Source organism: Microbacterium sp. ZW T5_56 (assembly GCF_044987425.1).
Lineage (GTDB): Bacteria > Actinomycetota > Actinomycetes > Actinomycetales > Microbacteriaceae > Microbacterium.
Genome location: NZ_JBJDRI010000035.1, coordinates 1 through 45,245, shown reverse-complemented (window position 1 = coordinate 45,245; position 45,245 = coordinate 1). Strand labels below are relative to the sequence as shown.

General features: G+C 66.8%; 43 protein-coding genes. 17 read left to right on the top strand and 26 right to left on the bottom strand.

The window, feature by feature from the left end; genetic code table 11:
• Positions 1 to 160 precede the first annotated feature (160 nt).
• The 3 genes from pyrE to ACI3KU_RS15460 form a co-directional block, all read right to left on the bottom strand.
• A complete protein-coding gene (gene pyrE / locus ACI3KU_RS15470; protein ID WP_404923208.1) occupies positions 161 to 739 on the bottom strand; it encodes an orotate phosphoribosyltransferase in 579 nt (192 codons plus the stop codon).
• A 17-nt stretch (positions 740 to 756) separates the two neighbouring features.
• Positions 757 to 1,671 (bottom strand): ROK family protein, encoded by a 915-nt coding sequence (locus ACI3KU_RS15465; RefSeq protein ID WP_404923207.1) that lies wholly within the window; start codon positions 1,669 to 1,671, stop codon positions 757 to 759.
• 62 nt (positions 1,672 to 1,733) lie between these two features.
• Positions 1,734 to 2,195 carry a MarR family winged helix-turn-helix transcriptional regulator gene (locus tag ACI3KU_RS15460; protein ID WP_404923206.1) on the bottom strand — a complete coding sequence of 154 codons (462 nt, stop codon included), beginning with the start codon at positions 2,193 to 2,195 and terminating at the stop codon, positions 1,734 to 1,736.
• 209 nt (positions 2,196 to 2,404) lie between these two features.
• Here ACI3KU_RS15460 and ACI3KU_RS15455 point away from each other — a divergent pair, with 209 nt between their 5' ends.
• Positions 2,405 to 2,947, top strand: coding sequence for a YbhB/YbcL family Raf kinase inhibitor-like protein (locus tag ACI3KU_RS15455; RefSeq protein WP_404923205.1), 543 nt, complete (start codon positions 2,405 to 2,407; stop codon positions 2,945 to 2,947).
• A gap of 33 nt (positions 2,948 to 2,980) precedes the next feature.
• On the top strand, positions 2,981 to 3,823 hold the full coding sequence (locus tag ACI3KU_RS15450; protein ID WP_404923204.1) for an exodeoxyribonuclease III: 843 nt from the start codon (positions 2,981 to 2,983) through the stop codon (positions 3,821 to 3,823).
• A gap of 38 nt (positions 3,824 to 3,861) precedes the next feature.
• Here ACI3KU_RS15450 and ACI3KU_RS15445 read toward each other — a convergent pair whose 3' ends face one another.
• Positions 3,862 to 4,281, bottom strand: coding sequence for a VOC family protein (locus ACI3KU_RS15445; protein WP_404923203.1), 420 nt, complete (start codon positions 4,279 to 4,281; stop codon positions 3,862 to 3,864).
• Positions 4,282 to 4,419: 138 nt separating this feature from the next.
• Here ACI3KU_RS15445 and ACI3KU_RS15440 point away from each other — a divergent pair, with 138 nt between their 5' ends.
• The 5 genes from ACI3KU_RS15440 to ACI3KU_RS15420 all read left to right on the top strand — a co-directional run bounded on the left by ACI3KU_RS15440 (position 4,420) and on the right by ACI3KU_RS15420 (position 9,118).
• Positions 4,420 to 5,685: a sensor histidine kinase gene (locus ACI3KU_RS15440; RefSeq protein WP_404923202.1), complete on the top strand. Its 1,266-nt coding sequence runs from the start codon at positions 4,420 to 4,422 to the stop codon at positions 5,683 to 5,685.
• The gene (locus tag ACI3KU_RS15435; protein WP_404923201.1) at positions 5,682 to 6,362 is read left to right on the top strand and encodes a response regulator; all 681 of its coding nucleotides are present in this window, start codon (positions 5,682 to 5,684) and stop codon (positions 6,360 to 6,362) included. Before ACI3KU_RS15440 ends, ACI3KU_RS15435 begins: the two co-directional genes overlap by 4 nt.
• Before the next feature lie 23 nt (positions 6,363 to 6,385).
• Entirely contained in the window at positions 6,386 to 6,964 is a 579-nt protein-coding gene (locus ACI3KU_RS15430) for a hypothetical protein (RefSeq protein ID WP_404923200.1), read from the top strand.
• 172 nt (positions 6,965 to 7,136) lie between these two features.
• Complete coding sequence (locus ACI3KU_RS15425; protein ID WP_404923199.1) at positions 7,137 to 8,021, top strand: ABC transporter ATP-binding protein; 885 nt, start codon at positions 7,137 to 7,139, stop codon at positions 8,019 to 8,021.
• Positions 8,018 to 9,118: an ABC transporter permease gene (locus ACI3KU_RS15420; protein WP_404923198.1), complete on the top strand. Its 1,101-nt coding sequence runs from the start codon at positions 8,018 to 8,020 to the stop codon at positions 9,116 to 9,118. Before ACI3KU_RS15425 ends, ACI3KU_RS15420 begins: the two co-directional genes overlap by 4 nt.
• Positions 9,119 to 9,178: 60 nt before the next feature.
• On the opposite strand, the gene ACI3KU_RS15415 is transcribed toward ACI3KU_RS15420, so the two are convergent.
• Complete coding sequence (locus ACI3KU_RS15415; protein ID WP_404923197.1) at positions 9,179 to 10,951, bottom strand: glycoside hydrolase family 15 protein; 1,773 nt, start codon at positions 10,949 to 10,951, stop codon at positions 9,179 to 9,181.
• A 57-nt stretch (positions 10,952 to 11,008) separates the two neighbouring features.
• Between ACI3KU_RS15415 and ACI3KU_RS15410 the strand changes: the two genes are divergently transcribed.
• On the top strand, positions 11,009 to 12,373 hold the full coding sequence (locus ACI3KU_RS15410; protein ID WP_404923196.1) for a glucose-6-phosphate dehydrogenase: 1,365 nt from the start codon (positions 11,009 to 11,011) through the stop codon (positions 12,371 to 12,373).
• Position 12,374: 1 nt separating this feature from the next.
• Here ACI3KU_RS15410 and ACI3KU_RS15405 read toward each other — a convergent pair whose 3' ends face one another.
• Together ACI3KU_RS15405 and ACI3KU_RS15400 are read right to left on the bottom strand one after the other, a co-directional pair.
• Positions 12,375 to 13,574 (bottom strand): hypothetical protein, encoded by a 1,200-nt coding sequence (locus ACI3KU_RS15405; protein WP_404923195.1) that lies wholly within the window; start codon positions 13,572 to 13,574, stop codon positions 12,375 to 12,377.
• A 132-nt stretch (positions 13,575 to 13,706) separates the two neighbouring features.
• Positions 13,707 to 15,911: an ATP-dependent Clp protease ATP-binding subunit gene (locus ACI3KU_RS15400; protein ID WP_404923194.1), complete on the bottom strand. Its 2,205-nt coding sequence runs from the start codon at positions 15,909 to 15,911 to the stop codon at positions 13,707 to 13,709.
• Positions 15,912 to 16,215: 304 nt separating this feature from the next.
• Between ACI3KU_RS15400 and ACI3KU_RS15395 the strand changes: the two genes are divergently transcribed.
• Positions 16,216 to 17,025, top strand: a complete 810-nt coding sequence (locus tag ACI3KU_RS15395; RefSeq protein WP_404923193.1) for a hypothetical protein — start codon at positions 16,216 to 16,218, stop codon at positions 17,023 to 17,025.
• Between the two features lie 122 nt (positions 17,026 to 17,147).
• On the opposite strand, the gene ACI3KU_RS15390 is transcribed toward ACI3KU_RS15395, so the two are convergent.
• The 5 genes from ACI3KU_RS15390 to ACI3KU_RS15370 all read right to left on the bottom strand — a co-directional run bounded on the left by ACI3KU_RS15390 (position 17,148) and on the right by ACI3KU_RS15370 (position 21,929).
• Entirely contained in the window at positions 17,148 to 17,498 is a 351-nt protein-coding gene (locus ACI3KU_RS15390; protein WP_404923192.1) for a protealysin inhibitor emfourin, read from the bottom strand.
• Positions 17,479 to 18,576: a M4 family metallopeptidase gene (locus ACI3KU_RS15385; protein ID WP_404923191.1), complete on the bottom strand. Its 1,098-nt coding sequence runs from the start codon at positions 18,574 to 18,576 to the stop codon at positions 17,479 to 17,481. The genes ACI3KU_RS15390 and ACI3KU_RS15385 overlap by 20 nt, the downstream gene beginning before the upstream one ends.
• 156 nt (positions 18,577 to 18,732) lie before the next feature.
• Complete coding sequence (locus tag ACI3KU_RS15380; RefSeq protein WP_404923190.1) at positions 18,733 to 19,893, bottom strand: acyl-CoA dehydrogenase family protein; 1,161 nt, start codon at positions 19,891 to 19,893, stop codon at positions 18,733 to 18,735.
• A gap of 176 nt (positions 19,894 to 20,069) precedes the next feature.
• Positions 20,070 to 21,053, bottom strand: a complete 984-nt coding sequence (locus tag ACI3KU_RS15375; protein WP_404923189.1) for a M15 family metallopeptidase — start codon at positions 21,051 to 21,053, stop codon at positions 20,070 to 20,072.
• Between the two features lie 69 nt (positions 21,054 to 21,122).
• Positions 21,123 to 21,929, bottom strand: a complete 807-nt coding sequence (locus tag ACI3KU_RS15370) for a D-alanyl-D-alanine carboxypeptidase family protein (protein WP_404923188.1) — start codon at positions 21,927 to 21,929, stop codon at positions 21,123 to 21,125.
• 136 nt (positions 21,930 to 22,065) lie between these two features.
• On the opposite strand from ACI3KU_RS15370, the gene ACI3KU_RS15365 reads away from it, so the two are divergent.
• Together ACI3KU_RS15365 and ACI3KU_RS15360 are read left to right on the top strand one after the other, a co-directional pair.
• Positions 22,066 to 22,983 carry an NADP-dependent oxidoreductase gene (locus ACI3KU_RS15365; RefSeq protein WP_404923187.1) on the top strand — a complete coding sequence of 306 codons (918 nt, stop codon included), beginning with the start codon at positions 22,066 to 22,068 and terminating at the stop codon, positions 22,981 to 22,983.
• 59 nt (positions 22,984 to 23,042) lie between these two features.
• Positions 23,043 to 24,089 carry an Rv2578c family radical SAM protein gene (locus ACI3KU_RS15360; protein WP_404923186.1) on the top strand — a complete coding sequence of 349 codons (1,047 nt, stop codon included), beginning with the start codon at positions 23,043 to 23,045 and terminating at the stop codon, positions 24,087 to 24,089.
• A gap of 102 nt (positions 24,090 to 24,191) precedes the next feature.
• Here the strand turns inward: ACI3KU_RS15360 and ACI3KU_RS15355 are convergent, their stop codons facing one another.
• Complete coding sequence (locus ACI3KU_RS15355) at positions 24,192 to 24,740, bottom strand: YceI family protein (protein ID WP_404923185.1); 549 nt, start codon at positions 24,738 to 24,740, stop codon at positions 24,192 to 24,194.
• Positions 24,741 to 24,932: 192 nt separating this feature from the next.
• Positions 24,933 to 27,377 carry a DEAD/DEAH box helicase gene (locus ACI3KU_RS15350; RefSeq protein ID WP_404923184.1) on the bottom strand — a complete coding sequence of 815 codons (2,445 nt, stop codon included), beginning with the start codon at positions 27,375 to 27,377 and terminating at the stop codon, positions 24,933 to 24,935.
• A gap of 438 nt (positions 27,378 to 27,815) precedes the next feature.
• Here ACI3KU_RS15350 and ACI3KU_RS15345 point away from each other — a divergent pair, with 438 nt between their 5' ends.
• Positions 27,816 to 28,736, top strand: coding sequence for an aldose 1-epimerase family protein (locus ACI3KU_RS15345; protein WP_404923183.1), 921 nt, complete (start codon positions 27,816 to 27,818; stop codon positions 28,734 to 28,736).
• Between the two features lie 85 nt (positions 28,737 to 28,821).
• Here the strand turns inward: ACI3KU_RS15345 and ACI3KU_RS15340 are convergent, their stop codons facing one another.
• The 4 genes from ACI3KU_RS15340 to ACI3KU_RS15325 form a co-directional block, all read right to left on the bottom strand.
• Entirely contained in the window at positions 28,822 to 32,124 is a 3,303-nt protein-coding gene (locus ACI3KU_RS15340; protein ID WP_404923182.1) for an efflux RND transporter permease subunit, read from the bottom strand.
• Positions 32,125 to 32,242: 118 nt separating this feature from the next.
• A complete protein-coding gene (locus ACI3KU_RS15335; RefSeq protein ID WP_404923181.1) occupies positions 32,243 to 32,605 on the bottom strand; it encodes a fluoride efflux transporter FluC in 363 nt (120 codons plus the stop codon).
• Positions 32,602 to 32,982, bottom strand: a complete 381-nt coding sequence (locus tag ACI3KU_RS15330) for a CrcB family protein (protein ID WP_404923180.1) — start codon at positions 32,980 to 32,982, stop codon at positions 32,602 to 32,604. The genes ACI3KU_RS15335 and ACI3KU_RS15330 overlap by 4 nt, the downstream gene beginning before the upstream one ends.
• A gap of 84 nt (positions 32,983 to 33,066) precedes the next feature.
• Positions 33,067 to 33,825 (bottom strand): MerR family transcriptional regulator, encoded by a 759-nt coding sequence (locus ACI3KU_RS15325; RefSeq protein WP_404923179.1) that lies wholly within the window; start codon positions 33,823 to 33,825, stop codon positions 33,067 to 33,069.
• A gap of 156 nt (positions 33,826 to 33,981) precedes the next feature.
• Between ACI3KU_RS15325 and ACI3KU_RS15320 the strand changes: the two genes are divergently transcribed.
• Both ACI3KU_RS15320 and ACI3KU_RS15315 read left to right on the top strand, forming a co-directional pair.
• Positions 33,982 to 35,085, top strand: coding sequence for a DUF4097 family beta strand repeat-containing protein (locus ACI3KU_RS15320; protein WP_404923178.1), 1,104 nt, complete (start codon positions 33,982 to 33,984; stop codon positions 35,083 to 35,085).
• Positions 35,085 to 35,693, top strand: coding sequence for a PadR family transcriptional regulator (locus ACI3KU_RS15315; protein ID WP_404923177.1), 609 nt, complete (start codon positions 35,085 to 35,087; stop codon positions 35,691 to 35,693). The genes ACI3KU_RS15320 and ACI3KU_RS15315 overlap by 1 nt, the downstream gene beginning before the upstream one ends.
• A 103-nt stretch (positions 35,694 to 35,796) precedes the next feature.
• On the opposite strand, the gene ACI3KU_RS15310 is transcribed toward ACI3KU_RS15315, so the two are convergent.
• Positions 35,797 to 36,330 carry a universal stress protein gene (locus tag ACI3KU_RS15310; RefSeq protein ID WP_404923175.1) on the bottom strand — a complete coding sequence of 178 codons (534 nt, stop codon included), beginning with the start codon at positions 36,328 to 36,330 and terminating at the stop codon, positions 35,797 to 35,799.
• A 177-nt stretch (positions 36,331 to 36,507) separates the two neighbouring features.
• On the opposite strand from ACI3KU_RS15310, the gene ACI3KU_RS15305 reads away from it, so the two are divergent.
• Positions 36,508 to 36,696, top strand: a complete 189-nt coding sequence (locus tag ACI3KU_RS15305; protein ID WP_404923174.1) for a DUF3073 domain-containing protein — start codon at positions 36,508 to 36,510, stop codon at positions 36,694 to 36,696.
• 237 nt (positions 36,697 to 36,933) lie between these two features.
• Here ACI3KU_RS15305 and ACI3KU_RS15300 read toward each other — a convergent pair whose 3' ends face one another.
• Together ACI3KU_RS15300 and ACI3KU_RS15295 are read right to left on the bottom strand one after the other, a co-directional pair.
• Positions 36,934 to 37,479 (bottom strand): phosphoribosyltransferase, encoded by a 546-nt coding sequence (locus ACI3KU_RS15300; protein ID WP_404923173.1) that lies wholly within the window; start codon positions 37,477 to 37,479, stop codon positions 36,934 to 36,936.
• A gap of 23 nt (positions 37,480 to 37,502) precedes the next feature.
• Positions 37,503 to 37,856: an iron chaperone gene (locus ACI3KU_RS15295; protein WP_404923172.1), complete on the bottom strand. Its 354-nt coding sequence runs from the start codon at positions 37,854 to 37,856 to the stop codon at positions 37,503 to 37,505.
• A 179-nt stretch (positions 37,857 to 38,035) separates the two neighbouring features.
• On the opposite strand from ACI3KU_RS15295, the gene ACI3KU_RS15290 reads away from it, so the two are divergent.
• The gene (locus ACI3KU_RS15290) at positions 38,036 to 38,968 is read left to right on the top strand and encodes a hypothetical protein (RefSeq protein WP_404923171.1); all 933 of its coding nucleotides are present in this window, start codon (positions 38,036 to 38,038) and stop codon (positions 38,966 to 38,968) included.
• A gap of 6 nt (positions 38,969 to 38,974) precedes the next feature.
• Here the strand turns inward: ACI3KU_RS15290 and ACI3KU_RS15285 are convergent, their stop codons facing one another.
• The 3 genes from ACI3KU_RS15285 to purM form a co-directional block, all read right to left on the bottom strand.
• The gene (locus ACI3KU_RS15285; RefSeq protein WP_404923170.1) at positions 38,975 to 39,583 is read right to left on the bottom strand and encodes a flavin reductase family protein; all 609 of its coding nucleotides are present in this window, start codon (positions 39,581 to 39,583) and stop codon (positions 38,975 to 38,977) included.
• Between the two features lie 115 nt (positions 39,584 to 39,698).
• Positions 39,699 to 41,156: an amidophosphoribosyltransferase gene (purF, locus tag ACI3KU_RS15280; protein WP_404923169.1), complete on the bottom strand. Its 1,458-nt coding sequence runs from the start codon at positions 41,154 to 41,156 to the stop codon at positions 39,699 to 39,701.
• Between the two features lie 28 nt (positions 41,157 to 41,184).
• On the bottom strand, positions 41,185 to 42,315 hold the full coding sequence (gene purM / locus ACI3KU_RS15275) for a phosphoribosylformylglycinamidine cyclo-ligase (RefSeq protein WP_404923168.1): 1,131 nt from the start codon (positions 42,313 to 42,315) through the stop codon (positions 41,185 to 41,187).
• 124 nt (positions 42,316 to 42,439) lie between these two features.
• Here purM and ACI3KU_RS15270 point away from each other — a divergent pair, with 124 nt between their 5' ends.
• Positions 42,440 to 43,462 carry an SMI1/KNR4 family protein gene (locus ACI3KU_RS15270; RefSeq protein WP_404923167.1) on the top strand — a complete coding sequence of 341 codons (1,023 nt, stop codon included), beginning with the start codon at positions 42,440 to 42,442 and terminating at the stop codon, positions 43,460 to 43,462.
• 3 nt (positions 43,463 to 43,465) lie between these two features.
• Here the strand turns inward: ACI3KU_RS15270 and ACI3KU_RS15265 are convergent, their stop codons facing one another.
• Together ACI3KU_RS15265 and ACI3KU_RS15260 are read right to left on the bottom strand one after the other, a co-directional pair.
• On the bottom strand, positions 43,466 to 43,780 hold the full coding sequence (locus ACI3KU_RS15265) for a potassium transporter Trk (RefSeq protein ID WP_404923166.1): 315 nt from the start codon (positions 43,778 to 43,780) through the stop codon (positions 43,466 to 43,468).
• A 114-nt stretch (positions 43,781 to 43,894) separates the two neighbouring features.
• Positions 43,895 to 45,245, bottom strand: a 1,351-nt coding sequence (locus ACI3KU_RS15260; RefSeq protein WP_404923165.1) for an HtaA domain-containing protein, incomplete at its 5' end; no start/stop codon positions are given.

The window sequence follows — 45,245 nt, the reverse complement described above, 5'->3', positions numbered from 1 at the left end:
AACCGGCCTCAAACAACGCTACCGCCGTGGCACGCTGGTCATCGGAAAGCGAACTGCGTGGATGCATGAAACTGCTCCCTGAATGTCAGAACTGAATTCATCAGTCCAACTTCCAGGGAGCAGTTCAGTCATTCGGACGCCCCTCATGCAAAAACTGAGCTCACTGCGGCGCGAGCCCCAGGTCGTCAAGGTCGATGGCCGAACGCCACTCCAGCCCCTCCGCCTCGATCGCAGCCTGCGCTCCGGTCTTACGATCAACCACGACCGCCACCGCGATGACGTTGGCACCCGCGGCACGCAGCACCTCCACCGCCTTCAGCGCGGACTGACCGGTGGTGGACGTATCCTCCACCACGACGACGTCCTTGCCCTCGATCTCTGCGCCTTCGATCTGACGCCCGCGGCCGTGATCCTTCGGCTCCTTGCGGACGACGAAAGCGTCCAGCGGAGCCTCTGACTCGGACGAGGCGTGCATGACCGCGTTCGCGATCGGGTCAGCACCCAGCGTCAGACCGCCAACGGCCGTGACCGTGGGGAAGTCGCGCAGCAGCTCGCGCACGATACGACCGATCGCGGGCGCCGCACGGTGATCCATCGTCAGCCGACGCATGTCGACGTAGTAGGACGCCTTCTTGCCGCTGGACAGGGTGAAGTCACCGTGGAAGACCGCCTCGGCCTTCACCAGATCGATCAGCTTCTGACGGTCGGCTTCGAGCTCAGCGGTCGGCATCGTGGTCATGGTCCGATTCTACGGTTTCACTCCGCGCTCGCTGCGCGCAGGGCCACGGCGGCAGCACCGATCAGCGGGCCTTCCCCGTGCAGCGCGCTGCGCACGACACGTGCAGCGCGGGCGTAGTCGAGGACGGCATGTTCGCTGAGTGCCGCCTGCACCAGGTCGATGTAATCGGGTGCCGACTGTGAGAAGCCGCCGCCGATGGCGATCACCTCGAGATCCAGCAGGGTGGCCGCATCCGCCAGTCCCCGAGCGACAGCATGTGCGGACCGCACGATCGCCGCGCGTGCCGTCTCGTCGCCCGATGCGGCGTCGCGGGACAGGTCTTCACCGGTCTCGCCCGACCACCCCTGCGACTGCGCCCAGCTGACGCTTGCCGGCCCGGAGGCGACCTCTTCCAACGTGGCTTCATACTCGGCGATGTGGGTCTGCCCCAGATGTCCGGCGTTGCCCGAGCCGCCCGCGATCAGCCGCCCGTCCATGACGATGCCGCCGCCCACACCGGTCGACACCACGATCGACATGGACGCCCGTGACCCGACCGTGGCCCCCAGCCACGCCTCCGCGAGCGCCAAGCAGCTGCCGTCGTGCCCGATCCGCACCGGAACCACGCGCCCGAGCGCCGCTGCCGCGACCCCGGCGGCATCGGCGGCGAGCCGGTAGCCGTGCAGCCCCGGCATGTTCACGGGCGCGATGGCATCGCCCCCGTCGAGGAACGGCCCGGCCGATCCGACGCCGACGGCGACCACGTCCGACGTGTCGGCGGTGGACAGGACGCCCGCGATCACCTCCGACAACGCCACGTGCAGGGATTCGGCGGTGGAGTCGCGGCCGGTGGGGCGGCGCACACGTGTGTCGGGACGCACGGTCCCGTCGGCTTCAATGAGCGCGCCCTCCAGCTTGGTGCCGCCAAGGTCAAGTGCCAGAACGGAAGTCATGCGTCCACTGAATCACTCCCCGGCGGCACTGTCGTGGGTTGTGACGACAATTCCGCGGCGTGTCAGGACGCGGGACGCTCCCAGCGCCGGTTCTCGAGGCCTTCGAATGATTCGTTGAACCGCCGCGCCAGCAGGGCAAACGCGCGACTCTCGCCGTCGTCCCACTCGGCAGTCACCCGCTCAAGCGCCTCTTCGTAGCTCGCCCGCTCCGCGATCAGACGATTGCGGCCGGACGCGCTGATGCGGAACTTGCGGGCCACACCGCCCTCGGGGTCTTCGATACGCTCCGCATGCCCGTCGCGAACGATCGCGGCAGTCTGACGATTGAGGGTGGAATCGTCCAGGCCCAGCGCTTCACGCAGCTCGCGGATGGTCATCGGCCCAGAAAGATCGAGTCGGTTCAGGAGGAGATAGGCGCTGCGATCGAGGGGAGGCTGCTGCCACTGCACCTGACGATGCAGGTGATTGAGATGCCGCAGCATCATCATCATCTCGAATTGGAATGCGCTCAATGCGTCGCTCATTGTGCCCCCGCACGTTCAGCCGGTCTCCGTCCCCTGGAGACCCGGCCGGTTTCCCCACCGGCCGATACCCAACTTCTCCTCGCGTTCACGAGTAGGACAAGTCTGGCACAACCTCACCCGGAGAGCACGGTGGTTTCCACTGTTCCGATCCCGATACGCGTTCTAGGGTGGCACTGACACTCTCCCCCGTGCTCAGGAAAGGAGTCGATATGTTCGATTTCGACCCGTACCAGCAGCTCGCCACGCTGCGCTCGTTCGACCGGCTGGAGCTCACCAGCACGGACTTCGAGCATGGCGCTCCTCTGCCGCCGACGGCGTGGGGTGCGGACACGATCGCGGAGGGCGCGGACGTATCCCCGCAGCTCTCCTGGAGCGACGTTCCGGAAGGAACGCGGTCCCTGGCTCTCAGTGTCTTCGATCCCGATGCACCAACCGGCTCCGGGTTCTGGCACTGGGCGGTGTTCGATCTGCCGGCAGACCTCCGCACGCTGCCCGCCGGGGCGGGCTCAGGCGATCCGACAGCGCTTCCCGGCGGTTCCGTCACGCTGCCGAACGAGCTGCGGCTCTCGCGATTCATCGGCGCCGCGCCTCCCGCGGGAACCGGAACACACCGCTACTTCTTCGTGATCGACGCGCTCGATGTCACGCACCTGGACATCGCGGAGTCGGCGACGCCGGCGGTCCTGGGGTTCAACCGCCACTTCCACTCGCTGGCCCGCGGCGTGCTGATGGGAACAGCCACCCCCGCGTGAAGCGATGTCCGACCCACGACCTAGGCTTGTCGTATGCGTCTGGCCACCTGGAATGTCAACTCCGTCCGTGCACGGGTGAACCGCATCGTCGACTTCGCCGTGCGCGAGAACATCGATGTGCTCGCCATGCAGGAGATCAAGTGCAAGCCCGAACAGTTCCCGTACGCGGAATTCGAGGACGCGGGCTACCAGGTTGAGGTTCACGGACTGAACCAATGGAATGGCGTGGCCATCGCGAGCCGCCTTCCCCTGGAGGACGTCCAGATCGCGTTTCCCGGAATGCCCGGGTTCGCCAAGGGGCATGAGGGCCCCGATGCCCCGCAGGAGGCACGCGCGATCGGCGCCACCGTCGACGGTGTGCGTGTGTGGAGCCTGTACGTGCCGAACGGCCGCGCTCTCGACGATCCACACATGACCTACAAGCTGCACTGGCTCGGCGCTCTCGCTCAGCACACGCAGGACACCCTCGCGGCTGACCCGCACGCGCGCTTCGCGCTGGTGGGCGACTACAACGTCATCCCCTACGACTCGGACAACGGCGACCCCGATATCGTCGTCGGCCGCTCCACGCATGTCTCCCCCGAGGAGCGCGCGGCGTTCTTCGCCCTGCAGGACGCGGGCGTCACCGACGTGGTGCGTCCGATCGTTCCGGAGGGCTACACCTACTGGGACTATCAGCGCCTCAAGTTCCCGCGCAACGAGGGCATCCGCATCGACTTCGTGCTCGGTTCGCCGACCTTCGCGGACGCGGTGGCCGGCGCGTTCATCGCACGAGATGAGCGCAAGGGGGAGCAGCCCAGTGATCACGTGCCCGTCGTGGTCGACCTGGAACTGAACCCGTCTGATGACGACGACGTCCCGATGATCTTCGGCTGATGCGAATGAGGGCCGCCCCCACGGGCGGCCCTCATTCGTCACACCATGTCCGGAGGACCGGACTGCGCCGTGGCCGGATCCATCCACAGGAACTCCAGAAGGTTGCCGTCCGGGTCCGCGACGGTGCGCGAGTACATGAATCCGAGGTCCTGCGGGTCGCGCGGCTCCGATCCACCGGCGGCGAGGCCGGCAGCCACAACGGCGTCCACGTCACCGCGCGAGTCCCGGCTCAGGGCGATGAGCACCTGCGTGCTCTGGGTGGCGTCCGCGACAGGCAGCGCGGTGAATGTCGAGAAGTACTCACGGGTGAGCACCATGAAGTAGATGTTCTCGCCCCACACGACGCATGCGGCGTTCTCATCGGTGAACAGCGGATTGATCTCGCACCCGAGCGCCGTGTAGAACGCCTTGCTGCGCTCCAGGTCGTTCGAGGCGAGGTTGACGAAGATCTGCGTCATGACCGGTCCTTCCATTGTCGATTCGTGGGGAGCAAGGGTTTCGTTGGTCATCGTGCCATGGGCCGCCGACATCGGAAAGAGCGCATCTCCCCCGCGCGACGGATCCGCCGTGTCTGAAGCTCCCGCTACGGTGGACGGATGAACACCCCGCAGCGCCCGGCGGCGACTCCGCAGGAGCTGCGGAACGACGTCTGGCTGGCGTGCGTCATCTTCGTGAGCGCGGTGATCAGCGCGGCCCTCACGTCGGTTTCCGGCATGTTCGGTGCCCAGGCGGACCGCCTCCCGTGGGCGCTGGTCATCGCTGTCGCCGTCTCGCTCCCGCTGGCTTTCCGCCGCCGCTTCCCGATCAGCGTGATGGTCGTCGTGTGCACGGCCTACTTCCTCGCGGTCACCTACAAGATCCCCGAGATCTATGCCGGCAACGTGGCGATGTTCATCGGCATCTACACGGTGGGCGCCTGGGTGAATGATCGCCGCCGAGCGTTCATCGCCCGCGTGCTGATGATCGTCGCCATGTTCACCTGGCTGCTCATCACGATGTTCATCTCAGCCACCGATCCCGATCCGCAGATCGACGAGACCTTCTCGCGCGCCGGTGTCTTCAGCCCGTTCGTGGCGTACATGCTGATCCAGCTCCTGATCAATGCCGGCTTCTACGGCGGCGCCTACTACCTCGGCGATCGCGCGTTCCGCAGTGCGCTGGAGCGCGAGGCGCTGGATCAGCGGCAGCGTGAGCTGGAGCACGAGCGCGAGATCACCGCCGCCCAGGCTGTCGCACTCGACCGGGTGAACATCGCGCGCGAGCTGCACGACGTCGTGGCGCATCATGTCTCGGCCATGGGCGTGCAGGCGGGCGCCGCCCGCGCCGTCATGGCGGTGAATCCGGACGCCGCGGCGGAGGCGCTTCGCGGGATCGAGTCGTCGGCACGAAGCGCCATCGACGAGCTCCACGGACTGCTGGAGACCCTGCGTGCTCCCGGCGACACCGGCGCACCCGCGGACGTGGCGCCGTCCACCCTGCGCGTCGAGCGGATTCCCGACCTGGTGGCGCGCGCTGTGGAGGTCGGCATGCCCGCGCGCTTCACCGAGGTGGGTTCTGCGCGCGAACTCCCGAACGTCACCCACGCAAACCTCTATCGCATCGCCCAGGAAGCGCTCACCAACGCCCGCCGCCACGGCGGCCCGCACGCTGAGGTCGACGTGCGGCTGCGCTGGGATGCGGATGCCGTCGAACTGGAGGTCGCCAACTCCGGCCGTGATGCGCGCGCCTCCCGCGCCGGACTCGGCCAGCTCGGCATGCGTGAACGCGCGACCGCCTCCGGCGGAACCATCGAAATCGGGCCACGACCGCGAGGCGGATTCCTCGTCCGCGTGCGCGTGCCCCTCACCCCGGGAGCCGCATGATCCGCGTACTGCTTGTCGACGACCACGCCGTCATGCGCTCGGGCTTCCGCATGATCCTGGAAGCCGGCGGCGACGTCACCGTCGTCGGTGAAGCCGCGACCGGCGTCGAGGCCGTGCACCTGGCGACCACGCTGCAGCCCGACGTGATCTGCATGGATGTGCAGATGCCCGACATGGACGGCCTGGAGGCCACGCGACACATCGTGGCGGACCCGGCCGTCGCATCCGCCGTGCTCATCGTGACCACGTTCGATCGCGATGACTACCTGTTCGCGGCACTGGAGGCGGGAGCCAGCGGATTCCTCCTCAAGAACGCGGGCGCCGACGAGCTGGTCTCCGCGGTGCGAGTCGTCGCGGGTGGTGACGCCCTCCTCGCACCCGAGGTCACGCGGCGGGTGATCGCCCGATTCGCCACGACGGCTCCGGCGCCTTCCCCGGCACCCGTCGCCGACGGCGCGACGCTGCTGACCGCCGCGGGTGTTCCCGTCGAGCTCACCGAACGTGAGCAGGAGGTGCTGCGACTGCTCGCGCAGGCGCGCAGCAATGCGGAGATCGCCACGGAGCTGTACATCGGCGAGGCCACGGTGAAGACGCACGTGTCGAACCTTCTCGCAAAACTCGCCGTACGCGACCGCGTTGCAGCGGTCGTCTTCGCACATCGCAACGGCCTCGCCTGAACCGCCAGACACCGAGGAGCAGCATGACCTCCCCCACCGCCGCACTCGCAGCCCTCCTGGGGGACGCCATGCGAATCCCTTCATTCGTCGTCGACTGGTCTGGCGAGGACGAGCCGGGTGACATCGCCCGGTTCGCACAACGACGCGCCGACGCGTTGGGGCTGGGTACCTTCGTCTGGACCCCGACCCAGCAGGACGCGGCGACGAGTGGCGCGGCACGAGGCGATGCGGTGCCACGGCTGATGACGGCCGTGGACGAGGCACTTCGAGCAGTCGGCGGCGCACTCAGTCAGATCGAGACGGGTGCGGACTCCTACGAGCTGCTCGTCACTCGCGAGACCGATGCCGAAGCGCTGCGCGAGCTCACGATCGACAACCAGCGCGTCATCCCGGTGGCTCCGCCGGCAGGCGAGGCAGCAGTTCGCGAGCGCCTCGTCACGGTGGTGTGTCCGACGTGCGGTGCGATGAACGTATGGCAGCTGCCGGTCCCCGGTCCCGAGATGGACGACGGCGATACCTGCAGCTCCTGCGACCGCGCCTTCTTCACACCCGAGGGTGACGCCCTCGACGGCGTCATCGTGGAGGTCGACGACCTCACCTGAGGCGAACGGGCCGGGGCGACGGCACGTGTCCCCCGGGTTCACCGAGCGTGGGCGCGTCGCGGTGCTCCCCGCCGCACGGCGGATCTCACGAAACGCCAAGATCCCCCGGACGGGGGAGGTTGCCAGCGCGGCGGATTCGTAGCGTGGAATCACCGAAGAGAGAGGGCACGAGATGCTGCACCTGGAAGGACTGGTCAAGACCTACGGCGACCGGCGCGTGCTGGATGACGTGGGATTCGATGTGGCGCAGGGGCGCCTCACCGGGTTCGTCGGCGGCAACGGCGCGGGCAAGACCACGACCATGCGCATCGCGCTGGGCGTGCTCAGCGCCGATGCCGGGACTGTGACGTTGAACAATGCACCGATCACCGGCGGCGACCGTCGGCGCTTCGGCTACATGCCCGAGGAGCGTGGTCTCTACCCGAAGATGAAGGTGCTGGAGCAGATCGTCTATCTCGCGCGCCTTCATGGCTTCAGCCGCACCGAAGCAGCCAGCCGCGCCGAGGCGCTGCTCACCGAGCTCGGTCTCGGCGAGCGTCTCAACGACAGGATCGAGACACTGTCGCTGGGAAACCAGCAGCGGGCGCAGATCGCCGCAGCGCTCGTGCACGACCCCGAGGTTCTGATTCTCGACGAGCCGTTCTCCGGTCTTGATCCGATGGCCGTCGAGGTGGTCGCACGCGTGCTGCAGAGCCGCGCGGCCGCCGGTGCCGCCGTGCTCTTCTCCTCGCACCAGCTCGACGTGGTGGAGCGGCTGTGTGACGACCTCGTCATCATCGCCGCCGGCCGTGTGCGCGCCCACGGGACCCGCGACCAGCTGCGCGACGAGTTCTCCGAGCCGCGCTATGAACTGGTCACCTCCGGCGACATCGGCTGGCTCCGCGATGAGCCCGGCGTCACGGTCGTCGAATTCGACGGCGGATACGCCCGCTTCGACGTCGACGACGATGCCGTGGCGCACCGCGTGCTGCGTCACGCCGTCGAACGCGGCGACGTGACCGCATTCACCCCCCAGCGCCCCACGCTGGCCGAGATCTTCACGGAGGTCGTCAAGTGAGCACCGCAACTCCCACCCGCGCTGTCAGCCCCGTCCAGGGAATCGGCCTGGTCGCCGAACGGGAGATCATGTCGAAGCTGCAGAGTCGGCCGTTCGTGATCTCGACGCTGGTGCTGTTCGCTCTGGCGCTGGCCGCCGTCATGTTCGGTGGCATCGCCGCGAAGCAGAGCTCGGACACACCGGTGGCGGTGACCGGCGATGCATCGTCACTCGTCGCGAACATCCCCGGGCTCGAGATCACGACGGTCGACGATCGTGCCGCCGCGGAGAAGGCAGTCAGCGACGAGAGTGTCGACGCGGCTGTCGTCGCCGATCCGTCCAGCCCGACCGGGTTCACCGTGATCGCGAAGACCTCGGCACCCGACAGCCTCGTGATGCAGCTCGCCGAGGTGCCCACGGTGACCTTGCTGGAGCCGGACACGACGAATCCGGGGCTGCGCTACATCGTCTCGTTCGGTTTCGGTCTGCTGTTCCTGCTGGCCGCCTCGACCTTCGGCGGCACCATCGCCTCGTCGGTGGTCGAGGAGAAGCAGACGCGCATCGTGGAGATCCTGATCTCGACGGTCTCGACCCGCACCCTGCTGGCCGGCAAGGTCCTCGGCAACACGGTTCTCGCAATCGCCCAGATCATCGGCATGGTGGCCATCGCCGTGGTCGGACTCATCGTCACCGGGCAGACCGACGTGCTGACGCTGCTCGGATCGGCGATGGTCTGGTTCGCGATCTTCTTCCTGTTCGGGTTCATCCTGCTGGCGTCGCTGTTCGCGGCCGCGGCATCGCTGGTGTCGCGTCAGGAGGACCTCGGCTCCACGATCACGCCGGTGACGATGCTCGTGATGGCGCCGTACTTCCTGGTCATCCTGTTCAACGACAACCCGCTGGTGATGACCATCATGAGCTACGTGCCCTTCTCCGCTCCGGTGGGGATGCCGATGCGACTGTTCCTCGGTGAGGCGCAGTGGTGGGAGCCGCTGCTCTCGCTGCTGATCCTGATCGTCTCGTGCGTGCTGGCGATCCTCGTCGGCGCACGGATCTACGACCACTCGATCCTGCGCATGGGTGGCCGTGTGAAGCTCAGCGAGGCGCTCAAGGGCTGATCAGCCGTGACATGACTGTGGCTCCGTCTCAACAGGCGGAGCCACGGTCATGTCCGGCTCTCAGACGGTGCCGTCGCCCGCGAGCGCGTCGGCAGCGCGCACGAGCGCGAGGTGGGAGAAGGCTTGCGGAACGTTGCCCGCCTGCCGGCCGGCATCCACGTCGTACTCTTCGCTGAGCAGCCCCAGATCGTTCGTGAGCGCGCACAGCCGGTCCATCAACCGGACGGCATCGTCACGACGACCGGTGCGCGCATACTGTTCCACGAGCCAGAAAGAACAGGCCAGAAACGGGTTCTCCGGCTCGTCGATGCCGTCCACGCCCGTCGCAGCGCGGTAGCGCATGAGGAATCCATCGCGCATGAGGTCTCGTTCGATGCGCGCGACGGTGGCCAGCATGCGCGGATCGTCGGCCGCACAGAATCCGATCTGCGGGAGCACGAGCAGAGAGGCGTCGACCTCATCCGTTCCGAAGTACTGCGTGAAGTGTCCGTCCGCCGATACGCCCCGCGCATCGATATCGTCACGAACGTCGTCGCGCAGTCGTTCCCAGATGTCGAGATCGCCGTCGAGTCCGAACTCGCGCACCGCCCGCACGCCACGATCCAGCGCCGCCCAGATCATCGCGCGGGAGTGGGTGAACCGGTGCGGCTCGCCGCGGATCTCCCACAGGCCCTGATCGGGACGATCGACGGTTTCCACCACTCGACCGATCAGGGCTCGCTGCAGCGACCATGACGATCCCTCCTCCGCGAGCCCGGCCCGGCGCGCGTCATCCAGCGCGACGATCACCTCACCGATCACGTCCGCCTGAAACTGGTCCACCGCGCCGTTGCCGACGCGAACCGGTCCGGACCCCTGGTATCCGGGAAGAGTGGTCAGCTCGCGCTCGGGAAGGTAGCGCTCCCCCGCGATGCCGTACATGATCTGCACGTCGGCCGGGTCACCGGCGATGGCCCGCAGCAGCCAGGATCGCCAGTGCCGCGCCGCCGTGAGGTGATGATGTCGGATGAGTGACATGAGGGTGAGCGAGGCGTCTCGAAGCCACACGTAGCGGTAGTCCCAGTTCCGGGTCCCGCCGAACTGCTCGGGCAGCGAAGTGGTGGCCGCAGCGACGATGCCACCGGTGTCGCGATGAGTGAGGGCGCGCAGCACCAGCAGGGAGCGCTTCACCTCATCGCGATAGGGCCCGTCGCGGTGCAGGTCGGTGGACCATCGCTGCCACCAGGTGCGGGTGCGTCGCAGCAGGGCATCCACCTCGGGCATCTCCGGGTGCGGTTCGAACGACGGATACCAGGTCAGCACCAGGTCCCGCACCTCGCCCTCCGCGACGGTGAAGGCGCCCACGTGGCTGTTGTCGCGCGCGGTGAGGGTCACCCCGCGCATGAGCATCGCGTCGGGACCGGCGATCGCGGCGATGGCGGGCGGACCGGCATCCCGGTGTTGCCGCACCCACGGGAGAGCGGCGGCATAGTCGAATCGGAACCGGACGACGGTCTCGAGCTCGACAGATCCGGTGATACCGCGCACCCGACGAATGATGTGGGTGTGGGGTCCATCGATCGGCATCAGATCGGTGATCTCGACGACCCCGCTCCGGGTGGTCCAGCGCGTGACCAGCGTGAAGTCCTCGGACTCGTACCGTCGCTGCACCTCGCCGCCACCGGCCGGACCGAGCCGCCAGTGGCCGTGTTCCTCATCGCCCAGCAACGCACCGAACACGCTCGGCGCGTCGAAGCGGGGTGGACAGAACCAGTCGATGCTGCCGTCCCGCGAGACCAGGGCCCCGGTGCGTGCGTCGCTGATGAGGGCGTAGTCCTCGATTGCTGCCGACATGCCCCCGATTGTGCTCCCCCCTGCCTGGAAGCACCATCCGAGTCATAGGGTGTGGATGTGACCAACGAAAGCACGCTCGTGATTCTGGGGGCGACGGGGGATCTCACGTCGCGTCTGCTTCTTCCCGCTCTCGCACAGCTCCTGGAGCGCCAGCAGGACCTGCGCATCCGCCTCGTGGGCGTCGGACGCGAGGACTGGGACGAATCGACGTGGGTGACGCTGGTGCGTCGCACCTTCGAGGAGAACGCGGGCGCCGGCTGTCTGCGTTCGCTGACCTCGATCGAGTACCGGCAGGCGGACATCACCGCTGCTGCAGACATGTCGAGCCTGCTGGGTGAGCTGTCCGGATCGATCGCGTTGTACTTCGCCGTGCCGCCGGCCGTGGCCGCCGCCTCGTGCGAGGCGCTGCGCTCGGTCGAGCTGCCTCCGGGCATCATGTTGGCGCTGGAGAAGCCGTTCGGCACGAACTCCGCGAGCGCGGAGGCGCTGAACGAGCTGGTCGCGACGCTCGTTTCGGAGAACCAGATCTTCCGCGTCGATCACTTCCTCGGTCGCTCCACGCTCCTCAACCTGCTCGGCGTGCGCTTCACCAATCGCGTGTTCGAGCCGTTGTGGAACGCCGAGCACATCTCCCACGTCACGATCTCGTATGACGAGCAGCTGGGTCTGGAGAGCCGGGCCGGCTACTACGATCACGCGGGTGCGCTGGTGGACATGATCCAGAGCCACCTGCTGCAGGTGCTCGCGTTCGTGGCGATGGAGCCGCCGGCGACGCTCAACGAACGCGATCTTCGCGACGCGACCGGTGCCACGTTGCGAGCCACCCGGGTCTGGCGTGACGATCCCTCCTCGTTCACGCATCGCGCCCGCTATACGGCGGGGTCGATCGATGGACGTGAGCTGCCGAGCTACGTGGACGAGAACGGCGTCGATCCGGCGAACGAGACGGAAACCCTCGCGCAGGCCACGTTCGGCGTCGACAATGCCCGCTGGGAGGGCGTTCCCTTCACACTGCGCTCCGGCAAGGCGATGTCGCACCCCCGACGCGAAGTGGTGGTGCACTTCAAGCCCGTGCGCCATGTGCCCGACGGCTTCACTGGGAAGGCGGAGGGAGCCGTGCTGCGCTTCAACCTCAACCCGGATCAGATGTCACTCGAGATCAACGTCAACGGCGGCGAGGATCCGTTCGCGCTGCACCGCGCCGAGCTGGACGCCGATCTCGCGGGCGGAAACGCCAAAGCGTACGCCGAAGTGCTCTCCGAACTGCTGCAGGGGGATCCCGCCCTGTCTGTGCGCGGGGATGCCGCGGTGCAGTGCTGGCGGATCATCGAACCGATCCAGAAGGCGTGGAAAGACGGCATCGTGCCGCTGCAGGAGTACCCGGCCGGGGTCGCGGACACCGTGACCTGGCCGGCGCACTGACCTACTTCAGCACGAGGTTCGCCACGACATCCGCAGGGGTGCCGGTGAACATCAGCGCGAACTGACGCCCGGAGTCGGGCTCCACACGCACCATCACGCCCATGCCCTCGGATTCCGCGGCCAGGAACTCGTAGCTGCGCCCGTCCGCTCCGGTGACCCAGACGCTCGCGATGCCCTCGACCGAGCCAGTGGACAGCAGCTGGAGAAGATCTTCCGCAGCCGCCTGCGAATCCTTGCCACTGATCTCGCTATACATTCCGGTGAGCGAAGTCGCCCAGAACTCGCCGTTGTCGCCACCGAGGAAGGTCGTCCCGTAGTCGTCCCACGTGCTTGCGGGCGCCACGGCGAAGTCGGCTCCTTCGGGAAGCCCGGAGGCGACGTCGAGGGGCACGCGTTCGCCCGTCGGCTGCTCGACGGGCGCGGGGGCTGTGGGTGCTGTCGAGGGATCGTGCGTGGGCTGGGGTGTCGAAGGTGTCGGTCGAGGTGCCGCAGACTCCGAAGACTCTGTGACCGGTTGCGCGGTTCCACCGAACAGCGACTGCGCCTGATTTCCGAGCCAGATCGAGAAGATGACGATCAGCACGACCACCGCAGCCACGATGACGACACCGATCCCGATCCAGAGCCCGGTTCGACTCCGCTTCGGAGCGGGCGCGCCGGGGGTGACGGGGGAGCTCGGCGCTCCGTAGCCGGGCGGAGGCGCCTGGCCCGCGGGCGCGCCGGTGCCGTACTGCGGTGCGGAGTGCGGGACGTACTGCGGTGCGGAGTGCGGGACCGGCGGCGCTCCGTACGGCGGGGGCGCGTACTGGGGTGCAGGCGCGTACTGGGGCGGTGCCCCGTACTCCGGCGGCGCGGCCGTCGGCGGCTGCGGCGCATACGCACCCGTCAGCGGCTCGGTCGGTGCCGTCGGCTGCGTCGCATACGCACCCGGAAGCGGCGTCGTGGGTGCAGTTTCCGCAGGATCACCGCCCTGCCACAGCGGGTTCGGTCGGGTGTCCCAGCTCTGGGGGGCTCCGGTCTGCCAGGTGTCGTTCGGCCGCGCGCTCCAGGATTCGGGCGCTCCGGTCTGCCAGGCCTGGTTGGGTCGCTGTTCCCATTCGTGCGCTGGCTCGGCCCGCCAGCCATTCGGACGCGGCGGCCCAGGGGGGTTCTGATCCCCTGCAGGGTCCGGCTGCGGTTCCCGCGTCGACTCGTCGCCCATGCTCACTCCTCGTCACGCGGAATCTTCTTCTCCTATGATGCCCGTCACCGCGCCCGCGCGGAATCCGTGTCAAGCGCGGCGAAGACCCACCCGGATGCGCCCGGGCGGGCCTTCGCTCTGCTCAGCAGTGTGTCACTCAATAAGCTCCGCGTCGACCACGTCGTCATCATCGCTCAGCGGTGGAACCGTCGGAGCGGCCGCGCTGGTGAGTGCGAGCCCCTGCCCGTCAGCGGCGACATCGACCGTGACCATCGATCCGTCGCGCACGTTTCCGGAGAGGATGCCCTTCGCCAGACGGTCCTGGATCTCCTTCTGCATCAGGCGACGCAGCGGACGTGCTCCGAACAGCGGGTCGTAGCCGCGTTCGGCCAGCCAGGCGCGTGCGTCCGGTGTGACGGCGAGGGTGAGTCGACGATCGGCGAGCCGCTTCTGCAGCGCGTCCACCGCGAGCTCCACGATCTGGGCGAGGTCGTCTTCGGTGAGGGCGTGGAACATCACGACATCATCGAGACGATTCAGGAACTCCGGGCGGAACGCGTGACGCAGCGCCTCCATCACGCCCTCGTGCTTGACCTCGGCGGACAGGGTCGGATCGATCAGGATCTGCGAGCCGAGGTTGGAGGTCAGGATGAGGATGACGTTGCGGAAGTCGACCGTGCGACCCTGCCCGTCGGTGAGCCGACCGTCGTCCATCACCTGAAGCAGGACATCGAACACCTCGGGGTGGGCCTTCTCCACCTCGTCGAGCAGCACCACCGAGTAAGGACGGCGCCGCACCGCCTCGGTCAACTGGCCGCCCTGCTCGTAGCCGACGTACCCGGGAGGGGCGCCGACCAGGCGTGAGACGGAGTGCTTCTCGCCGTACTCCGACATGTCGATGCGGACCATCGCCTGCTCGTCGTCGAAGAGGAACTCAGCCAGAGCCTTCGCGAGTTCGGTCTTGCCGACGCCGGTGGGCCCCAGGAAGAGGAAGGAGCCCGTGGGTCGATTGGGGTCGCTGATTCCTGCGCGCGAGCGGCGCACCGCGTCGGACACTGCCGCGACGGCTTCTTTCTGACCGATGATGCGCTTGCCGAGCTCGGTCTCCAGACGGACCAGCTTCTCGCCCTCGCCCTGCATGAGACGTCCGACGGGGATCCCGGTCCACGCGGAGATGACATCGGCGATGTTCTCGTCGGTCACCTGGTCGTTGACCATGCGGTCCTCGTTGTTCTCCGCTTTCTCGGCCTCGCCCAGCTCCCGTTCGAGCGCGGGGATGTCGGCGTAGAGCAGGCGCGATGCACGCTCGAGGTTTCCCTCGCGCTGGGCACGCTCAGCTTCCGAGCGTGCCGCATCAAGACGGGTCTTCAGATCGCCCACGCGGTTGAGGGATGCACGTTCCTCATCCCAGCGCTGCTGCAGATCGCGCAGGCGGGACTCCTGCTGCTCGAGATCTTCGCGCAGCTTCTTCAGCCGAGCGCGCGAGGCGTCATCTTTCTCCTTCTTGAGGGCGAGTTCCTCGAGCTTCAACCGGTCCACGTGTCGGCGCAGTTCGTCGATCTCCAGCGGAGCGGAGTCGATCTCCATGCGCAGCCGCGATGCAGCTTCATCGATCAGGTCGATCGCCTTGTCGGGCAGCTGCCGCGACGGAATGTACCGGTGCGAGAGAGAGGCGGCGGCGATCAGTGCATTATCGGCGATGGCGACCTTGTGGTGCGCCTCGTAGCGCTCCTTCAGCCCGCGGAGGATGGCGATCGTGTCCTCGACCGTGGGCTCGCCCACGTACACCTGCTGGAAACGACGCTCCAGAGCGGCATCCTTCTCGATGAACTCGCGATACTCGTTGAGGGTGGTAGCACCGATGAGGCGCAATTCTCCACGAGCGAGCATTGGCTTCAGCATGTTGCTCGCCGCGACAGATCCCTCCCCGCCACCCGCGCCCATGAGCACGTGCAGCTCGTCGATGAAGGTGATGATCTCCCCGTCAGATTCCGTGATCTCCTTCAGGACGTTCTTCAGGCGCTCCTCGAACTGACCGCGATACATCGCACCGGCGACCAGAGCCGACATGTCCAGGGAGATGAGGCGCTTCCCCTTCAGGCTCTCGGCCACGTCACCGGCGACGATGCGCTGGGCGAGACCTTCCACCACCGCGGTCTTGCCGACGCCGGGCTCTCCGATGAGGACGGGATTGTTCTTGGTGCGTCGAGTCAGCACCTGGCTGATGCGGCGAATCTCCGAGTCGCGCCCGATGACCGGGTCGAGCTTGCCCTGACGAGCTCGTTCGGTCAGGTCGATGCCGAACTGCTCGAGGGCGCTCTGCTGGTCCTCCTGACCGGGGTTCTGTGTTGCGTTCATCTGTCTCCTTGAAGCCTGTGCGGGACTCGATCTTCTAAAGTTGAGTCGCTATGGCTCAACTTTAGCATTGACTGAACCGTCTCGCCAGAGCCCTACGGCACACTCGGCTGCTCAATCGTGGTCGCGGCCGGCGCAGTTCTGCTCGCACCGCGGCGCCTCCGTGCTCAGCGACAAAGCCGCAACATCGCGAGAGGAGAGGGTGCGCGCCACGGGTGCTCATCCCCCTCATCTCGTTCATCCGTGCCGGTGTACCAGGAGCGAGGGGCGAGATAGGGTCGATTGCGTCAGCCACGGAGGAGGCATCATGTCCACACCATCAGAGCCCGACACGCAGGCTTCCCAGACCGGTGCCGCAGCTTCCGGACAGCCCACCCCGCCGAACACCCCGCAGTTCCCCGCCTCGCACGGCGTGAACCAGCAGGCACCGGCCCCGCATCAGTGGCCTGTGCAGCAGGTGCCGTCGGCCCAGACGTACGCAGCACCGCAGCAGGCGCCGTCGGCCCAGGCGTACGCAGCACCGCAGCAGTACCCTTCACCCGAGCAGTACGCAGCACGGCAGCAGTACGCAGCACCGCAGCAGTACGCAGCACCGCAGCAGTACGCAGCACCCGAGCAGTACGCTGCACCGCAGCAGTACGCAGCACCGCAGCAGTACGCAGCACCGCAGCAGTACGGCGCGCCTCAGCCACACCCCTCGGCACCACTACAGTCCCCCTCTGCGCCACAGCAGTATGCCTCCACGGCACCGGCGGGGTCCGCGCCCGCGGCAGCTGATCCCGTGAAGAAGCGGGCAACGCTCGGAATCATCCTGGGTGGCAGTACCGTCGTGCTGGGCCTGGCGCTGTACATCCTCCAGACCATCTTGTTGCGCGTCCTCATCCAGAATGGGAGCTACGAGGCCTACGGCGCAGTGACCACGGCGATCAACTGGCTCAGCGTGCTGGTGATGGCGGCACTGGGAGTGATCGCCCTCATCCTGGGCATCAGTGCTGCCAAGACTGGTCAGCACCAGGTGCGCTCAGGCATCGCGATCGGCGCAGGCGCACTTGCCGCGGCCGGATCCGTCGTTACCCTGATCCAGTTCGTCCTCAATCTGACGCTGACGACGTTCTGATCTGCCGCTGACGACGTTCTGATCTGCCGCTGACGACGTTCTGATCTGCCGCTGACGACGTTCTGATCTGCCGCTGCCCGCGGTTTCACGAGCGGACGCGCCCATCTGACGAAGATCCAGAATCAGGTCGTCGACCGCGGTGGAGAATCAGCTGCACGAACAGCCTCGACGAGTTCGCGCCATGGTCCTGAGAGGTGCGCGTCAGCGATGACCTGCTCGTGCTGGTCGTGAGGAAGCTGGACCCGAATTCGCCACAAGAAGCGGTCCGCGCCCGGCTGAGTGCTGGTGTCGCCGTCCCACGGGCAACGCTGGATCAGTACCACCCACTGGCTCTCATCCTCCGCCGGCGGCACCACAGTCCACGTGCGAGGGACACCGGTAATTCCCCCGCTGCGGACCACGGTGATCACGATGTCCGCGTTGTGCCCTTCGCCACCGTCCGCCGTCTCATCGTCACCCTGACTTCTGCTCATTGTTCGACCTCGCAATCACACCCACCGTCGTCCATGCGGCGCGAAGCGCCCGCAGCGTGGCTCGGTCGACCTTGCTCGCCTCCGAAATCGTGGCCTCGGCAAATTCTACGAAGGTGGCGTTGGTCCGCAGCCCACTCGAGAGTGCGCGATACCAGACGCCCCCTGCCCTCTCCCAGGCCTTGCCACCGAGCTCAAGCGCAAACAACGCAAAGGCTCGATTCGGTATGCCGGAATTGATGTGCACTCCGCCATTGTCCTCCGAGGTGCGCACATACCCACTCATGTCAGCTGGCTGTGGGTCGGTGCCCAGGTCCGGATCTTCATAGGCGGTCCCCGGGTGCAGCATCGACCGCAGCGCAACACCATCGACCGAAGGCGTGAAGATCCCGGCGCCGATCAGCCAGGTAGCTTCATCGGCGGACTGATCGAGCGAGTGCTGCTCTGTCAGCACCCCAAAGACATCAGCGATCGACTCGTTGAGTGCACCCGACTCACCCTGGTACTCCAGTTCACCCGAGTGCTGGATCACCCCGTGGCCCAGCTCGTGACCGATGACGCTGAGGGAAGCAGTGAACCCTCGGAACACCTGCCCGTCGCCATCGCCGAACACCATGCGCTCACCGTCCCAGAACGCGTTGTCGTAGTCGGACCCGTAGTGCACCGTGGCATCGAGGCGAGAGCCGAGTCCGTCGATCGAGTTGCGCTCGAAGGCATCGAGGAGCATCTGGAAGGTGCTTCCGAGGCCGTCGTAGGCCTGATTGACCGCGGCATCGGCAACCGGCGCCTCACCCTCGGCGCGTACGAGAACGCCGGGCAGCGTTTCGGAGCCCTGCGCATCTCGAATCGTGCGATCCGGTGCTGCTTCGACAGACGCCACCAGGGAGCCGTTCTCGTCGATCGACAGTTCCAGCTGTGCGCGTCGCTCCGCGGGCGGTCGGCCGATAAGCGTTTGGCGCGCTGCGTGAGCCGCCTGCGGATATCGGTTGGATCGCGCGAGTCGGTCGAGCAGATAGGAGGGCACGATCCCCTGGTGGCGACCGGCGGTCTTCTTTCGTTCGTCTTCGGTTGCGTTCATCATGTCGTCCTCCGCTCGCAGTGGTGACCTGACCTTACGCCGGGCCTCCGACAGCAGCAGGAGGGTTGTGCACAGGCGAGAAAGACCTTCGACGGGCGGCGCGAACACGAAACGCGGGTCGGCTCCAGTGGAACCCGACCCGCGCCTCAGTGAACCAGGTCAGCCCTTGATCAGCTGGCGTCCGACGATCTCGCGCATGATCTCGTTGGTGCCGCCATAGATGCGGTGGACGCGGGCGTCCACGAACGCGCGCGCGATCGGGTACTCCATGATGTATCCGTAGCCGCCGTGCAGCTGGACGCCCTGGTCGAGGACCTCCCACTCGCGCTCGGTGGCGTAGAACTTGACCTTCGCAGCTTCCTCCGGCGTGAGCTTCTGGTCCCCGTACAGCAGGATCGCGCGATCGACATAGGCCCAGAGGGCGTCGACGGTCGTAGCCATGTCGGCAAGGCGGAAGTAGGTGTTCTGGAAAGCGATGACCGGCTGGCCAAACGCCTCACGGCTCTTCGTGTAGTCCAGCGTCCACAGCAGACCGGCCTCGGCGGCCGCAGCCGCAGCGACGCCGATCGAAAGACGCTCCAGCGGGAGGTTGCGCATCAACTGCACGAAGCCGTGCCCTTCGACGCCACCGATGAGGTTTGCGTCCGGGACGAATACATCAGTGAAGCTGAGCTCCGCGGTGTCGTGCCCCTGGAAACCCATCTTGTGCAGCTTCTTGCCGTGTTCGAAGCCCTCCATGCCGTTCTCGATGAGAATCAGGCTGAAGGCGTCGGGGCGATTGCCCTCCCCCGTCTTCACGAAGGTCACGACCACATCTGCCGTCGCCCCCGAGGAGATGAAGGTCTTTGCGCCGTTGACGACGTAGCCGCCATCGACCTTCTTCGCCGTGGTCTTGATACCGCGAAGGTCGGATCCAGCGCCTGGCTCCGTCATAGCCAGGGCACCGATGATCTCACCGGTCGCCATGCCCGGCAGCCACTTCTGCTGCTGCTCGGGGGTGCCGAAGTGCGCGAGGTACGGAACCGCCAGGTCGTCCTGAATACCGAAGGCACCCGCCAGCGACCCGAGGCCAGCCTTGATCGTCTCCTCGTTCACGATGGCGCGGAAGCGGTAGTCGAACAGCATCCCGGCACCGCCGAAATCGTCCGGCACAGAGAGTCCGATGATTCCCGCTTCACCGGCGGCACGCATGGTCGCACGGTCCACCTGACCGTCGGCGTCCCAGCGCTCACGCGCCTCGTTGGTTCCGTAGCGCTTGATGAACTCCTTGACGACGTCGCGGAACGACTCGTGATCCTCGTCGTAGATGTTGCGGTCCATCGGGCTCCCTTTCTGACTTCTCGGTGCGATCGACAGCGATCACCCGATTCGCGAGTCTAGGCGAGTTTCCGCGCCGAAAACAGGGTTTGGTGGGATTCCGTTCCAGTTTTCAGGGAACTGGGTTTCACGATTGTGGAAAGTCTCCACACCGCCCTATCGGCGCCGCCGCCCGATGCTCAGGACGCGTAGTCGGGCGCTGCCGGGAGCCCGAAGAACTCCTCCAGCGTATGAAAACCGCCGTCGTGATACGCCGCGGCCAGCTGCGGGCCGATGTATCGCAGGTGCCACGGCTCGGCCTCGTAGCCGACGATGTCGTACGCGCCTTCTTCGTACCGGACAATGAACCCGTAGCGCCACGCGTTCTCGCTCACCCAAGCCGAGGTCTGCGTGCCGCCGAACGACTCGATGGAGCCGCCGGGAAGCTGCACATCGACGGTGGTGCCGAGTTGGTGCTCGCTGAATCCGGCGCGCGCGCTGGTGCGCTCGGCCGACTCTCCCTCGGCCGCCAGCTGGCGACCATGATTGCCCACCTGATAGGAGTACGACCGATATCCGCTGTTCGCGACGATGTCCGACATGCCCGCCGCCGAGGCGTCGCTCACCATTGCGGCGAACGCGTCCGCGGATGTCTGGCGCATCAGCTGCCCCCCGGAAATGGACACGAGGTCGCTCGGCTCCCATTCGAGGGGCTCGATCGCACGGAGTTTGTCTACGACAACCCATGAGCGGGCAGGGTCACCGAGAGAGAAACATGACGCGGCACCCGCGGCGATGGCCTCACGAACGGCGTTGCCGCCACCCGCCGCGACAACGGCCGCTTCGTCAGCTCCGGACGCAAGCGCGTCCGCGACGCCCGGGCGATCGCATACGCCTGCGGACGACACCGGGTTGGCGGCGGCGAACTCCGGGACTGGAAGCGACGCAACGCCCTGCGGTCGCGGCAGGACACCCGAGGTGAGATCCGCGCCGATGGGCGCATCGCCGCTCGTGGAGCCCGAGTCGTCGAACGCCTGGGCGGTCGGCTGTGACAGAGCGGCCTGGCCGGTGACCCCGATGCCCACGCAGACGACGGCCAGCGCGACGACCCCAGCGGTCAAGAGGACCGAACGTCGTCGCGCTTCCCGCGCGCGATGGCGCGCGATCGGCGAGAGCATCTGCATCACTCCAGTATGTGCACAGTTCGGGTCCGAAATGGCCCCTCCCACACCGCAGGATCCCTGAGAAGATCCTCATCCGCCCTGGGGAGGAGTCAGCGAAACGGGCAGTGCGAAGAACTGCTGCAGGGATCCGTAGCCCCCGTCATGCAGCGCGCGGGCGATCTCGATGCCCACGTACCGCAGATGCGCCTCCCGACCAGCCACGGTCGTGATCCAGCCGTACTGCCACGCGTTCTGAATCAGCCAGGAGCCCTGGCTCGTGGTCGCGATCTCGGCCGCTGAAGCGCAGCCTGCGCCGACACACGCGAGCACATCAACCGCAAGTCCCGTGCGGTGCTCAGCGGCACCGGGATCCGCTGCGCTCGCCTGATCGGCATACCCCGCCGCCAGCGCGATGTCACCGACGTCGGCGGCAAGCAATGCCTGATGCACCTGATCGATCGACTCCGCCGCTTCCGCACGCAATCGCGTGTCGGCGATCGATGGCGTTTCTGGGAGGACGAGATCCGGCGGCAACCAGCCGGACGGGACCGGTCGAGCTGCATCGGCGACGACCCAGATACGCGTCGGATCGCTCAGGTCGATGCAGTCCGCACGCGCGGAGACCACCGCCGCTCGCAGGGACGCGCCGCCCCCAGCGGCAAGGACCATTCCGCCGTCGTCGTCGGCGGCGCTCGCCTCTCGCATGGTCGGCAGGTCGCAGATCAGACGTGATGCCGCCGCTGACCGCACCTGCGGCACGGGAAGAGCGGACACCGTGGCTGGCCAGGACTGCGCGACAGCCGCCGGTTCCGGTGCCGCATCTGTCCCACCAGCGGCCGCGGCGACGGCTGCGGCGATGAGTGCGGCACCCCCGATCGCGAAAGCGACGAGGATCATGGCTCGTCGTGGCACCGTTCGACGCGCGGGATACGACGGGCGGGACGATGAGTGCTGCATGAGAATTCCATCATCTCGTGGGGTACGGACATTCCCAGAATCAGACTCTCCGGGACGGGAGTGGGAGGATCAGAGGATGGGAACGCAGCGCGCCATCATGTACGACCGGACCGGGGATCCCGGCGAACTTCACATCTCGACGGTGCCGGTGCCCTCCCCCACGGAGGAGCGAGCGCTGCTGGAGGTTCACGCCGTCGGGATCAACCCGTACGATGTGAAAGTTCTCACCGGAGCCGCACCCCGCGATGCCGCGTTCCCACGCGGAATCGGCAGTGATGTTGCTGGCATCATCCTGGCTCTGGGTGACGACACCAGCGCGTTCCAGGTCGGCGATGCGGTGATGGGGTGGGGGCTCAACACGCTGCGCGAACAGCTCGTGGTGCGCACGAGCAGCGTGGCCCGTGTCCCCACCGGCCTTCCGCTCGACACCGCAGCCGCTCTCGTCACGCCCTCGATCGCTGCAACGGCCTGCCTGCGCGCGGTGCCCGTCTCGACTGATGACGTGGTGCTCGTCCCCGGGGCGAGCGGGTCCGTCGGCTGGATCATCGCCCAGCTCGCGACGCGTGCGGGCGCACGAGTCATCGGCACCACTGGTGCGGCGTCGCACGACCGCCTTGCGGCTGCGGGGATCACCCCGATTCCCTATGGAAGCGAGCTGGCCCCCGCGCTCACCAAGACGCTGGACGGCGCCGCGCTGACCGCCGTGCTCGGCGCGGCCACCGGTGATGTGATTCGCATCGCCCTCGATGCCGGCACCGCGCCCGAGCGCATCGTGACTCTGGCGGGCGATGAGACGGCGAGTGAGTTCGGGGTGGTATCCGCCGACACCGGACGGCGGACGATCGACCAGGTCAGCACGGTCGCCGAGTTGGTGGCCGCAGGCGTGATCGAGTTCGATGTCACCGCCACCTACGCACTGACGGAGACGCCCGCTGCCTTCGAGGCAGTCCGTTCTGGCCATGGCGGCAAGATCGTCGTTCATCCCCAACGCTGATTCGTACACATATTCGAATCTAGCTTGACAAGAGGCTCGGATTTCTGTTCTATTGCTCTATGCGTTGGCAAGGACAGGAACTCGGAGTCGCAGACACCGCGGCGCTCCCGGGTATGGAGACCATGGACGGTTTGGTGCGGTCAGTCACCACCCCGGAGTTCGCCGGCATCACCTTTCACGAAGTGCTCTGCAAATCCGCGCTCAACCGGGTTCCGGTGCAGTCGCGGATGCTCTTCGAGTGGACCGTGAACCCGTACCGCGGTTGCTCCCACGCCTGCGTGTATTGCTTCGCGCGGGGTACCCACACGTACCTGGACTTGGACGGCGGTCGAGACTTCGATACCCAGGTGGTCGTCAAAGTCAACGTTGCGGAGGTCCTGCAGCGCGAACTGTCTCGCGGATCATGGGAGCACGGTCAGGTGAACCTTGGCACGAACACCGACCCCTATCAACGCGCTGAGGGGCGATACGCGCTCATGCCCGGGATCATCGATGCTCTGACCACGAGCGGAACACCGTTCGCTATCCTCACCAAAGGCACACTGCTCCGGCGAGACCTTCCCCGCCTCACCGAGGCCGCTGAGCATGTCGACATCAGTATCGCCATGTCGATCGCCGTATTCGATGACACCCTGCAGGAGTCCATCGAGCCCGGCACGCCCACCACGGCCGCACGATTGGCCACGGTGCGGGCTGCGGCGGATGCCGGCCTGCGGGTACGGGTGTTCCTGATGCCGATTCTCCCGCACCTCACCGATTCGATGGAGCTGCTGGACGACGCACTGTCACGCATTCGCGCCGCCGGGGCAAGCGAGGTGGTGTGGGGAGCACTGCATCTGCGAGCCGGTGTGAAGCCCTGGTTCTTCGAGTGGCTGGAGCGCGAACGCCCCGAGCTCGTGTCTTCCTACCGGGGCTTGTTCCCTGGTGTCTCGACATACGCTCCGAAGGGATACCGCCAGTGGCTGGCCAAGCGCATTCGTCCGTTGATCGCGGCGCATGGCCTCCGAGCACGCGCCGACGAAGACGCCCCTGAGATGCCTCGACGCTCTTCTCTCACACCCGTGCGGCTGGTGCAGCGCCCACCCCAGCCGGCGATGCTGTTCTGAGATGTCATGCCGTCCGCCCAGAGAGACAGCGATGCGCCACCCCGTGTGGGATGGCGCATCGCGAGAGACGCATCAGCGTCGCGTCAGAGTCTGAGCAGCAGCTCAGGCGTCCTTGACGACCGAGATGTCGAGGTTGATCTTGATCTTGTCAGAGACCAGCCACCCACCCGACTCCAGAGCAACGTTCCAGGTGAGGCCCCACTCCTTGCGGCTGATGGCGAGGTCGCCTTCGAAGCCGGCGCGCAGAGCACCGTTCTGGTCGGTGTGAACGCCACCGACCTCGACGTCGATGGACACGGGCTTGGTCACGCCCTTGATGGTCAGGTCACCGTGAAGGGTGAATTCCTCGTCATCCTTGACGGAGATCCCCGTGGAGTGGAACTCCATCGTAGGGAACTGCTCGGCGTCGAAGAAGTCAGCCGAGCGCAGGTGGTTGTCGCGATAGTCCTGGCGGGTGTCGATGCTGGCGGTCTGGATGACCACGTCCACCTGCGCCTGGTTCTCGTCGGTCACGTTGATGGCACCCGAGAAGTCGTCGAAGCGGCCACGGACCTTGGTGACCATGGCGTGTGTCGCAGCGAAGCTCACAGCGGAGTGTGCGGCGTCGATGGTCCAGGTGCCGGCGATGGTGTCGAGCGCAGGAAGTGTCATATCAGGTGTCCCTTGGGTGAAAGATCGTGTGCGCGCGAACAGCGCGTCACTGGATGCCAACGAGGCTACGCGAACATCTATTCCCGCGCATGCAGTTTTCCTGATTCTCTCCGGCAGTTCATCGGATTCACACCGATACGTCACAGGGCCGCCCCGATGCGGGGCGGCCCTGTGAACGACAACGAACGCGGGTCAGGCGCTGAGCTGCTCCAGCGTCATTCCGCCCGTGAGCTCGTCGAGGATGTCGTCACCCGGACGAGCCTCCTCGAATGGCGCGGCGATCTCGGCACGCTCCAGCAGTTCGGTGATGCGACGCTTGCGCGCGCGGGTGATGAGCGTCACGACACGACCGGCGTTGCCGGCTCGGCCGGTACGACCGGAGCGGTGCAGATAGGTCTTGTACTCGTCGGGCGCGTCTGCCTGCACCACCAGGTCGATGTCATCCACGTGGATTCCGCGCGCGGCCACATCAGTTGCCACCAGGACGTTCGCCCGACCGGAGGTCATCTTCTGCAGGTTCCGCGTGCGCTTGGCCTGGTTGAGGTCACCGTGCAGCGCGACCGCGGAGATTCCCGCGTCCTCGAACTGCTCGGCGAGCATTTCCGCATAGGCGCGGGTGCGGGTGAACACGATGGTCTTGCCTTCGCGGTCCACCAGCTCCGTCAGGATGTCGGCCTTGTCGCGGTGCTCGATCACCAGCACGCGGTGATCGATCGTTCCGGAGTTCTGATCCTCGCCGGCTACCTCATAGACAGCGGGGTTGACGAGGAATTCGTTGACGAGCGCCTCCACCTCGGTGTCGAGGGTGGCGGAGAACATCAGCTTCTGGGCACCGTCGGCAGCCCGACGCAGGATGCGCTGCACCGGCTCGAGGAAGCCCAGTTCGCACATGTGGTCGGCCTCATCCAGAACAGTGACATGCACCTCGGAGAGGTCCAGCTTGCCCTGGTTGATCAGGTCCTCGATACGACCCGGCGTGCCGATGATGATGTCGACACCCTTCTTCAGCGCACCGACCTGGCGCGCCTGGGGCACACCGCCGTAGATCTGCGTGGTGAACAGGCCCACCGAACGCGCGATCGGCTGGATGGTGCGGTCGATCTGCAGCGCAAGCTCGCGCGTGGGAGCGAGGATCAGCGCAGAGGGTGCACGACCGAACTCACGCTTCACACCAGCCTTCGCCCGCAGAACGGACTCTACGAGCGGTGCACCGAATGCGATGGTCTTACCCGAGCCCGTGCGGCCACGGCCCAGGGTGTCGCGCCCCTCGAGGATCACGGGAATCGTGGCTGCCTGGATGGGGAACGGACGCTCCGCGCCCAGCTCGCTGAGCACGCGCACGATGTTCAGGCCAAGCCCCAGACTGTCGAACGTGACATCGGCCACATCGTCCGCCGTCACGGCTTCCGCATTCAGACGCTCGCGCACGACGTCCTCGCTGTCTTGGAATGCCGGCTTCTTCGCGTCCGCGTTCCAGTCGGAGCGGTTGTTGGACGTCCGCTGCGGACGCTCGTCGAAGGACCGACGCGGACGGTCATCGAACGACCGCGCGGGCCGCCCGTCGCGCTGCGGACGCTCATCACGTGAGAAGCGGTCACCGGAGCGCTCGTCGCGCGAGAAGCGCGGGGCGCGGTCGTCGCGCGGCGCACGGTCATCGCGGCCAGCGCGGGAGCCGCGGTCTTCGAAGGAACGCGCAGGACGGCCCTCGCGAGAGAAGCGGTCCTCCGAGCGAGGCGCACGTGCGTCGCGGTCGAAACGCGGAGCGCGGTCGTCACGGTTGAAGCGCGGCGCACCCTCGCCACGGGGGGCACGGTCATCGCGGTTGAAACGGGGAGCGCGGTCGTCACGGTTGAAACGGGGAGCACCCTCGCCACGGGGGGCACGGTCATCGCGGTTGAAACGGGGGGCACCCTCACCACGCGGAGCGCGGTCATCGCGGTTGAAACGGGGAGCGCGGTCATCGCGGTTGAAACGCGAAGCACCCTCGCCCCGGGGGGCACGGTCATCGCGATTGAAGCGCGGGGCACCCTCACCACGCGGAGCGCGGTCGTCACGGTTGAAACGCGGGGCACGGTCGTCACGGTTGAAACGCGAAGCACCCTCACCACGCGGGGCACGGTCGTCACGGTTGAAACGCGGCGCACCCTCGCCACGGGGGGCACGGTCATCGCGATTGAAACGCGAGCCGCGGTCCTCGAAAGAACGCGCGGGACGGTCATCACGAGAGAAGCGGTCGCCCGAACGAGCCGGACGGTCATCACGAGAGAAACGGTCACCCGAACGAGCGCCACGATCATCACGCGAAACGCGAGCGGCACGGTCGTCCGGGCGTGCGGTGCGGTTGTCGCCACCACGGTTGCCGCGGAAGTCGTCGTCGCGGCGGGCGCGGCCACTGCCGGCGTAGTCGCCACGGAGGTCGCCACGGGGCGTGCGGTCATCACGGCCAGTGCCGATGCGGGTGGACTCGTCGCGGCCAGCCTTCTCGGCCGAGCTCCACCGGCGCTTACCCGAGGCGTCAGCGGGCTCGGAGAAGCCGCGGTGGCCACGACCGATCGACTTGGACGCCTTGGCGCGCTCGCCGTAGCGGGGGTCGAAGTTCTTGGGGGCGCGAGCGCCTTGTCGGGTGTTCTTGGGCATGCGTGATTGACCTGTTTCGTAAGTATCGCCAGCGGAGTGGGGCGTCATCATGAGACGCTCACCATCGGCCACCGAAGCTCACACAGATCCGTGCAGACGGGGCACGGTGCTCGAAGCCGACATCCCAGGGTACACGCACCTCCTGAACAGCGCCTGTGGCCGGGGCACCGATCCGTCGTGTGGCCGTGGCACTGAAACCTCCTGCGGCCGGGGCACTGAGCCCGCCATGCTGATCCCATCCGCCCCGCTCGCGACCGCCTGTGCCTCTCCGGCGTCGAGCGACCTGCCCCGTCACACGGAGAGCGCGCAAAACCTCTACGCCGAATGACGCTTGGGCCCGCCTCATCATCTCACTGCCCCTCTCCCCGCCCGCACAGCGGAGGAATGAATCGTGTCATCCGCCCTTCGCTTCCACGGTGCTCCCCTAACATGGGGCGGGTGAGCCTTGACCCCACCGGAACCCAGATCCACCTCAGCATCGAGCGCGACGGCCGTGTCGTCACGGCGGGCGTCGGACAGGTGGGTGCCGTGCTGCGCGGCGTCACCGTGGACGGTGTCGATCTCGTTGCACGCTTCCCGGAGGGGACGCCGGCCCCGAGCTGCTCGGGTACCGTGCTGGTGCCGTGGCCGAACCGCATCCGCGACGGAAAGTGGACTCATGAGGGCGAGGTGCACCAGCTCGCCATCACCGAACCGAAGCTGAACAACGCCATCCACGGCTTGCTGCGTTACACGGCCTATGTCGTGAGTGAGTCGGATTCGTCCGTGACCCTGCGCGCCAACGTCGTCCCGCAGATCGGCTACCCCTTCACTCTGGAGACGGCCGTCACCTACGCCCTCACTGCCGAGGGCGTCACGGTCACGCACGTCATCCGCAACTCGGGTGAGGAGAGCGCGCCGATCGCGATCGGAACCCACCCGTTCATCACCGTGGGCAACGCTCCCGCCGCCGAGCTGACCGTGACCTCCACCGCTGCCGAGCACATCGTCGTCGACGAGCGTCTCCTGCCGGTCGAGACCGCACCCGTCACCCCGGAGCTCGATCTCCGCGGCGGTCGCGTCCTCGCCGACCTGCACCTCGACACCGCGTACGCGTCGCTCGCCTTCGATGACGACGGTCGTTCACGCCACCGCATCACCGACACTGCCGGAAACTCCACCGTGCTGTGGCAGGACGAGCAGTTCGGGTATGTGCAGTTCTACACGGGCCGCGACTATCCGGGTCAGGACGTCGCACTCGCCTGCGAGCCGATGACGGCCCCCGCCGACGCATTCAACTCGGGAGAGGGCCTCATCTGGCTTGCCCCCGGTGACACCTTCACCGGCTCCTGGGGCATCTCCTACGAACCCGCGGCCTGATCCGCAGCCGCTCTCACCACGGCTGAGAGCTGGAAAACGCCGCTCCGAGTCACCTCGGAGCGGCGTTTTCCATCTCTCTGACCGACTACTCGCCGCGAGCTCGACGCTCACGACGCGTCAGCGGGTGCTCGTCATCGTCCGCAGACGACTCCTGCACTGACGACTCCTGACGCTCCAGACGCAGACGGGCAACCTCTGAGGCCGGAAGCGTGTAGCCCGCCTCCTCATCGGTCTCCAACGCGTAGTCGGCGGCGGTGGACACCGCACCGGTGCGCACCGGACCACTCGGCGCTGCGTCGGCGACGGCGCCCTCTCGCTTCGCATGACGACGCTCCTTGGCGCCCTCGACGAGGTTGTACAGCGTCGGCAGCACCAGCAGGGTCAGCACCGTGGAGGACACCAGACCGCCGATGACGACGATCGCGAGCGGCTGCGAGATGAACCCGCCATGACCGGTGATGCCGAGCGCCATCGGCGTGAGCGCGAAGATCGTCGCCAGCGCGGTCATCAGAATCGGTCGCAGACGCATCGACGAACCGGTGAGCGTCGCGTCGTGGGTGCTGAGTCCGCGCGTGCGGTACTGGTTCACGAGATCGACGAGCACGATGGCGTTCGTCACCACGATGCCGATGAGCATCAGCACACCGATCAGCGACGCAGCACCCAGCGGCACGCCCGTGGCCAGCTGGAGCAGCACGGCACCCGTGGCCGAGAACGGCACCGAGATCAGCAGCAGCAGCGGCTGGCGCAGCGACTTGAAAGTCGCCACCATCACGATGTACACGATGAGGATGGCCGCCAGCATCGCGAGCCCCAGCTGGGAGAACGTGGTGGTCAACTGCTCCGTGGCACCGCCGATCGAGTACGCGGCGCCGTCCGGGAGCGAGACATCTTCGAGGGCCTTCGCGACCGCGCCACCCGCAGCGTTGAGATCATCGCCGGCCGGGGTGACGCTGATCGTCGCGGTCCGCTCACCGCGCGCGGTGGTGATGGACGCCGGGCCGTCAGCCTGATCCACCGCGGCCAGTGTCGAAAGCGCCACGGGACCCATCACGGTGGGAACCAGGGTGTTGCGCAGTTCCTCGATGGTGGCCGGCGGGTTCTCCGCGGCGACGTAGACGGTGACCGTGCTGCCGTCGATCTCGACGCTGCCCGCCTGCTGCGGACGCATGAGGCTCGAGACGATGCCGCCGACCGCGACCTCGCTGAGCCCCGCGGCCGCCGCTTTGTCGCGGTCAACGGTCACAGCGATGTAGGGCATCGATGCGGCCAGGTCGCTCGTGACCTGGCCCACGCCGTCCACACCCTGCAGCTTCGCCACGACGGCGTCGGATGCCGCCTGCAGCGTGCCGGCGTCGGGCGCGGTGATCTCCACCGTGATGTCGGAGGAGCCGATGCCCTGCGATGCGGTCATGCTGATCTCGCCGACATCGCTCAAGCCGTCGACGGCCTTCTGCACGTCGGCCCGGACCTTCTCCTGGTCGGCGTCGGAATCCGTCGTGATCGAGTAGGTCACACCACCCGAGCCGCCGGAGAAAGCGTCACGGAGCGCTGAGCCGGACGAGCCGATCGACACCTGCACGGTTTTCACGCCAGCCACGTCGATGACGGCCTGCTCCACCTTCTCCGCCGCGGCCTGCTGCACGTCGAGGCTGGCCGCCGTGCCCACCTTCTGCGACATCGTGAAGGTGTTCTGACCCGAGTCGCCGAAGGTGGTGAGCTTCATCAGCGGCGCGAGGGCGAACGTGCCACCCATCACCAACACGGCGATGAGGAGCGTCACTCCGGAGTGCTTCAGCGTCCAGCTCAAGATCGGCAGGTACGCCTTCTGCAGACGCGACGGCGGCGCCGAAGGATCCTCCGGATCGATGGGCGTTCCGTGCTCGTCCAGCACCGGCTTGCCGGGCTTCATGAACCAGTACGCCAGCACGGGAACGATGGTCAGCGCCACGAACAGGGAGGACAGCATCGCGATGGTGATGGTCATCGCGAACGGACGGAAGATCTCGCCGATCATGTCGCCGACGAAGGCGACCGGCAGGAACACGGCGACGGTGGTGATCGTGGATGCGGTGATCGCTCCCGCCACCTCGCGCACCGCCAGCAGGATCGATTTCGTCCGATCCGCGTCGCCCACGAAGTGCCGCTTGATGTTCTCGATCACCACGATCGAGTCGTCGACGACGCGACCGATCGCCATCGTCAGAGCACCCAGGGTCAGGATGTTCAGTGAATACCCGAAGGCCTGAATCCCGATGAAGGTGACGAGCACGCTCGTGGGGATGGAGATCGCGGTGACCAGCGTCGAACGCACTGAGAAGAGGAACAGCAGGATGATGAGAACCGCGAACACGAGGCCCAGCAGGCCCTCCTGCGCGAGCGATTCGATCGACTGCGTGATGTAGGGCGCCTGGTCGAAGATGACGGTGAACTTGGCGCCGCCGAGCTGCTGCTCCAGGTCTGCGAGCGCATCGTTCACGGCCTTCGAGACGTCGACGGTGTTGGCCGAGGGCAGCTTGCTGATGGCGATGGTCAGCGCACTTTGACCGTCCACGCGCGACAGCGAGGTGACCGGATCGGTGGCCTCCACGACCGTGGCCACATCCGCAATCGTCTTGGTGCCCCCGGCGATCTGCTCCGCCGAGGTGGGAACCAGCGGCAGGGCGGCGATGTCCTCGACGGAGGTCAGCTTCGCACCGGACTGGACCGTGAGAGTCTGACCGTTCTCGGTGATGTCGCCGCCGGGGAAGAGCGTGCCGTTCTGCTTGAGCGCATCGGTGATCGCCTGCTGCGAGTAACCCGCCTGCGCCAGCCGTGCGGGGTCGGGAGTGATGGTGACACGCTGCCCGGAGCCGCCCACGATGGAGGCCGAGGCCACGCCGTCCAGGTGCTCGAGCTTCGGCACGGCGATGGTGCTCAGCTGGTCCTGCAGCTTGGCGGCGTCCTGACCGTCGGTGCCGACCGCGAGCTGGATGACCGGAAGATCATCGAAGGAGATCGACAGCACCTGCGGCTGCACACCGGTGGGCAGCTGCGACGAGATGCGGTTGACCGCCTGCTGCACTTTCTGCTCTGCCGTCGCGAGATCGGTGCCGTAGGTGAACGACAGCTGGATCATCGACGCGTTGGTGGTGCTGGTCGCGGTGCTCGATTCGAGTCCGGGCACCGACTGCACGGCCGTCTCGATCGGGGTGGAGACGTCGGCGCTCACCACATCCGGCGACGCGCCGGGATAGGTACTGGCCACGAGGAGGGCGGGAAGCTGCACCGAGGGGAACAGCTCCTGCTTCAGGTTGACCAGGGCGAGCCCGCCGAAGACGGCCGCCACGATCGTGATCAGCGCGATGAGCGCGCGGTTGTACAGGCTGAGGACGGCGAGTTTCGACACGGACTCTCCCAGAGAGGGCCCTCGCCGTCGGCACGGAGGGGGCGATTATCGGGTCGCGCGAGCGCGCGGTGTCAGTATCCCATGGGCGTCTTGTACGATTCCCAGTCGCGCCACAGGCTCAGAGACCTCCGGCGACGGCGAGGCCGGCGGCCGCGGCACCGAGGCAGAGAGCGAAGGTGCCGATGGTGTTGCCCGCTGCGGCGATCCACCGTCTGGTGCCCAGCATCGACGCTGCCGCCGCGCTCACCGAACTGAAGGTGGTGTAGCCGCCGAGGAGTCCCGTCCCGAGGATCCACCCGACCTCACTGGTGCCGAACAGGCCGGTCACGACGCCCAGCGCGAATGATCCGGTGATGTTGACGAGGAGTATGCCCCAGGGGAAGCGCTGGCTCCAGGGCAGGGTGACGACTTCGATGACCCAGCGCAGCACGGCTCCCACACCGCCGGCGAGACCGATCAGTAGCAGCAGCAGCGGGTTCACGGGCGGCTCCCGCCTCGGCCGAGGCGAAGCCCGGCGAACGCCGCGATCACGCCCAGCACGACGGTGAGCACTGCGATCCAGAACCACAGCGGACTGGCGGCGTGGACGGCCAGAGCACTGTAGGTGGTGAACCCGCCGAGCAGACCGGTGCCGAGCAGCAGCCGAAGACGACGATCACGCTCGGTGGCGGCACGACGCAGCATCACCCCGGTGAGCAGTCCCAGGGCGAGCGCACCGACCACGTTGACCGCAAGCAGTCCCCAGGTCTGCCATCCGGATGCGGTGGGCAACAGCAGGAGCGTTCGCAGCACCGTGCCGACCGCGCCGCCGACGAACACCAGCGCGGCATCCGTCCAGGAGAGCGCGGGGCGTGGCATGTCCCCACGGTACTTCGTCCCGTTTCATCGTGCGCACATCGACCACTCGATATCCGAGGGCAACCATGTGCGCACGATGAACGGTCAGGACAGGTTGACGCGCACGTATTCACGCAGCGCATCGCGCACGAAGCTCGCGCCGGCTTCCCCGCCGTAGTTGGCGCCGAAGCGCGGATCGGCGACGTACATCTCGCCGAGTCCGAGGAGGTATCCGGCGAGGTTGCCGCCCTCGGCAGCCGGAGTGCCCGGCACCGAGGTGAGCCAGGCGACGTGCCGAGCGGCCAGCTCCTGTGCGAGCGCCGACGCCGGGTCCTCGCCTGTTTCTGCCGCCGCAGTCCAGTCGGCGCCGAGCTGCGCGGTGCGCTGCTGCCAGCCGGCGCGATCATCGGCGCTCATGCCCCGCCACCAGCGGTCGGAGCTCGCATACGCCTCCTTCCCCCAGCGCTCTTCCACCTCATCGCGATACTGCGTGTGGTCGAATCCGTCCAAGGCGTTCTCAGCCATCAGGCTCTTTCCTTTCTGTCGGGCATGGATCGTGGTCTGCACCGCTCGGATCTGGCGATCCAGTCGCTCGCGCTCCGCCTCGAGCAGTTCGAGGTGCACGCTGAGGGCGGCGTGTTCCGGGACATCTCGGTCCAGCACATCTGCAATCTGCGGCAGCCCGAGCCCGAGCTGGCGCAGCAGCAGGATGCGCTGGAGTCGGACGAGGGCGTCCTCGTCATAGTGCCGGTATCCGTTCGCGGCGATGCGCGTCGGCGGCAGCAGCCCGATGTCGTCATAGTGACGCAGCGTTCTGCTGGTGGTGCCGGCGAGCTTCGCCAGGTGTTGAATCGACCAATCCATGCGTGTTCTTCCTTCCGCATACGACGGTAGAAGCTTCCGTTGCGTCAATGTCAAGCGAAGTCAGGCTGAGAATTCTCCGATCGACGTCAAACTCGCGATATATCGTGTTACTGTTCCAACACGCGATATATCGCGAACAGATTCAAGGAGAACATCATGGCCGAGAAGTGGCTCATCCAGCCGGGTCAGACGCGCGTGATCGACGTCGCCGCGGAACCCCGCATCAAGATCGGACTCGTCGGCGGGCAGGTTGACGTCGTGGCACACGACGAGCCCACCGTGCGCATCGAAGTGCATGACGTGACCGTCAAGGATCTGCGGATCGAGGTGACGGACGGCCTCATCGAGATCGATCACCCGCAGCTGCGCTGGGACAACTTCCTGGAGGTCTTCCGCAACTTCGGCGGCGGCGGACCGAAGGCGGAGGTGTCCGTCGCTGTCCCCCGCGACATCGCCCTCACCCTCGGCGTCGTCAGCGCCGGTGCACTCGTCACTGGCCTTGTCCGCGACGCGAAGGTCAACACGGTGACGGGTGACATGCTCGTCGACGGCCACGACGGCAACCTCACGGCCAACGCCGTCTCGGGTGAGATCCAGGTACGCGGACTCAACGGCGACTTCGGCGCCAACAGCGTCTCGGGCGATGTCGCCGTCACCGGACGCCTCCGCAAGGTCCTCGTCGACACGGTTTCCGGCGACGTCTCGATCGACGGCGAGGGCGAGCTCTACACGGTGAACGCGAACACCGTGTCCGGCAACGTCACCGTTCGCCTGGATGAGGGGCGCCCCGCCAACTTCATCACCCGCACCGTCAGCGGACGCGTGCAGATCGACGGCGTCCTGCGCTCGAAGTCGGGGCCCTCCAACGTCACCGACACGGTCGGCGACCTCAGCGGATCGTTCCTGGACCTCAACAGCAACACGGTGTCGGGCGACATCACTGTGCTGCGACGTCGCGTTGACGCTTTCGACGCGCCGTCGTTCGCGGATGGCGGCTCCCACGCCCGTCACGACATCCCCACGGGTGAGCCGTTCCGCGCCAGCGAGGCGGACGCCGCCGACACGGGGGCGGACGCGGGTACGGAGGCAGCGGCCGCCGCGGGCTCCTCCGCCGGCGATCACCCGACCGGCGTCGACGATTCCGCGGACACGGACGGCCCAGCCGACACTGGCTTCGGCACCGCCACCAGCACCAGCACCAGCACCAGCACCAGCACCAGCACCAGCACCGACTCCGCCACCGATGGTGAGGTTCGCTGATGTCTCCGGTCTTCTCGCATGGCGATCTGCGCCTGTACCTGCTCCGTCTGCTGGATGAGGAGCCGCGTCACGGCTATGACCTGATCCAGGCGCTGACCGATCGGACCGGAGGCACCTACACTCCCAGTGCCGGCACGATCTATCCGCGTCTCGCAAAGCTCGAGGACGAAGGCCTGGTGACCAAGACCGTCGATGGTCGTAAGACCGTCTATGCCATCACGGACGCCGGTCGTGCCGAGGTCGCCGCCCGCGCGAACGATCTCGAGGGCATCGAGTCCGGCCTCGCCGACTCCGTGCGACTCATCGCTGACGGCGTCCGCGCCAGCGTCAAGGAGGCGATGCGGAGCCTGAATGCCGACCTCGCCGCGGCCGCGCGCAGCGAGCGTGAGCAGGCGAAGACGGCACCGCCCGCACCGGACTCCCGCGGTGAGAGCCGCCAGCAGCTCCAGCGTCTCGATGCCGTGGTGAACGAGTTCCGCGGCCGCGTGCGCGCCGAGTCGCGCACCTTCGTCGCGCGCGGCGGCGTGCTGAATCCTGCTGTCGTCGATCAGCTGGCCGCGTCCCTCGACGCTGCTACCCACGACATCATCCGCGCCCTGCACCGCTGAGCCCCACGGTTCGTGAGCGTCCTACCGCGCCACCACCTCCGGTTCCTGAGCGAGCGAAGCGAGACGACATGCTCGTCGCAAGCTTTTCGCTCGGGGACCGGAGTCAGGCCTCCGGGACCAGAGGCTGGTCGGCGGGGACCGGCTTCGCGCTGGGCACGACGAGGATGCTGCGGGCCTGCCGGTGGCTCAGCCGCGCCGCGACCGAGCCGTTGAAGAACTCGCGGAGCGACTCGCCGAGGCCGGGGCGGCGCGTGCCGACGACGATCAGCGAGGCATCGAGGTCGTCAGCCAGCCCCGCGATCGCGAGGGCAGGGTCGCCGGAGAGCTGGCGGACCGTCCAGGTGACGTCGTGGTCGACGAGAACGTTGGCGCACTCAAGCTCGACTGCCTCCGCGTCCGCGGCGACTGCAGCCGATGCAAGTTCGATGTTGGCGGTGGGCACCATGCCGGTTGGATCATCAAAACCGAGGTACCGACCGACATCGACCGTGACCACCACGAGCGGAACATGGAAGAGTTCGGCGAATCGTGCAGCTTCTTTTACAACACGCGGTTGCTGGCCGGCCACTAGACCGACGACCACCGCGCCGCGCAATTCCGCGTCACTACGCTCTCCGACGGGACGGTTCTCATTCATCGTTCCTTCTCCTTCCGCCGGAAGAATGCCTCCGGCAGCGGTTCGGACGGTGCAACCGCCGGGGGCGGCGGCGCCGCGTGATATCCTGGATTTTACTCTTACCGGTCCTGTAACCGGTCCTGTGAAACCGTCGGACAAGTCAAATCTGTCCGCATCTGACTCGTGAGGGGGTCTCGCATGGGGCGTGGCCGTCAGAAGGCAAAGCACACGAAGCTTGCCCGCGAACTGAAGTCGTTCAGCCCATCGGTGAACTATGCCGCGCTAGAGCGCGAGCTGGGCGCCGAGCACGACTCCGAGCCGGAGTATGTGGACAAGTGGGCAGACGAATACGAAGACGAAGAGGAAGACGAACTCGAGAAGGCTTAGCCTTCTCGTTCCTTCCGCGCCGAGTGGCACTCCTGGTGAGTGTCCACTCGGCCTTTCGTGTTCCTGCGCCGCCGTCGTACCGGTCCGGACGTAGCGTGGTCTCAATTTCCGTACGCACATGCCTCTCACCGGACATTTGCTGAGACCGCATCAGAGTCTGGTCTCACCAGCTGCATCGAAGTGGTCGCCGAATAGCGCCATCTGAGACCGAGCCTCGGATGTGGGACGGGACGAGGATCAACCCTCGGTGACCGGGGGCTTGTCCGACCAGGGGAACGCGATCCAGCGATCCGTGATCTTCCACGTGTAATCGGGCTTGATCACCGACGTCGGCTTGGTGAACAGCACTACGGAGCGCGCATCCACGGCCAGTCGCTCGGCGGCGACGCCGTCACCGTCCGCGTCCACCGGGATACCCTGCGTGCGGATCATGCGCATCACCAGATCGAGCGTCTTACCGGAATCGGCGACATCGTCAACGACGAGCACCCGCTTGCCCGGAAGCTCGGACGTGTCCATCAACGGCGGCAGAATCACCGGCTCGACAAGCGTCTCACCCACGCCGGTGTAGAACTCGACGTTGAGAGTTCCCATGGCCTTGATGCCCAGGGCGTACCCGAGCGCGCCCGCCGGAAGCAGTCCCCCACGCGCGATGGCGATCACCAGGTCGGGCATCCATCCCGACGCCACCACGGTACGCGCGAGATCACGCGCCGCCTCACCGAATCCGTCCCAGGTGAGGACTTCCAGTTCACGATCCGCCGCGACGTCATCGAATGCCATGGATCAATCGTAGTCGCCCCTGTTCAGCGCTCGATTTCCGCCAGGCGGGTCTGGACGATCGATCGGATCGCCTGCGGCGGCAGCGGCGCGTCGAGCGCGAAATGGAGTGAGCCCTTCGTCGAGCCGATCACGCCGGGGAGAGCGCCATCCGCCAACACGCGCGCAACGACGTCAGCAGAGTATGGATAGACACCGATGTGCTTCTTCGTGTGCATGATGCTGATCACACCCTTCCCGTCGAGCGCGAGCGCCGGCATGCCGTACTTCAGCGTCTCCACGGCTTCGGGCACCATGTCACGAACGATCGCGTAGGCATCACGAATCAGCTCGCCCACCGGTGACGGCAAACCCGCGACGTAGTCATCGACAGTTCCCATGTGCCCCATGCTCGCACGTGGCTCGCCCACTTCACACGAACCGAACGACGACGATAGTTCCAATGCACCACGGGCATCAGGCGCACACGACACTGCGCCTCCAGCGCACCACGCAGACCGCACGCACCCGCACCACGCAGACCGCAGACACCCGCACGCCGACCGCTACGCTTTCGTTCATGGTCACTGCCACTTTGATCGCATACCTCGACGGTCTTGACGCGAATGAAGGGGTTGTCACCTGTCGCGACGCGATTCACGCCTTCGACGGCCGGATTCTCCGGACCTGGGATGCCGCAGGTGCGGCCGATGTTCGCGACCTCGACGCACCGGGAGCGACGCTCCTTGCGGTGCACGCTGACACCGCGGTGCTCAGCGACGACACCGGAACGCTCATCGACCGAGGGGGAGCGGAGCCGACCCGGATCCCGGTGCGGGCGGATGCCGCGGTGCCTGTCGCTGACGGATGGCTGCTCACCGAGCCGCGCGACCGAGACAACACGGGGTGGTCGCAATCGCACGCGATCGTCTGGGTGGACGCCACCGGAGAGATTCGTTCGGAGCACATCCTGGAGGTGTTCGGCGCACGACCCTCGGGCGTTTCGCACCCCACCGAGCCGGCCGCGCTATTGGAGTTCCCGATGGGACAGGACGGCACCCTCCTGGCGGCAGTACGCGTCGTCGGGGACGAGCTCGAGGTCACCGAACTTCTCGGAGCAGAGGATCCCGTCATCGGAGGCTTCTCTCCGGACGGATCGACGTTCCTCGTGCTTCCGTATCCGTCGGATCCCGACGTGGCGTTGATCGCCTCCTGGCCGTCGGGCGACGTCATCGCGCGCGTCAGCGCCACGGACCTCGACCTCGAGCGGGGATTCGATCTCACCGGGGGCTATCTCGGTGCGGATCGCGTGGTGCTGCTGGCGACCGAGACGGGGCCCGTCCTCGCAGCAAGTGATCTGTCAGGCGCTGCGCTGATCGAGCTGATCGGACTGGATGAGATCGCCGACGAAGATTCGTGGATCTCGCAGGTGTTTCCGGTCGGCAACGACTCGTTCGTGATCGGTGTCACCGACGGAGGCGACACGATCGCCACGCTGTGGCGGATCAGCTGACGTTCATCAGCCGCCGGGGACGGGCGGCAGCTCGATGATCTCGTCCACCCGCGTGTACCGCGGGCCAGCGAGACGCCCGATTGGACGAACGCGGTCGTGCAGGATGCGATCGTCACCCCAGACGTCATCGCGCACATGCCAGCCGACAACCGTTCCGACGACGAAGCTGCCCCCGGTCGGCGAGAACTGCATCACGCGATCGAGGTGGCATTCCATCGCAACGGGGACGTCAGCCAGCCGAGGTACGGAGACGGCCTCGCTCGGGGCAAGCGGAAGACCGAGGTGGTCGGGCTCGCCGATCTCGGCGGTGAATCCCTCCGAGCTGGCGTGAAGAACCTGCAGCATCGACTCGTCGGCGATGTTGACGACGTACTCGCCCGTGGCGCGGATGTTGTGAAGGGTGTCTTTGTCCCGCGTCGATCCGTCGATCGCACGCTGCTGGATCGTGACGCCGAGCATCGGCGGATCGATGCTCACCCACGTGAACGCGCTGAAGGGCGCGAGGTTCACGGGGTCCGTTCCGGACGTGATCCAGGCGATCGGGCGCGGCATCACCGACCCGACAAGCAGTCGGTACCCGCCGCCACGCGGGAGATCAGTCGCATCGATGTACACGCCAACGCCTTTCGTCGATTCCAGTCTGTCGCAGGCGACATCCGGCGCGCTTCGTCTCGCTGACGCGGTTGCAGAGCGCCCCGCGTCCGCTGACGCGGACTCGTACGGAGACGGGTCAGCTGGACTTGGAGGCCTCGACCCAGGTGAGGTACTCGTTGGTGACGTCGTCGGTCACGTACTCGCCGTTGAAGCAGCTGAGGTCGAGCCGGGTGATGTCGGAGCCCTCGAGGATCGCGTCACGGAGGTCGTCGACCTCCTGGTACACGAGGTAGTCGCAGCCGAGCTCCTCGGCGATCTCCGGGATGGTGCGGCCGTGGGCGATGAGTTCCTGGCGCGACGGAATGTTGATGCCGTACACGTTGGGGTGGCGGACCGGAGGCGCAGCGGAGGCAAAGGTCACGGACGCTGCTCCCGCATCGCGCGCCATCTGGATGATCTCCTTGCTCGTGGTGCCGCGCACGATCGAGTCATCGATGAGGAGGACGTTCTTGCCCGCGAACTCGCTCGGCATCGCGTTGAGCTTCTGGCGCACGCTCTTCTTGCGAACCGCCTGCCCCGGCATGATGAACGTGCGACCCACGTAGCGATTCTTGTAGAAGCCCTCGCGATACTCGATGCCGAGCTTGCGAGCGACCTCCATCGCCGACGGACGTGAGGAGTCCGGAATCGGCATCACCACGTCGATGAGCCCCTCAGGAACGTGGCGGGCGATGGTGTCGGCGAGCTTGTCGCCCATGCGCAGGCGCGACTCGTACACGGCGATCCCGTTCATCACCGAGTCGGGGCGCGCGAGGTAGACGTACTCGAACGCGCACGGCGCCAGCTGCGTCTCCGCCGCGCACTGCTGCGAGAAGAGGTTGCCGTCCTGGTCGATGAAGACCGCTTCTCCGGGGGCGACATCGCGCACCACGTCGTAGTCGCCGTTGTCCAGCACGAGGGACTCGCTGGTGACGACCCACTCGTCCTGGTCGCCGGCGCGACGCTTGCCGAGGATGAGCGGACGGATGCCGAACGGATCGCGGAATGCGAGCAGACCGTAACCCGCGATCACCGCGATCGCCGCGTACGATCCGCGCACGCGCTCGTGCACACGACTGACGGCGTCGAAGATCTGCGTGGCGTCGAGCTCGGGACCGGACTTGGTGTTCTGCAGCTCGCTGGCCAGCACGTTCACCAGCATCTCGGTGTCGCTGGAGGTGTTGAGGTGACGACGGTCGCTCTGGAAGATCTCCTGCTCGAGCTCACGCGTGTTGGTGAGGTTGCCGTTGTGCACCAGCACGATGCCGTACGGCGCGTTCACGTAGAACGGCTGGGCCTCCTGCTCGTTGCTGGCGGCACCCATCGTGGCGTAGCGGACATGGCCGAGGCCGATGTTTCCGAGCAGCGTGCGCATGTCACGGGTGCGGTAGCCCTCGCGGACCATGCCCCTCAGCTTGTGCACGTGCACGTGGCCGCCGGTCTCGGCGGTCGCGATGCCGGTGGAATCCTGGCCGCGGTGCTGCAGCAGCAGCAGCGCGTCGTAGATGTCCTGATTGACGGGGCCTGCTCCGACGACGCCGACGATGCCGCACATTATTCGGGGGGTTTCCTTACTTCGTAATTCAGCGGGCGTAGGAGCCGACGAGACGCACCGCGCCGCCGTCGACGCCCTTGGCGCCCTGTTCGAACTCGCCCGCCGGGCGGTTCGTGGTGTGCACCGTGCCGACCTGCCAGGCGGCGATGCCGGTGGCCTCGATCGTGCGGATGGCGTCTGCAGCGCGGGATGCGTCGACGACAGCGAAGAAGCCGACGCCGAGGTTCCAGGTGCCCTCGGTGGACTCCAGGGACGTCCCGGCGATCTCGTTGAGCACGCGGAACACCGGCGAGGGCGACCACGTGGAGCGTTCGACCTCGGTCCAGGAACCCAGCGGAAGCACGCGCGCCAGGTTGGCGGCGAGGCCGCCACCGGTGACATGGCTGAGCGCATGCACGCCATCGCCGATCGCGTCGATGAGACCCAGCAGCGGCGTGGTGTAGAGGCGAGTGGGCTCGAGCAGCGCCTCACCCCAGGTGGTGCCGAGATCGGCGGAGTTGTCACCGTAGGAGATGCCGGCGCCGGTGATGATGTGGCGCACCAGCGAGAAGCCGTTCGAGTGCAGTCCCGACGACGCCAGCGCGAGAATCACGTCACCGTCACGCACGCGCTCAGCACCGAGCACGCGGTCAGCCTCGACCACGCCCGTCGCCGCGCCAGCCATGTCGTAGTCGTCTGCCCCGAGGAGACCGGGGTGCTCCGCGGTCTCGCCGCCGACCAGCGCCGTCCCCGTGGCCGCGCACGCCTCGGCGACGCCGCGAACGATCTCCGCGATCCGCTCCGGGAACACCTTGCCGCAGGCGATGTAGTCGGTCATGAACAGCGGCTTCGCGCCCACCACGACGATGTCGTCGACGACCATCCCGACCAGGTCCTGGCCCACGGTGTCGTGCTTGTCGATCGCCTGGGCGATGGCCACCTTCGTGCCGACACCGTCGGTGGAGGTGGCGAGCAGCGGACGGCGGTAGCCGAGCAGGGCGGATGCGTCGAACAGGCCGGCGAATCCGCCGACACCACCCAGCACCTCGGGTCCGTGCGTGCCACGAACGGCCGACTTCATGAGTTCGACCGCGAGGTCTCCGGCAGCGGTGTCGACACCGGCTGCGGCGTAGGAGTTGGGGGTGGAGGACGAGGAGGATTCGGCGGTTTCTGCGGCCACACGCCAAGTCTAACGGGAGGTGAACGCGCCGCGGACCGCGGGTGAGCGAGCGCGCAGAGGCGACGCGCTCAGATGAGCGGGATACTGTTCGACGGCGCATGGCAGACTTCCCTCGGGAGGACACATGTCGATCTTCAGCGAGGGTGAGCTGGCGGGATTGTTCGACGATTCCGCGTACGGTCTCGAGAAGTACACCGAGCCGGCACCCAGCGACGCGCTCGTGGCGGAAGTCGAGGCGGAGCTCGGGTACCGGCTGCCCGCGGCCTACGTCGAACTCGCCCGCACGCGCAACGGCGGAACACTGGAGCGCAACTGCTTCCCCACCACCGACGCGCATGTGTGGGCGGACGATCATGTCGCCGTCACCGGGCTCTACGCCATCGGACGCACTGCCACCTGGTCGCTGCTCGGCGACCTCGGCTCCCCCTTCATGCAGGCGGAGTGGGGCTATCCCGATATCGGCGTCTGCTTCGCTGACACCCCCACTGGCGGTCACAGTGAGTTCATGTTCGACTATCGCGAGTGCGGCCCGAAGGGCGAGCCGTCCGTGGTGGTCGTCGATCAGGAGAACGACTACCGCATCTCGTTCATCGCACCGGATTTCCAGACCTTCATCCGGGGCCTGGTACCGGAGGACGTTTTCCTCGACGATCCGGATGAGATCCTCGCCGACGAGCTGGAGAAGGTGAACGAGGGTTCGTTCTCCCCGATCGTCCTGCGCGGCATCGCGGCCGTCGGTCCGACGTTGAACGACGCCGAGGCCAGCATCCGTACGATCGCGCGACGCATCGCGCAGGAGAAGGGCTTCTTCGCGCTGCACGCGGACGGCGAGTCCCATCTGATGTACGCCACGATGTTCCTGCTGTACTCATCGCTCACCACCGCGATGTCAATGGCGGACTTCCTCGACCAGGATCCGGAACATCGCACCTACGATCATCCGTGCTACGAGATGATGATTCCGTTCTCCTACACGAGTGAGCCGTACGGCTTCCGCACCGGTGGGTGGGCGCGCGACTTCGTCGCAGACTGGTGGGACCAGCAGATCGCGGCCGGAGGGATCGTGGAGACGCCAGAGGGCTTCCGGTTCTCACCAGAAACGGAAACAGGGCTGGTGCGTCTGCTCAACGTCTACGCGACGTTGTGAGCGTCAGTCCTCGATGAACGTCTCACGCTCGATGGTGACGGTGCGCGTGCGCCGACCGGCCATCTTGTCGAGGATGAGGGCGACGATCGCACCGACTGCGACGCCGCAGACCACGCAGAACAGCGCGAGGAAGCCGAACACGGCGCCGGGCGAGTAGGTCACACCGATGGCGCTGGGCGTGTTGGTGCCGTCGAAGGCAAAGGTGAGGATGGCCGCGGTGATGAGGCCGAGTCCTCCGCCGAGCACCAGGAACACGCCGTACTTGGGAACCCGTCGGATGCGGGCCTCCGACACAGCGGGAGGAGTGTGATCGGCCATGCGTCCATTCTGGCACCGTGCACCTGTGCGTTAGCTTCGCTCTTTCGAGACGGTGCGTCCGCATACGCCAGAAGGCGGGGGATCACTCCCCCGCCTTCTGTCTTATGTTCCGGATCAGACCGAAGCGACCGCCAGACGACGACGCACGATCACGCCGGCACCGAGGGCGATCAGTCCGAGCGCAGCCCAGAGGAGGGCGGCCGGAGCCTCGGAACCGGTCACGGCCAGCGACGCATCCGTAGATGAGTCGCACGGAACCTCCGCGCCGAGCGAGAACGAGAACGAGACGGGGTCGAGCGCGTCACCAGCGCTGTAGAAGCCCATGAAGGCCGCAGCACCGGCAGCGGTCAGCGTCGCCGGGACGCCGTCCCAGCTGAGGCCGGACGAGCTCGCAGCGGACAGGTTCAGGGTCGCGAAGGCGACGCCCGACTGGTTCACTGCTGCCTTGCCGCCGTAGCCCGCCGACACGACATCCACGTAGAGCGTCGCCGAGGAGGCGCCGTTCAGCACGATGCGCGGGTTGGACAGGGTCAGATCCAGCAGGCCGCTGTGGCCGGTGAAGCTGGCCGAACCGGAGTAGCTCACGCGACCACGGTCATCCTTGGCGTTGTAGGCACCCGACGCCGAACCCCAGCCGATGGACGAGGAGCCCTTCGCGATCGACCCGTTGATGTAGTTCACGAAGCTGGCCTTCACGCCCCACTCGAAGCTGCCACCGGTGATCTCCTGCGCCGTGCACACCGGGGCTGCCGGCGTGGTCGTCTCGGGAGCCGGAGTCGGCTGGGCCGGAGCTGCCACGGTGATGGTGGAGCGCTTCTCGATATCCCCCGAGGTGACGATCACGGTGTGCTCGCCCGCCGGGAAGTCGGCGGGGAGGGTGCCGGTCACACTGAACGCGCCCGCCTCGTCCGCCGTGGTGGTGCCGAGGGTGAACGGCTCGGAGTGGATGGTCACCGTGATGGGCGCGCCGGCCGGGAAGCCGACGCCGGAGACGGTCAGCTCACCTCCGGGCTTGACCACGGCCGCACCCACGCGGATCGCGGGTTCCAGGGCGACGTCCTGGATCTCGATCGCCGCGAAGGCATCCAGCGAACGGTCCGTGATCGACAGGCCGTGGGCTGCCGACGTCGCGAATTGGTAGCTCGCCTTCGGGTCCAACGTTCCGGCCGGCACTGTGAAGGTGGCGGTGAAGGAGCCGCCCGTGACCCGCTGCGGGGTGATCCACTGCACATCCAGCCAGCCGTCCTGCGGGAACGCCGTCTTGCCCTGCCAGAGCGAGGTGTCGCCCAGGCCGATGTAGACGCCGTTCGCTGCGGCCGCACCGGTGTAGCCGGTGCCGGTCACCGTGATGACGTTCTCGACGTTCGGGTTGAGGGCGCTCGCGTGCGAGACGCTCAGCTCCGGGCCGTCCGGGCTCGGCGTCGTGGGCGTCGGTGTCGGGGTGGGCGTCGTTGTCGGAGTGGGC

What these genes read in the sequence shown, in the direction of transcription:
- ACI3KU_RS15395 (WP_404923193.1), top strand. Translation starts at nt 16,216, where the DNA reads ATGTCCACACCATCAGAGCCCGACACGCAGGCTTCCCAGACCGGTGCC.
- pyrE (WP_404923208.1), bottom strand. Translation starts at nt 739, where the DNA reads ATGACCACGATGCCGACCGCTGAGCTCGAAGCCGACCGTCAGAAGCTG.
- ACI3KU_RS15350 (WP_404923184.1), bottom strand. Translation starts at nt 27,377, where the DNA reads ATGCCCAAGAACACCCGACAAGGCGCTCGCGCCCCCAAGAACTTCGAC.
- ACI3KU_RS15440 (WP_404923202.1), top strand. Translation starts at nt 4,420, where the DNA reads ATGAACACCCCGCAGCGCCCGGCGGCGACTCCGCAGGAGCTGCGGAAC.
- ACI3KU_RS15270 (WP_404923167.1), top strand. Translation starts at nt 42,440, where the DNA reads ATGTCGATCTTCAGCGAGGGTGAGCTGGCGGGATTGTTCGACGATTCC.
- ACI3KU_RS15365 (WP_404923187.1), top strand. Translation starts at nt 22,066, where the DNA reads ATGGGAACGCAGCGCGCCATCATGTACGACCGGACCGGGGATCCCGGC.
- ACI3KU_RS15455 (WP_404923205.1), top strand. Translation starts at nt 2,405, where the DNA reads ATGTTCGATTTCGACCCGTACCAGCAGCTCGCCACGCTGCGCTCGTTC.
- ACI3KU_RS15315 (WP_404923177.1), top strand. Translation starts at nt 35,085, where the DNA reads ATGTCTCCGGTCTTCTCGCATGGCGATCTGCGCCTGTACCTGCTCCGT.
- ACI3KU_RS15355 (WP_404923185.1), bottom strand. Translation starts at nt 24,740, where the DNA reads ATGACACTTCCTGCGCTCGACACCATCGCCGGCACCTGGACCATCGAC.
- ACI3KU_RS15380 (WP_404923190.1), bottom strand. Translation starts at nt 19,893, where the DNA reads ATGGACCGCAACATCTACGACGAGGATCACGAGTCGTTCCGCGACGTC.
- ACI3KU_RS15295 (WP_404923172.1), bottom strand. Translation starts at nt 37,856, where the DNA reads ATGGGAACTGTCGATGACTACGTCGCGGGTTTGCCGTCACCGGTGGGC.
- ACI3KU_RS15360 (WP_404923186.1), top strand. Translation starts at nt 23,043, where the DNA reads ATGCGTTGGCAAGGACAGGAACTCGGAGTCGCAGACACCGCGGCGCTC.
- ACI3KU_RS15325 (WP_404923179.1), bottom strand. Translation starts at nt 33,825, where the DNA reads ATGGATTGGTCGATTCAACACCTGGCGAAGCTCGCCGGCACCACCAGC.
- ACI3KU_RS15390 (WP_404923192.1), bottom strand. Translation starts at nt 17,498, where the DNA reads ATGAGCAGAAGTCAGGGTGACGATGAGACGGCGGACGGTGGCGAAGGG.
- ACI3KU_RS15400 (WP_404923194.1), bottom strand. Translation starts at nt 15,911, where the DNA reads ATGAACGCAACACAGAACCCCGGTCAGGAGGACCAGCAGAGCGCCCTC.
- ACI3KU_RS15370 (WP_404923188.1), bottom strand. Translation starts at nt 21,929, where the DNA reads ATGATCCTCGTCGCTTTCGCGATCGGGGGTGCCGCACTCATCGCCGCA.
- ACI3KU_RS15445 (WP_404923203.1), bottom strand. Translation starts at nt 4,281, where the DNA reads ATGACGCAGATCTTCGTCAACCTCGCCTCGAACGACCTGGAGCGCAGC.
- ACI3KU_RS15375 (WP_404923189.1), bottom strand. Translation starts at nt 21,053, where the DNA reads ATGCAGATGCTCTCGCCGATCGCGCGCCATCGCGCGCGGGAAGCGCGA.
- ACI3KU_RS15425 (WP_404923199.1), top strand. Translation starts at nt 7,137, where the DNA reads ATGCTGCACCTGGAAGGACTGGTCAAGACCTACGGCGACCGGCGCGTG.
- ACI3KU_RS15430 (WP_404923200.1), top strand. Translation starts at nt 6,386, where the DNA reads ATGACCTCCCCCACCGCCGCACTCGCAGCCCTCCTGGGGGACGCCATG.
- ACI3KU_RS15405 (WP_404923195.1), bottom strand. Translation starts at nt 13,574, where the DNA reads ATGGGCGACGAGTCGACGCGGGAACCGCAGCCGGACCCTGCAGGGGAT.
- ACI3KU_RS15320 (WP_404923178.1), top strand. Translation starts at nt 33,982, where the DNA reads ATGGCCGAGAAGTGGCTCATCCAGCCGGGTCAGACGCGCGTGATCGAC.
- ACI3KU_RS15450 (WP_404923204.1), top strand. Translation starts at nt 2,981, where the DNA reads ATGCGTCTGGCCACCTGGAATGTCAACTCCGTCCGTGCACGGGTGAAC.
- purF (WP_404923169.1), bottom strand. Translation starts at nt 41,156, where the DNA reads ATGTGCGGCATCGTCGGCGTCGTCGGAGCAGGCCCCGTCAATCAGGAC.
- ACI3KU_RS15300 (WP_404923173.1), bottom strand. Translation starts at nt 37,479, where the DNA reads ATGGCATTCGATGACGTCGCGGCGGATCGTGAACTGGAAGTCCTCACC.
- ACI3KU_RS15465 (WP_404923207.1), bottom strand. Translation starts at nt 1,671, where the DNA reads ATGACTTCCGTTCTGGCACTTGACCTTGGCGGCACCAAGCTGGAGGGC.
- ACI3KU_RS15415 (WP_404923197.1), bottom strand. Translation starts at nt 10,951, where the DNA reads ATGTCGGCAGCAATCGAGGACTACGCCCTCATCAGCGACGCACGCACC.
- ACI3KU_RS15460 (WP_404923206.1), bottom strand. Translation starts at nt 2,195, where the DNA reads ATGAGCGACGCATTGAGCGCATTCCAATTCGAGATGATGATGATGCTG.
- ACI3KU_RS15385 (WP_404923191.1), bottom strand. Translation starts at nt 18,576, where the DNA reads ATGATGAACGCAACCGAAGACGAACGAAAGAAGACCGCCGGTCGCCAC.
- ACI3KU_RS15305 (WP_404923174.1), top strand. Translation starts at nt 36,508, where the DNA reads ATGGGGCGTGGCCGTCAGAAGGCAAAGCACACGAAGCTTGCCCGCGAA.
- ACI3KU_RS15310 (WP_404923175.1), bottom strand. Translation starts at nt 36,330, where the DNA reads ATGAATGAGAACCGTCCCGTCGGAGAGCGTAGTGACGCGGAATTGCGC.
- ACI3KU_RS15435 (WP_404923201.1), top strand. Translation starts at nt 5,682, where the DNA reads ATGATCCGCGTACTGCTTGTCGACGACCACGCCGTCATGCGCTCGGGC.
- ACI3KU_RS15330 (WP_404923180.1), bottom strand. Translation starts at nt 32,982, where the DNA reads ATGCCACGCCCCGCGCTCTCCTGGACGGATGCCGCGCTGGTGTTCGTC.
- ACI3KU_RS15290 (WP_404923171.1), top strand. Translation starts at nt 38,036, where the DNA reads ATGGTCACTGCCACTTTGATCGCATACCTCGACGGTCTTGACGCGAAT.
- ACI3KU_RS15265 (WP_404923166.1), bottom strand. Translation starts at nt 43,780, where the DNA reads ATGGCCGATCACACTCCTCCCGCTGTGTCGGAGGCCCGCATCCGACGG.